Origin of the sequence: Nonomuraea rhodomycinica (genome assembly GCF_013363995.1) — a bacterium.
Taxonomy (GTDB): Bacteria; Actinomycetota; Actinomycetes; order Streptosporangiales; family Streptosporangiaceae; genus Nonomuraea; species Nonomuraea rhodomycinica.
This window is the reverse complement of sequence record NZ_JABWGO010000001.1, coordinates 956,829-1,012,591: the sequence shown is the minus strand read 5'-3', so window position 1 is coordinate 1,012,591 and position 55,763 is coordinate 956,829. Positions and strand designations below refer to the sequence as shown.

Here is a 55,763-nt window from a genome sequence, read left to right as displayed (position 1 = left end):
GAACACGTTGAACAGCGCGAACGCCCTGGCCTTGTCGGGGGCGGCCACCGCGATGTACCCGCGGACGGCCGGGTTGAACAGCGCCCCGGCCAGCCCGCTGAGCACGGCCGCCGCGAGCAGCAGCGGCAGCGTGACGCCGAACGCGAACAGCCCGAATCCGACGGCCCGCAGCGCGCACCCCGCGATGATCACGCGACGCGCGCCCAGCCGGTCGGAGGCCGAGCCGCCGACCAGGAACAGGCCCTGCTGGCTGAGGTTGCGCACCCCCAGCACGACGCCCGTGACCGCGGCCGACAGGCCCAGATCCTTGGTGAGGTGGCCGGCCAGGTACGGGACCAGCAGATAGAAGCCGGTGTTGACGCCGAACTGGTTGACCAGCAGCAGCCGTACGGCCCAGGAGAGCTCTCTCATGCCGGCCGCACCCCCAGCCCGGGCTCCCCGCCGAGCCGCAGCACGCCGTCGTGCCCGCCGATGCCGGTCCACGGGTCGTCGGCGAGCAGCAGGTGCCCGTCCAGGTCGACCCAGCGGGCCGACGGCGCCAGGTGGACGGCGGGCGCGATGCCCAGACTGCTGGCCACCTGGCAGCCGAGCATGAGCTCCAGGCCGCGGCCGGCGGCGTACGCGGCGATCCGCCGGGCCGCCGACAGGCCACCGCATTCGGCCAGCTTGACGTTCACGCCGTGGACGGCGTCCGGCAGGTTCACGACGTCCTCCAGGGTCCCCGCGTCCTCGTCGGCGACGACCGGGATCGGCGAACGTCCGGCCACCCAGGCGAGGTCGTCCAGGGCTCCGGGGGCGATCGGCTGCTCGACCGCCTCGACGCCCAGCGGGGCGACCGCGTCGAGGATCCGGACCGCCGCCTCGGGCGTCCAGGCGCCGTTGGGGTCCAGGAGCAGCCGTGCGTCCGGCGCGGCGCGGCGGATCGCGCGCACCCGCGCGACGTCGTCACCGCCGCCCAGCTTGATCTTGAGCATGGGCAGGGCGGGGACGTGGTCCTGGCCGATGCCCACGGTGAACGCGGTCACGGTGTCGGACCAGCGCGTGCCGAAGAGCGCGTGGACCGGCAGGCCGCGTCGTCTGCCCGCCAGGTCGTGCAGGGCCGCGTCCACGGCGGCGAGCACGCCGGGAGCGCCGGCGAGCAGATCGGGCACCGCCTCCAGCGCCTCCTCCGGGCTCGCCTGCTCCGCCAGCGCCGGGCGCAGCCGCCCGAGCAGGCCCGTGATCCGTTCGACGTCGAGCCGGTGGTGGACGCTGCTCACCGCCTCCCCGTGGCCGCGCAGCCCCTCGTGCTCGACGGCGATCACGACGGCGTCCCTGCCGGTCATCACCGACCGGGAGATCCGCAGCGGCTCGCGCAGTGCCAGCCGCGTCACGCTCCAGGTGAGCCTCACGCCGGCACCTCCGCGAGCAGCGGGTCGGCCACCGTGCGGCAGCGGGCCCAGCCGGACACCTCGACCGCGCGCGGATGCGCGATCTCCACGGGCTGGTCGTGGGGCCGCCCCAGCAGGCCGCGGTCCCGGCAGTAGTCGTCGTCGAAGATCGACCCGAGGTACCGGTCGGGCCCGTCCGGGAAGATCGAGACCACGGTGGCGCCGGGCTCCCTGCGCGCCGTCCACGCGGCGACCCTGGCGACCGCGCCGGTGCTCCACCCGCCGGTCACGAACGAGCCGCGGGCCAGCCTGCGGCAGGCGTCCACGGCCTCGACCGGACCCAGCCAGTGGACCTCGTCGAACAGCTCGTACGCCACGTTGCGCGGATGGATGCTGCTGCCCAGGCCGCGCATGAGCCTGAGCCGCGCGGGCTGCCCGAACACGGTGGAGCCCACGGTGTCCACCCCGACCAGGCGCAGGCCGGGCCAGTAGCGGCGCAGGCCGCGGAAGACCCCGGCGCTGTGCCCGCCGGTGCCCACGCTGCACACCAGCACGTCGGCGTGCGGCAGCCGCTCGGCCAGCTCCCGGGCCAGCGAGGCGTACCCGTCCGGGTTGTCGGGATTGTTGTACTGATCGGGCCAGTACGCGCCCGGCAGCCGCTCCAGCACCTCGCGTACCCGGTCCAGCCGTGCCCGCTGCCAGCCGCCCCCCGGGTGGGGACGGTCCACGACCTCGAGGCGCACCCCGTACGCGCGAAGCAGGGCCCGCATCCCCGGTTCGAGCTCGTCGTCCACCACCAGGACGACCGGATGCCCGAGGCACTGCCCCGCGAAGGCCAGGCCGATCCCGAGCGTCCCGCTGGTGGACTCCACGACGGGGGCGCCGGGAGCCAGGTCGCCGCGCGCGCGGGCGGCGGTGAGCATCGACACGGCGGCGCGGGCCTTCATCCCGCCGACGCCGAACCCCTCCAGCTTCGCCCAGAACCCGCCGTGCGGATGGGGGAGCGGGGCGGTGATCCGGGCCAGCGGCGTGCCGCCGGCCAGGGACAACAGCTCGTTCACGGCCGCTCCCTGTAACGGAAGACGACGGTGTCGCCGCCGTCGAGCCAGAAGAACGGGTACGGCTCGGCCGACACCGCCGTGACCCCCGCGCCGAGGAAGTGCGGCAGGATCGCGCTGCCCGTCTGGGCGTACATCACCAGCGGCTTGCCCCAGGAGCGGGCATGGTCGAGCAGGACCGGGAAACCCCCGTTGCCGAGGGTCATCCCCGAGGCCAGCACGCAGTCGCAGCCGTCCAGGGCCTGGGTGAGGTCGGTGACCACCGGCTCGCCCCACTCGGTGGCGCCGCCCTTGAGGTCGCACGGCACGTAACGCAGGCCCCGCTCGCGCAGGCGGTGCAGCAACGAGTTGACCACGCCGACCACGAGGACCCGTTCGGCGTGAGCGGGCAGCAGGTCCGTCACGGCCGCCGCCCGTGCCAGGGACTTGTCCAGGGACGTTCCCGCCGGCACGGTCACCCGCTCACCCCAGTGGGGGCGGGACGCCATCAGGTAGGCGTCGAGCGCGGCCACGCGGATCGCCGGCGCCCGATGCGCCAGCAGGTCGGCGACGGACGCGCCGACGCACTCCTCGACGGTCGCATCGGCGATCTCGTCCGGTTCGACGGCGCAGGAGCCCACGGCCCGGCCCACCCGCAGGCTGACCACGTGGTTGCGGTAGGCGCGGCCACGCGAGTCGTGCCGTACGCCCTGCCGGGTGGTGAAGGCGGTGCTGACCCGCTCCGTCGCGGGCTCCGGGCCCAGCTCGCCGGCGAGCGCCCGCTTGGTCAGCGTCGTCAGGTTCATCGTTCGTACTCGACCTTCAGCGCGGCGACCAGCGCCTCCGCCCTCGTCCCGGCGTCGCCGCCGGCGAGGTCGGTCACCATGACGTGGCCGAGGTAGCCGTTGTTGCTCGTGGGCTCGCCCGCCTGGTGCCCGGCCGGCCGGACCGACCAGTCGACGACGTCGGGGGCGGCGGCGAGCTCGCCGGTCCCGTGCACGGTGGCGATGCGCCCGGCGCGTTCGGGCAGCAGGAAGGCGATGGCGGCGCTGCGCACCCCGGTCTCGGCGGGAGTGAGGTCGGGCCGCTCCCCGGCGGCGAGCCTGGCGTGGACCATCGGCAGGTCGATGCCGGTGACCCGGCGGACCAGCTCGGTGATCTGGTTGCCCGCCGGGCGCGGGTTGACCTCGATCAGCGCCGGGCCGGCCGGGGTGAGGCGCAGCTCGGTGTGCGCCACCCCCAGCTCCAGGCCGAGCGCCTCGACCGCGGCCGCCGCGGTCTTCGCCGCCTGCCCGGCCAGTCCGGCGTCGAGGGCGGCGGGGAACACGTGGCCGCTCTCGACGAACCACGGCTCGCCGGCCAGGCTCTTGCCGGTCACCCCCACCACGTGGACGTCACCGCCGAAGCTGACCGTCTCGACGCTCACCTCCGGCCCGGTGAGCAGCTCCTCCAGCAGGACGAGCGGCACCCGCCGCTGGCCGCGCGCGTTGACGGGGAACCCCGCGAGGTCGAGGAAGGCCGTGCGCAGCCCGGCCTGGTCGTGGACCTTCCGTACGTACATGCCGGCGCACAGGTCGACCGGCTTGACGACCAGCGGGTAGCCCAGGCCGTTCGCCGCCTCCACGGCCTCCTCCCAGGTGGCGGCCAGGGCGAACCGGGGGCCGGGGAGCCCGGCGTCGCGGAGCGCGGCGCGGGCGAGGTCCTTGCGGCAGGCCCGGCGTACCGACTCCGGCGAGGGGCCCGGCAGGTCCAGGCGCGCCGCGACCTCGGCCACGGCGGGCAGGTAGTAGTCGCACGAGGAGAGCACGCCGTCGAAGCCGAGCGCCTCGTGCAGCCGCTCCACCTGCGCGAGCAGCTCGGCGAGGTCGTTGGTCTCCGCGGTCAGCACATGGTCGGCCGCCAGCAGCGGATGCGACCGGGCGCCGGGCGAGGCGCGCAGGTAGTGGTGCAGGTCGCGGGTGAGGAAGGTGAAGCGGTGCCCCGCGTCGCGGATGGCGCGCGGCAGCAGCGCGCTCATCGCCCCGACCCAGCTTTCGATCATTAACAGATGTGCCATGCCATCCCCTCTGGCCCGATGTCTTGAAAATGATTACCATTGTCACCATGGCATGGCAATCCGGACATGGGCCGCGCGGAGTCGTGTTGACAACCGGGTGGAGAGGAAACCTATAATCCGAACTAGAGGTTTCCTCTCAACGGACAAGGAATCCCGGGTGATCGGGGAGGCCCCGGGGATCTTCGGAGGTGGAACACGATGCTGCTCACGTCGATCGATCCGTTCGTGCAGGAGTTCGAGCGTCAGTTCGACCGACTGGCCCGCCAGGCCGCACAGGGCAGTGGAGCGGTCATGCCGATGGACGGGATCCGCCGCGCCGACGACGTGGTGCTGCGGTTCGACCTGCCCGGCATCGACCCCGACTCCATCGAGGTCACCGTCGACCGCGGTGTGCTGTCGGTGACCGCGCGACGCGAGGAGGAGTTCGACGAGGACGAGCGCGTCTTCGTCCGGGAGCGGGTGATGGGCGCCTTCACCCGGCGCGTCTACCTGTCGGAGCACCTCGACGCCGACGCCATCGAAGCCGCCTACAACAACGGCGTGCTGGCCGTCCGCATCCCGGTGCTGGAGCGCGCCAAGCCGCGCAAGGTCGCCGTCCAGCAGAGCGGCGACACCTACAAGGCCATCAAGAGCTGACAGTCTCGGGACGCAACAGGTGCGGCCTCGTCGCGGTGCGCGGCATCGCGACGAGGCCGCCCGTCATTGCCCGAACGCGCCTCGCCCGCACTCTGCCCGCGCCCTGCCCGGACCCTGCCCGCGCCCTGCCGGCGCCAGGAGGAACGACCATGAGCCTGCCCTTCGACGACGAGCACGCGGCACTGTTCACGGTGGGGCAGGTCGCCTCGATGCTTCAGGTGCAGCAGGCGTTCCTGCGCCGCATCGACGACCACCAGGTGGTCTCTCCTCAGCGTTCGGCCGGCGGCCAGCGTCGCTACAGCCGCCATGAGATCGGCCTCGTCCAGCAGGTCGCGACGATGATGGACCAAGGGATGACGCTGCCGGCCATCCGCCACATCCTCGACCTGCAGCGCCGGCTCATCGAGGTGACGCGGGAGCGCGACGAGCTCGCCCGCCTGCTGGCCGAGCAGCGGCCCGAGGGCGGCCGCCGGAAGTCTCCCTGAATGCACCCGGGCCCGCGCCAACCGATCGATTGATTGACCGTTCCAGGCATCGCGAGATAGAAAGGCGGCAGTCTGTCAATCGATCGATTGGTAATCGATGTCCAGCTTGATCGAGATCCACCGTGCGGCGGTCCGCCTGTTCGCCCGGCAGGGTTACGCGGGCACCGGGATCCGCGACCTCGGCAAGGAGGTCGGGATCAACTCCGCGACGCTCTACCACTACGCCGGCGGCAAGGAGGAGATCCTCGTCGCGGTCATGGCGCGCTGCCTGGAGGGGTTGCTGGCCGGGGGCCGCCGCGCCCTCGGCCACAGCGCCGATCCCGCGGTCCAGCTGGTCCGGCTGGTCCGGCTGCACGTGGCCATGGAGGCGGTCAATCCCCTGACCGCGTACGTCACGGACCGGGAGGTGCGCGCGCTGTCGGCTGCCAACCGCGCGGCCGTCCTCGCGCTTCGTGACGACTACGAGTCGATGTTCCAGCAGGTGCTGGAGCGCGGGAAGCGGACCGGACGGTTCCAGATCGACGACCTCCCGACCACCCGGATGGCGCTGCTGGAGATGTGCAACGGAGTCTCCAACTGGTACCGCCCCGGAGGGCGGCTGTCGGTGCCCGAGATCCAGGACCGGTTCGCCGACCTCGCGACCCGGCTCGTCGGCTGCCCGCCGGTGCCGCCGGCGGAGTGCGGCACGGATCTGGCGGTCGCGGTGCTCGACTCAGAGCCGCTCGACCATCGTGCCGACGAGGAGGCCCTCGCATGACGACGATCATCGACGCGCGGGTGCGGCTGCCGCAGGAGCTTCGAGCCCGCCCCGGCTACCAGGTCCCGGCCAGGCAGGCCGAACAGTACGACCGGGTGCTCGACCTGGCCAGAAAGCTCGACGAGGGCACCCTGCACGACCTGTTGACGATCATGGACGGTGAAGGGATCAGCCATGCCGTCGTCCACGCCGAGTCCGAAGGCGGCGAGTCCGCGCAGGCGCTGAACGACGCGCTGCTCGCCCTGCTGGCCGCACACCCCGGCCGGCTCAGCGGCGTCGGCGCGGTGGACCTGCGACCCCTGTGGCCGACCCGGGCCGCCAGGCAGGTCGCCGCGGCGGCCGCGTCCGGCCTGCTCGGTGTCTCCGTCCAACCGGCCTTCTTCGGCCTGGACATCGACGACCGCGCGCTGTACCCGATGTACTCGCGGGCCGAAGAGCTCGGCCTGGTCGTCGCCCTGCACACCGGGGTGACGTATTCGCGCATGCATCCCATGCGTCACGAACGGCCCGAACTCCTCGACCAGGTCGCCTGCGACTTCCCGGACCTCAAGCTCATCGCCTGCCATGCGGGGTGGCCGTGGGTCACCGAACTGTGCGCGGTCGCCCGCCGCCATCCGACGGTGTACCTGGAGTTCGGCGGGCTGGCTCCCAAGTACGTGGCCAGAGCCGGCACCGGCTGGGACACGCTGTTCACGATGATGCCGAACGTGCTGCGCGAGCAGGTGCTGTACGGCAGCGACTGGCCGGTCATGCATCCGCGCCGGGCGCTGGCGGAGTGGCGGCAGTCGGGCCTGCCCGCTCCGGCGCTCCAGGCGTTGTTCGCCGGCAACGCGGCCCGGCTGTTCGGTCTCAAGGCCGGCGATCCCGAAGGCGCGCGATGATCGTCGAACTGCTCCAGGAGCAGGCGGAGCGCGCCCCCGGCAAGGTGTTCCTGCGCACCGAGCAGGGCGATCACACCTACGCCGAGGTCCAGCGGCGGGCCGGGGCGCTGGCGGCGGACCTCGGCGGGCACGGGATCGAACCCGGCGAACCGGTGGTCGCGCTCATGGAGAACAGCGCCGAGCTGGTGTTCACCTGGTTCGCCGTGAACTGGCTGGGCGCCGTCCACGTCCCTGTCAACACCGCTCTGATCGGCCGGGGCCTGGCGCACACCTTCCAGGTGACCGGGGCGCGGGTCGCCGTCGTCGACGCCGGCCTGCTGCCGAACCTCCTCGCGGTCGCCGCCGACCTTCCCCGGCTGACGACGATCATCGTCCACGGCGCGTTCCGGCGGCCCCCGGACGGCGCCGACCTGCCGGTCCTCGTCGCCTATCCCGGCGCCCCGACGAGCGCCGGTCATCCCGTCCCCGTCCCGGTGGACGACCTGGCTCCGGCCATGATGCTGTTCACGTCCGGGACGACCGGCCCCTCCAAGGCGTGCGTGCTCTCCCACCGCTACGTCGTCAGGCAGGGCCAGCTGCACGCGGGCAACCTCGGGTTCACCGCCGATGACGTCCTCTACTGCCCGTTCCCCCTGTTCCACGTCGACGCGGCGACGCTGACGGTCATGGCCGCCCTCGCCACCCGTGCCACGGCGGCGATCGGCCGCCGCTACAGCACCTCGGGCTTCTGGGCGGAGGTCCGCCGCTTCGAGGCCACCGTCATGAACTTCATGGGCGCGACCCTGGCCATGCTCTGGAAGCAGCCGGCCGCCGCGAGCGACCGCGACCACCGGATCCGGCTCGGCTGGGGCGTCCCGATGCCCGACTGGAAGGCCGGCTGGGAGGAGCGGTTCGGTTTCCCCCTCTACGAGATCTACGGTCTGACCGACGGCGGGATCTGCGTCTACGACCCGCTCGACGCCCCCAAACGCCCCGGATCCTGCGGTCGCCCCATCCCCGAGTACGACCTGGCCATCGCCGACGAGAGCGGTTCGCCCCTGCCCCCCGGCGAGATCGGCGAGATCCTCATCAGAGCGCGCGAACCAGGTCTGATCATGTCCGGCTATCACGCCATGCCGGACGCCACCGCCGCGGCCTTCCACGGCGACTGGCTGCGCACCGGCGACCTGGGACGCCAGGACGCCGACGGTTTCCTCTACTTCGCCGGCAGGGCCAAGGACGCGATCCGCCGCCGTGGCGAGAACATCTCCGCGTACGAGGTGGAGCAGGTCCTCGAGAGCCACCCCGCCGTCCTGGAGGCCTCGGCCGTCGGAGTCCCCAGCGAACTCACCGAGGAGGACGTCAAGGCGTGCGTCGTGCTGCGGCCCGGCGCGAGCGTCACCGCGGCGGAACTCGTCGACCACTGCGCCCGCGCCGCCGCCAGGCACATGGTCCCCCGCTACGTGGAGTTCCTGCCGGCCCTGCCCAAGACCCCGACCCAGAAGATCGAGAAATTCCGCCTCAAGCAACGCGGCATCACCCCGCAAACCCACGACCTGCAGCAGGACCGCGCCTAGACGCGCCGCCGCCCGGGGCCGGGCTTCAGGGGCCGATGAGCGCCCGGATCACGCGACGCATGCGTTCGCGCAGCTCCGGGGCCTGCGGGCCGCGGGTGAGAAGGAACTGGTGGGTCGCGCCGACCAGGGCGAGCGCCAGTGAGGCGGCGTCGGCGCCGGGAGGGACGCGGCCGAGCCGCTGTTCGGCCTCCAGATAGGCGGTGAACGTCCGTTCGCTCGCGTCGAGTTCGACGGCGCCCTCGCCGAACGCCTCGCCCAGGCGGGGCACGAGCGAGGGTCTGGCCAGCGCGAGCCCGGCCAGCGCGAGAAGGTTTCCGGCGGACAGCGCCTCGACGCCGGCCATCAGGTTGTCCGCCACGGTGGCGGCGCCGGCCCGGGTGGGGAGGTCGTCCAGCCGGCGCGCCGCCGCCCGCGCCCGGTCGATCAGGAGCGCGGCCAGGAAGCCGTCCAGGTCGCCGAAGTGGTTGTGGAGCAGCCCGGTGGCGACCCCCGCCTCGCGGGTGATCGCCCTGCCGGTCAGCCCGGAGGGACCCTCGCGCAGCAGGACCCGCTCGGCGGCGTCGAAGAGCTGCTGCCGTACTTCGGGGATGGTGACGCCGCGCGGTGACATGTCTCGAACCTTACCGGCCTTGCCAGAATGAACACTCGCTCATACTGTATGAGCGAGTGTTCATTCCGGGTCTTCGCGGTGCCGCGCGTGTGACGGCTCTCTCGCGACGGCTCTCTCGCGAAGGGGACAACCATGGCAGCCAAACGGGTGATCATCGTCGGCGCCGGCATCGCGGGCCTGGCCGCCGCGCTGCGGCTGAGCCAGGCCGGCTGGGAACCTGTCGTCATCGAACGTGCGCCGGCGCGCAGGGAGGGCGGTTACCCGGTCGTGTTCTCCGGCGTCGGGCGCGCCGGCGCGCAACGCATGGGCGTGCTGCCCGCGCTCCGGGAACGCCAGGTCAGCGCCTTCGACCTCGCCTATCTCCGCGCTGACAGCCGCCCGCGCTTCACGGTCCCGCACACCGCCGTGCGCCGCCTGTTCGGTGACGGCGGCATGGCGCTGCTGCGCGGCGACATCGAGGACGTGCTCCACGAGGCGGTGGCCGATCAGGTCCGGATCCGGTTCGGCGCCACCGTGACGGCCGTGACGCAGGACGACGAGGGTGTCGATGTCACGCTCAGCGACGGCTCGGCGGAACGGGCGGACCTGCTCGTGGGCGCGGACGGCCTGCACTCGACGGTACGCGCGCTCGTCTTCGGGCCCGAGGACCGCTACCGGCGCGACCTCGGCCACGTGGTGGCCGCGACGATGCTGGACCAGCGGCCCGACGGGGCGCCGGAACGCGCGTTCAGCACGGTCACGACGGTCGGCAGGACGTTCACGGTCGCCGACCTCGGAGACGGCCGGGTCGCCGCCTTCTTCACCTACGGCACCGCGGCTCCCGACGCCGAACTGGCCGAGGGGCCGCGCCGCGCCCTCCAGCGGGCCTTTCCCGGTCCGGCCTGGGCCGTCACGGAACTGCTGGCGGACCTGCGCGAGGAGGCGGTCTATTTCGACAGTGTCAGCCAGATCGTCATGGACCGGTGGAGCCAGGGCCGCGTCGTGCTGCTCGGCGACGCCGCCTGGTGCGTCACGATCTTCGCCGGATACGGCTCCTCGCTGGCCGTGGGCGGCGCGGACCTGCTCGGCGCCGAGCTCGAACGCCGGCCCGCGGACATCCCCGGCGCGCTGCGGGCCTGGGAGCAGGCCCTCCGGCCGGAGGTGCTCGAACGGCAGCGCAAGGGGCGCGCCAACACGGGTGTGCACGCGCCCCGCAACCGGTTCGAGATCGCCCTGCGGGACGTGCCCCTGCGCCTGGCCGCCGTCCCCGTGGTGACCCGCCTGCTCGGCCGTCACCTCGGCTGAGACCGCCGAGTCGGATGCCGATGCCGATGCCGATGCCGTGACCCGCCGGTCGGGCGCGTGGTCCTGTGCGTGTGCGTGGTTGTGGTTGTGGTTGTGGTCGCGTGCGTGGTCAGAGCGTCTCGCGCGCCGTGATCGCCCGCTTGAGCCTGATCAGGTCCTTGGGGGAGTCGACCGCGACCGCGCCCACCAGCACGCCGTCCCGCGTGAAGGCCACCGCGAAGCGGTCCTCTTCGAGGGAGCCGGTGACGATGCTCGCCGAGTCGGCCAGATGCGGCAGCCCGGCCGTCTGGATGCGGGCGCCGTGCACATGGGTGGCGAAGTTCGGCACGTCCAGGAAGGGCGTGGCGTTGCCGGGTCCGGCCAGCAGGTTGCGGGCGGCGACCGCGCCCTGCTCGTTGGCGTTGGCCCAGTGCTCGACGCGCACCATCTCGCCGCCGAACAGACCGTGCGGCCAGCGGGCCACGTCTCCCGCGGCCACGATGTCGCCGGCGCCCTGGGCGAACAGCGTCGGCGCGCACAGGACGCCGTCGTCCGTGGCCAGGCCGCTGCCGTCCAGCCATTCGGTGTTCGGCCTCACGCCCATGGCGCCGACGACCAGGTCCGCGGTGAGGGAGCGGCCGTCGTCGAGCTGTACCCGGCCGCCGTCCACGGCCGTGACCCGGACGTTCGTGACCAGCTCGACCCCGTTGCGCTCGTGGTGCGCCGCCAGCCAGCGCGAGGCGTCCTCGCCCAGTCCGGCACGCATGGGGTACGGCGCGGCGTCGACCAGGGTGACCTTCCGGCCGAGCTGCCGAGCGGTGGAGGCCACCTCGCCGCCGATGAACCCGCCGCCGACGACCAGCACGTGCTCATGTCCCGCGTCGAGCTCCGCCCGCAGCGCCAGCGCGTCCTCGACGGTGCGCAGCCGGAGCGCGCCGTCGAGCTGTCTAGGGCGCGCGCCGGTGGCGATGACCAGGCCGTCGTGGCCGACCTCGGTGCCGTCGTCGAGGCCGACCGTCCGCTCCCGGACGTCGAGGTGTACGGCCTGCCGCCCGCGCAGCCACTGGTCGCCGAGCTCCTCCGCGCCGGGGAGCGTGACGTCGTCGTCGCCGCGCAGCACGCTCTTGGAGAGCGGTGGACGGTTGTAGGGGATGTGCGGCTCGGCGCCGACCAGCGTGACCTCGCCCTCGAAGCCCTCCCGGCGCAGTGTCTGCACGGCCCGGAGTCCCGCCAGGGAAGCGCCGACGACGGTGATCCTGTTGAGTGTGCCCATGCCCCGACAATACCCATACGGGGTATACGACTGGCAATGTGACATGGGTCTCGCATACCCCGGCCCGGTACGAGTTGCCTTCGGGGGCACGGCGGCGTACCGTCTCTCTGCGTATACCAGGTAGGGGTATCAATGAGGGGAGACATGACGATGAGCACGAGCACGAGCACGTACAAGGTGTCCGGGATGACCTGCGGCGGCTGTGCCGGCAAGGTGACGACCGAGATCGGCAAGGTCGCCGGGGTCTCCTCGGTGGATGTCGAGCTGGCGACCGGCCAGGTGACGGTGACCTCGGAGGGTCCGCTCGACGAGGCGCGGATCAGGGACGTCGTGGAAGAGGCCGGCTACGAGCTGGTCGCCGTCTGAGACGCCGAGGTGCTGCCGGCCGGCCGGGGCCGACTTCGAACTTCGCGACTTCGCGATCGAAGCGGTCACGGCCGGCCGGTCCCTTGCGGAGACCGCGGACCACAACGGGCTCGAAGGGGGAGCCGTCCCCCATGATCAATGACCGCCCGGGGTGACAGGCGGCTCGCGGGCGAGGCCGGTCCGCCCGAGCTCTGCCGCCGCCACGGCGTGCGGCGGGATCGGCCGTCTCGACCTGCGCTGCGGCCGCTGCGGCGAGCCGATGCGCGCCGGCGACGTCGATCCGCTCCCGGCCCGGGCGCGGCCGCCTGACCGCGGCGGGTCCGGTGCTCCCCGGCGACGGCTCCTGAGGGACCCGGCGGGCCGGTCGAGTTGCCGAGCCGGGCGCCCGGTTGAGGGGTCACTTGAGGTAGGCGGCAAGGCCGAGGCGCTGGTCGCGTACCGCCGTGGTGACCAGGCCCGCGATCCGGCGGGCCCCCGCCGCCTCGACGTGGGTGTGGTCGTCGGCGAAGAACGCGCCGACGTCGAAGGTCTCGGTCAGGAATCCGCGGTTGGGCGTCGCCGTGCTCCCGCTGCACGTCAGGCACGGCGCTGTTGACCACGGTGGCGGCCGTCGTGGCGGTCGGCGTCCCGCTCAGCGCCATCACCGCCGATGCGTCCGCCGTGACGGCCGGCCGTCGGAACATGCTCATCTGTGGCCCTCCCTTGCTCGGACCGGGTCTGCTTCTCGGGGGGCGTCGGCGCCACGGAGCTCAAATGACCGCGGGGCTGAGGCGGGTGTGGGGCAAAGGCGGGCGTGGGGTCCTTCCGCCGGGGCTCCAGCTGCGGGGGAGAAGGACTTCGCCTCGGACACTTGAGCAGGTCGGCGGCCATCCGCCGCGCGGCTGGATGTCCCCTGACGCCGGATGAGGTCCCGTGGCGCCAGGCGGCGGCCGGTGGCGGCGTGCTGAGCCGTTCCGCCTGGCCATAACGAACCGGTATGAAATGCCGACTGCCGGCGAATCAGTTTTGTCCCTTCCCGTTATTCCGGGTCGTCCCGGTCCTGTCGATCGGCTGGAGCGGAAAACTCTGGAACACTCCGGAACGATGCGGATCGACAAGGGACGATTCTTGTCCGAGCAGGGCCGGCCAAGCAGGGGAAGGTCTGGTTCCGGCAGGAAACGACAATGAGCGGAGGCTGCTGCCTCCGCTCACGTCCGAGGAGTTCCGGTGCGAGACGGACCGTCCTCTGTGGTGCGCGCCCGATGTCTTGTCGGTGTTCCAGTCCAGCAAGGAGAGCGGTACGCACGCCCGCGTGGTTGTGCTCACCTGTCGCGGTCGTGGTCCGAGTATCGGCCACCGACCTTCTACCCGAAAGTAGCTTTTACGGGCGGAGACAGTGGTTGACGCTTCTGGACGGTTTTTCCCGCCGGTACGCGTAATGACACAGGGATAAAGGCGATCGCTTCTCGGTCAGGGTATCGGGATGTTTTGCCCACATCTGGAAAAACATCGTGACGACTTTGCGCCCGAGCGTTACTAAGGCCACTATTGGGGGTTGTAGCGGGCGCAGACATTCCGCGTTCAGGGTCGGCTGTGCGAGGCCGGCCCTGTCGCATACGCGGACACGGTTTGCGCCTGAGGTGTTCCAGTCGCACAACTGTGAGGTGAAGTACGCATGAAATTCCTGCTCAAAGCGGAGTTCAACCCACCGCGATGGCTCATTCCCGTCGCCCACACCACCGTGGCCGGCGGCGGCATGGTCTACACGCAGCTCGCCGAGCCGCCGGCGAGCCTGACCACCGCCGTGGTGTTCGTCATGGGCGTGTCCTACGGCCGCATCCTCAACGCCTGGGGCGGGCGCAAGACCACCACCGGCCCGGTGGACCGGACGTGAACACCGACCCCTACCCCAGCAGGCCGCGCCCCGTGTACACGGCGCCCGCCGCCGCGGCGTCGCCGATCGCCGCCTCCGAGGTCATGGCCACCTTCGAGGAGCTGCTGCGCGCGCTCGTCGAGAAGCACACCAAGGGCCTCGACTGGCGGCAGCACATCTGGCCCCCCGGCACCAACACCACCGTGCTCAAGCTGGCGCTCAACCCGAGCGGCCAGCTGCCCGCATGGCGCATGGTGCACACCCTGCTCAAACAGCTCGGCGCGGCCGAGTCCAGCTACCCGGCCTTCCACGCCGCCTATGAGCGGGCCAAGCTCTACCGGCCCTGGTCCGACACCATCCGCATCCCCCAGAGCGACGAGCTGTCCGGCAGTTACGTCATCCAGAACACCGGCGGGACCATCTACCTCCAGTCCGAACGCCGCGCTCCGCGGCGGACCGAGCGCGCGGTCGAGCCGGTCATCCAGGACGCCCCCGGCTTCGACCTCAAGCCCGACCCCTTCACCGCGCGCAGCATCACCGAGCTGGAGGAGCTGGTCCGCGACTTCTGGCGATGGGCGGACAGCCCCTCCTCCCGCGAGGTCGCCGAGCGCTCCAGCGGCGCCTTCTCGCACGCCACCGTCGCGAAGATCCTCTACGACAAGCCGAACAAGCCGCGCCTGACCATGCGCTACCTGATCGGCCTGATCCGCGGATGCGGCGGCGACAAGGACGAGCAGCAGCGCTGGGCCACCGCCTGGCGGCTGCTGGACCGCGGCGTCACCATCCCCCGGCCCGCCAAGGTCCACGAGTGGCCGGCATGGGGGTCGACTCAGATGGGTTAGCCACCTCGTTCAGGTGTGGGGGGCTGGTGGGGCGCGTTCCAGCCCCCCGATGTCGTGGTGGTGGGGCCGCGGGGCGGCCGCCGGTGCCGATCGAGGTCGCCGTGGTGGCCGGCCGCCTGAGCGGCGACGGCACGTGGGTGGAGAGCGGCAGGTTCACCTCGCTGATGCGGCCGCCCGCCGACGTGCCCGTCACCGGGTTCGACACGGCCCAGACCGGCATCACCGCGGCGATGCTCGCCGAGGCGTCGCCGGCGGAGCGGGTGATGGCCGCGCTGGACGCCCGAGGAGGGCCGGCGCAGCGCACGCGCCACGCCTGCAGGCCGCCGGCGGGGTGTACGTCAGGCGCGAGCCCAGCCGCCAGGCCGCCGGTGCCGTGCAGGACGAGCTGTTCTGACGTCCGTTGCCCGAGCCGTGGGTGCTCGGCGCGCGGGAGCCGCCGCTGCGGTGAAGCGGCGGATCGGCTGGGGGACTTTCGGCCCTGCATGTACGGACGTTCGCCTCGGTGGGCGGAATGCGCCGGGCTTCTAGCTTGGTTCGGGCCCGCAGTCGCGGGTCCTGTCGCACCCCGCCCTGTCTGGAGGCTCCATGCTGTCCGCCGAGTCAGCCGCGATCGTCCGTGCCACGCTGCCGGTTGTCGGCGCCTCGCTCGACGCCATCACCACCCGCTTCTACGCGACGATGTTCGCCGAGCGGCCGGAGCTGCTCGACGGCCTGTTCAACCGCGGCAACCAGGCCAACGGCGAGCAGCGCCGGGCCCTGGCCGGCTCCATCGCCGCGTTCGCCACCATGCTCCTGGAACACCCCGGCGAGCGGCCCGACGACCTGCTCGCCCGTATCGCCCACAAGCACACCGCCGTCGGCGTCACCGACGACCAGTACGTGATCGTCCACAAGTACCTGTTCGGCGCCATCGCCGAGGTGCTGGGCGAGGCCGTCACCCCGGAGGTCGCCGCGGCCTGGGACGAGGTCTACTGGCTGATGGCCGGGGCGCTCATCGCGCAGGAGGCCCGCATCTACGCCGAGGCCGGCGCCCGCGACGGCGACACGTGGCGCACCTGGCGGGTCGTCGCCCGCCGCGAGGAGACCTCGGACGTGGCTTCGTTCCTGCTGCGCCCGGTCGACGACGCGCCGCTCCCGCCCGCGCGCCCCGGGCAGTACGTCAGCGTCCGGGTCCGCATGCCGGACGGTGTGCGCCAGTTGCGCCAGTACACGCTGTCCAGCGCCGGCGGCGACCGGCTGCGCCGGATCACGGTCAAGCGGGTGGACGGCGACCCCGCCGGGGAGGTGTCGACGCTGCTGCACACCACCGTGCGGGCGGGCGACGAGCTCACCCTGTCGGCGCCGTTCGGCGACGTCACGCTGGAGGACGGGGACGCGCCGCTGGTGCTGGTGTCGGCGGGCATCGGCTGCACGCCCATCGTGGCCATGCTCGACCACCTGGCCGCGACCGGCTCCGGCCGCCGTGTCCTCGTGCTGCACGCCGACCGCTCGCCGGCCGCGCACGCGCTGCGCGACGACATGCTGCGCCTGGCCGCCGAGCGGGTCTTCTGGTACGAGAGCGGCGCGGTCGCCCCCGACCGGGCGGGCCTGATGGACCTGGACGGGGTGGAGATCCCGGCCGGCGCGGTCGCCTACCTGTGCGGTCCGGTGCCGTTCATGCGGGACATGCGCGCCCGGCTGCTGCGGGCCGGTGTGGCGGCCCGGGACGTCCACTACGAGGTGTTCGGCCCCGACCTGTGGCTCGGGGCCGCTTGACGGCCCATCGGACCAGCGGCGAGGGACTTTGGTCCCTGCCGCCGGCGGGCGGCGCGCCCGAATCTTGAGGCATACCTGCTGTTACCCCTGTGGCGAGGAAGACAAGCGTGACCGATATCGACTCAACCCCCGGCATGGGGCCGTTGCTCGCAGCCCGTGCGTTCTTCACCAAGTCCGAAGTGTCAGCCGACGGCCGTACCCTCCACCAGATTGACCCCAGCGGCTGGGACCGCTTCTACCGGGACCGGTGGGCGCACGACAAGGTGGTGCGCTCCACCCACGGTGTGAACTGCACGGGCTCGTGTTCGTGGCAGGTGTTCGTCAAGGACGGGCTGATCACCTGGGAGCACCAGGCCACCGACTACCCGTCCGTGGGGCCCGAATCGCCCGAGTACGAACCGCGCGGCTGCCCGCGGGGCGCGTCGTTCTCCTGGTACACCTACTCCCCGTCACGGGTGCGCTACCCGTACGTGCGAGGCGTCCTGCTGGACATGTGGCGCGAGGCCCGGGCCAGGCTCGGCGATCCGGTGCTGGCGTGGGCGGAGCTGACCGGCGACCCCGAGCGCGCGCGGGCCTACAAGCGGGCGCGCGGCAAGGGCGGGTTCGTCCGCGCCGGCTGGGACGAGGTCCTGGAGCTGATGGCCGCCGCCCACGTGCACACCATCAAGGAGTACGGCCCCGACCGGGTGGTGGGGTTCTCGCCGATCCCGGCCATGTCGATGGCGTCGTTCGCGGCCGGCACCCGGTTCCTGTCGATGATCGGCGGCACGCTGCTGTCCTTCTACGACTGGTACGCCGACCTGCCGATCGCCAGCCCGCAGGTGTGGGGCGACCAGACGGACGTGCCCGAGGCCGCCGACTGGTGGAACTCCCGCTACCTCATCATGTGGGGCTCCAACATCCCGGTCACCCGCACCCCGGACGCGCACTTCATGACCGAGGCCCGCTACCAGGGCACGAAGGTGGTGGCGGTCAGCCCCGACTACGCCGACAACGTCAAGTTCGCCGACGACTGGCTGGCTCCGCATCCGGGCACGGACGGCGCGCTGGCCATGGCGATGGGCCACGTGACCCTGACCGAGTTCTTCCGCGACCGCCAGGTCCCCTACTTCACCGACTACGTCCGCAAGTACACGGACCTGCCGTTCCTGGTCACGCTGGAGCCCCGCGGCGACGCGTACGTGCCGCGCCGCTTCCTGACCGCCGCGGACCTCGCCGACCACAGCGAGAACGCCGAGTTCAAGACCGTCTTCCTGGACGAGCGGACCGGCGCGGCGCACGTGCCGAACGGGACGCTCGGCCACCGCTGGGGCCAGGAGGGCGAGGGCCGCTGGAACCTCGACCTGGACGGCGCCGAACCCGCGCTGACCCTGCTCGACCGGTCCGGGCGGGCGGTCGAGGTCGACCTGCCGCGCTTCGACGAGGGCGCCACCGAGGGCGGCTCCGTGATGCGCCGCGGCGTTCCGGTGATCGAGATGGCCGGCAAGCTCGTCACGACGGTGTTCGACCTGCTCATGGCCCAGTACGGCGTGGCCCGCGACCTGCCCGGCGAGTGGCCGGCGGGCTACGACGACGCGGCGCAGCCGTACACCCCGGCCTGGGCGGAGGAGATCACCTCGGTGCCGGCCGCCACGATCGCCCGGATCGCCCGCGAGTTCGCCCGCAACGCCGAGCGCACCGAGGGCCGCTCGATGATCGCGATGGGGGCGGGCACCAACCACTGGTTCCACTCCGACCAGATCTACCGCGCCTTCCTGACGCTCGTGCTGCTGACCGGCTGCCAGGGCGTCAACGGCGGCGGCTGGGGCCACTACGTGGGCCAGGAGAAGGTCCGCCCCGTCACCGGCTTCCAGCACCTGGCCTTCGCCTTCGACTGGCAGCGGCCCACGCGGCACATGGCCGGAACCGCGTTCTGGTACCTGGCCACCGACCAGTGGCGCTACGAGCAGTTCCAGGCCGGCGAGCTGGCCAGCCCGCTGGGGGAGGGGCTGTTCGAGGGCCGCTCGTTCGCCGACTGCAACGCCCAGGCGGCGCGCCTGGGCTGGCTGCCCTCGCACCCGACGTTCAACCGCAACCCCCTCACGCTCGCCGACGAGGCCGCCGCCAAGGGCGTCACCGCGGCCGAGCACGTGGTGGCCGAGCTGACCTCCGGCCGGCTGCGCTTCGCCGCCGAGGACCCGGGCGACCCCGCCAACTTCCCGCGGGTGCTGACCGTGTGGCGGGCCAACCTGCTCGGCTCCTCCGGCAAGGGCAACGAGTACTTCCTGCGCCACCTGCTCGGCGCCGACGCCGAGACCCGCAACCAGGAGGGCGTCCGGCCGGTCGAGGTGACCTGGCGCGAGGAGGCCACCGAGGGCAAGCTCGACCTGCTCACCGCGGTCGACTTCCGGATGACGTCCACGGCGCTGTTCTCCGACGTGGTGCTCCCCGCCGCCACCTGGTACGAGAAGCACGACCTGTCCTCGACCGACATGCACCCGTTCGTCCACGCCTTCACCCCGGCCATCGCCCCGCCCTGGCAGACCCGCGCCGACTACGACGTCTTCCTCGGCCTGGCCGACGCCTTCTCCGAGCTGGCCGCCCGCCATCTCGGCACGCGCACCGACGTGCTGGCCGTCCCGCTCGCCCACGACACCCCCGACGAGCTGGCCCAGCCCGGTGGCCGGGTACGCGACTGGAAGAACGGCGCATGCGAGCCGATCCCCGGCAGGACCATGCCGAAGATCGTCACCATCGAGCGCGACTACGCCGACGTCGGCCGGCGCGTGCGCGCGATCGGCCCGCTCTTCGCCGACCTCGGGCTGACCACCAAGGGCATCACCTACCAGGTGGGGCCCGAGCTGGAGTACCTGCGCAGCCAGAACGGCGTCACCCCCGAGGGCCGCGTCTCGCTGGAGTCGGCCGACCGCATGTGCGAGGCCATCCTCGCGCTGTCCGGCACCACCAACGGCCGCCTGTCCACCCAGGGCTTCGAGACGCTGGAGAAGCGCACCGGGACCAGGCTCGCCGACCTGGCCGCCGAGCACGAGGGCAAGCGCATCACCTTCGCCGACACGCAGGCCCGGCCGCAGCCGGTGATCACCTCACCGGAGTGGTCCGGGTCGGAGACCGGCGGGCGCCGCTACTCCGCCTTCGTCATCAACGTCGAGCGGGACAAGCCCTGGCACACCCTGACCGGGCGGCAGCAGTTCTTCCTCGACCACGACTGGATCATCGAGCTGGGCGAGCAGCTGCCCGCCTACCGGCCGCCGCTCAACATGCGCCGCCACTACGGCGAGCAGCGCGACGGCACCGACGGCACCGACGGGGCCGAGGTCACCGTGCGCTACCTGACCCCGCACTCCAAGTGGTCCATCCACTCCGAGTACCAGGACAACGCCTACATGCTCGCCCTGTCGCGCGGCGGCCCCACGATCTGGATGAGCGTCGAGGACGCCCGCGCGATCGGCGTCGCCGACAACGACTGGATCGAGGCGTACAACCGCAACGGCGTGGTCGTGGCCCGCGCGATCGTCTCGCACCGCATGCCGGCCGGAACCGTGTACATGTACCACGCCAAGGACCGCAACGTGAACGTCCCGCTCACCGAGAGGTCCGGGCGGCGCGGCGGCGTGCACAACTCCCTCACCCGGCTGCTGCTCAAGCCCAGCCACCTCATCGGCGGGTACGCGCAGTTCACCTACGCCTTCAACTACTACGGGCCGACCGGCAACCAGCGTGACGAGATCACCGTGATCCGCCGCCGCGCCCAGGAGGTGACCTACTGATGAGGGTCATGGCACAGGTCGCGATGGTGATGAACCTCGACAAGTGCATCGGCTGCCACACCTGCTCCGTCACGTGCAAGCAGACCTGGACCAACCGCGACGGCGTCGAGTACGTCTGGTTCAACAACGTCGAGACCAAACCCGGCGTCGGCTACCCCAAGCGCTACGAGGACCAGGAGCGCTGGCACGGCGGCTGGCAGCTCGACCGGCGCGGCCGGCTCAAGCTCCGCGCCGGAGGCCGCGTCAAGCGGCTGCTCAACCTGTTCTCCAACCCGGACCTCCCGGACCTGGACGACTACTACGAGCCGGCCACCTACGACTACGACACCCTCGTCAACGCCCCCGCCGGGCCGCACACCCCGGTCATCCGCCCCAAGTCGGCCATCACCGGCCGGGACATGGCGATCACCTGGGGCGCGAACTGGGAGGACGACCTGGGCGGCGCCCCCGAGCACGCGCCGGCCGACCCCAACCTGGCCGCCATGGCGGAGCAGGTGCGGATGGAGTTCGACAAGACCTTCATGTTCCACCTGCCGCGCATCTGCGAGCACTGCCTCAACCCGGCCTGCGTCGCCGCCTGCCCGTCCGGCGCGATGTACAAGCGGGAGGAGGACGGCATCGTCCTGGTGGACCAGGACCGCTGCCGCGGGTGGCGCATGTGCGTGTCCTCGTGCCCGTACAAGAAGGTGTACGTCAACCACAGGACCGGCAAGGCCGAGAAGTGCACGTTCTGCTTCCCCCGCATCGAGGCGGGACAGCCGACCGTGTGCGCCGAGACCTGCGTCGGCCGCCTGCGCTACCTCGGCCTGATCCTGTACGACGCCGACGCGGTGCTGGAGGCCGCGCGCGTCCCCGACCCGCGGGACCTGCTGGAGGCCCAGCGCCGCGTCTTCCTCGACCCGTCCGACCCGGAGGTGGTCGAGGCGGCCCGCGCCGCGGGCATCAGCGAGGACTGGATCGCCGCGGCGCGGCGCTCGCCGATCTACCGGCTGGCCATGGAGTACCGGGTGGCGCTGCCGCTGCACCCGGAGTACCGCACGCTGCCCATGGTCTGGTACATCCCGCCGCTGTCGCCCGTCCTCGACGCCGTCACCGGCGCGGGCGCCGACGCCGACGACCCCGACAACGTCTTCCACGCCATCACCGACCTGCGCATCCCGCTGGAGTACCTGGCGAGCCTGTTCTCGGCGGGCGACACCGAGGTCGTGGCCGGGGTGCTGATGAAGCTGTCGGCGATGCGCGCCTACATGCGGGCCCGCACCCTCGACGGCACCGTCGCCGAGGACCTGCTGGAGTCGGTGGGGATGCGGGCGGCCGAGATGGAGGAGCTGTACCGGCTGCTGGCCATCGCCAAGTACGACGAACGCTACGTCGTGCCCGCCGCGCACCGCGAGGACGCCGCCGCCCTGTCCGCCCAGGCGGGCGGGTGCAGCCTGGACGGCGACGGCGGTCCCGGCATGAGCGACTTCCACCCGGCCGGCGTCACCGGCCGCCGCGGCGACGGGCGGCTCGGCCTGAAGCTCTTCGTGCGCGACGGAGGCACGGCATGAGACTCCTGACCCGGCGTGAGCCCGCCGCCTTCGCGGCGCCGCGGAACCGTGCGCGGTTGTTCCGGCTGATCTCGCTGCTGCTCCAGTACCCGGACGCCGAGCTCCTCGCCGCCCGCGACGAGCTGGGCCGGGCCGCCGCCGCGCTGCCGGAGTCGGCCACCCGCGACGCCCTCGTCGCGTTCACCGCCTGGTACGCCGAGTGCGAGCCGACGCGGCTGGCCCGTGCCTACGTCGAGACCTTCGACCTGCGCCGCAGGTCGAGCCTCTACCTCACCTACTACCTGCACGGCGACACCCGCCGCCGCGGCATGGCCCTGCTCACCCTCAAGCAGCGCTATCGCGTGGCCGGGCTCGTCCCGCCCGAGGGAGAGCTGCCCGACTACCTGCCGGTGGTCTGCGAGTTCGCCGCGCTGGCCGGGCCGTCCACCGGCGAGGCGCCGCTGCGCCAGCACCGCAAGGGGCTGGAGCTCATCCGCACCGCGCTGCGCGAGGCCGGCTCGTCCTACTCGCTGGTGCTCGACGCGCTCTGCGCGGAACTGCCCGACCTGCCGGCGGCCGAGCGCGCCGCCGTCGCCGAGCTGGCGCTGACCGGGCCGCCCGCCGAGGACGTCGGCCTGGCCCCCTACGGGCCGCCCGCCGGGAACTTCGGACCATCCCCGTACGGGCCGCCCGCCGAACACGTCGGTCTGGCCCCGTGCGGGCCGCCGCTGAACGAGACGGAGGTGCGGCCGTGAGCGTCGCGCTGTGGGTCGTCGCCCCCTACATCGCTCTGACGATCTTCGTGGTCGGTCACGTCTGGCGCTGGCGGGTCGACCAGTTCGGCTGGACCACCCGCACCACGCAGGTCCTGGAGAGCCGGCTGCTGCGGCTGGGGTCCCCGCTGTTCCACCTCGGCGCGTTCGCCGCCATCGGCGGCCACGTGCTGGGCCTGCTCGTCCCGAAGAGCCTGACCGAGGCGGTCGGCGTGGACGAGCACCTCTACCACCTGGTGTCGGTGAGCGCCGGGACCGTGGCCGGGCTCATGGTGGTGGCCGGCCTGGGGCTGCTGCTGGCCCGCCGCCTCACCAGCCCGCGCGTGCGCCGCACCACCACCCGCGCCGACAAGGTCCTGTTCGCCGTGCTGACGCTCACGATCGCGCTCGGCCTGGCGGCGACCGTGGGCCAGAACCTGCTCGGCGGCGGCTACGACTACCGCGCCACCATCGCCGTCTGGTTCCGCGGCGTCCTGACCTTCCACCCCGACCCCGGCCTGATGGCCGGCGTGCCGCTGGTCTTCCAGCTGCACGCGCTGTCGGCCTGGGTGCTCGCCGCGATCTGGCCGTTCACCAGGCTGGTCCACGTCTGGTCGGCGCCCATCGCGTACCTGTGGCGGCCCTACGTCGTCTACCGGCGGCGTGCCCCGCTCGGGGCACGCCGATGACCGGCGGGCCCGGGGCCGCGCTCCCCGTCGTCATCCAGGGCGGCATGGGCGTCGGGGTGTCCGGGTGGCGGCTGGCGCGCGCGGTCGCCCGTACCGGGCAGCTCGGCGTCGTGTCGGGCACGGCCCTGGACGTCACGCTGGCCCGCCGCCTCCAGCTCGGCGATCCCGGCGGCCACCTGCGCCGCGCGCTGGCCTGCTTCCCGGAGCCGGCGATCGCCGGACGGGTGCTCGGCCGCTACTTCGTGCCGGGCGGGATCGCGCCGGGCACGCCGTACCGGCCGGTGCCCCGGCTCGGCCTGCGGCCCAGCCGCGCCCGCGACGAACTGGCCGTGGTCGCCAACTTCGCCGAGGTCTTCCTCGCCAAGCAGGGGCACGACGGCCCGATCGGCGTCAACTACCTGGAGAAGATCCAGCTCGCCACGCCGGCCGCCGTGTTCGGGGCGATGCTGGCCGGGGCCGACTACGTGCTGATGGGGGCGGGCATCCCGACGGAGATCCCGCACCTGCTCGACGAGTTCGCCGCGCACCGCCCGGCCGAGATCGCCGTCACCGTGGCGGGAGCGGGCGACGACCGGCACACGGTCGGCCTCGACCCGGGCGCGTTGCTGCCCCGCCCCGCCGAGCCGTGGCGGCGGCCGAAGCTGCTGGCGATCGTCTCCTCCCACGTGCTGGCCGCCTACCTGGCCCGTTCGCCGCGGACCCGGCCGGACGGGTTCGTCGTGGAGACGCCGGTGGCCGGCGGCCACAGCGCGCCGCCGCGCGGCCGCCCGCTGCTGGACGCCGCCGGTGAGCCGGTGTACGGGCCGCGCGACGAGGCCGACCTCGGCAAGATGAGCGCGCTGGGCCTGCCGTTCTGGCTGGCCGGCGGCTACGGCGGGCCCGGCGGGCTGGCCCGGGCGCTGGCCGCGGGGGCCACCGGTGTCCAGGTGGGGTCGGCGTTCGCGCTGTGCCGGGAGTCCGGGTTCGACGACGCCCTCCGGCGCCGCCTGCTGCGCGCCGCCTCCGCCGGGACCCTGGAGGTCCGCAACGACCCGCGCGCCTCGCCGACCGGCTTCCCGTTCAAGGTCGCCCGGATGCCCGGCACCCTGTCCGAGCCCGAGGTCCACGAACGGCGGCCCCGGCTGTGCGACCTGGGCTACCTGCGCACCCCGTACGTCAGGCCCGGCGGCGCGATCGGCTACCGCTGCCCCGCCGAGCCCGTCGAGGCGTACGTGCGCAAGGGCGGCACGGTGGGGGAGGCCGAGGGACGCCAGTGCCTGTGCAACGGCCTGACCGCCGCCATCGGGCTGCCCCAGCACCGCGCCGACGGTTACCGCGAGGCCGCCCTGCTCACCCTGGGCCAGGACATCGCCTTCCTCCAGGGCCTGCCCGAGGACCACTCGGCCGCGGACGTCGTCCACCGCATCCTGCGAGGAGCCCCCGGCCCCACCCCCGGCCGTGCGCCCACGACCGGCATCCCGCGCGACAGCAGTGAGGAGAGACAACAGTGATCGACGACAAGGGCCCTGCCCCCGCCGGCGGCAGGCCCGCGCTGATGCTCGGCCTGGCGACCCTCGGGTTCGCGCTGAATTTCTGGGCCTGGGCGCTGCTCAGCCCGCTCGGGCCGCGCTTCAAGGACCTGCTCGGCCTGTCACCCGGCCAGCAGGCCCTGCTGGTCGCCGTCCCGGTGATCGTCGGCTCGCTGGGCCGCATCCCGGTCGGCGCGCTCACCGACCGCTTCGGCGGCCGGGTGATGTTCCCGCTGATCTCGGCCTGCAGTATCGTGCCCGTCGTCTTCATCGGCGTGGCCGGGCAGAGCTCGCTGCCCATGCTGCTGGCCGGCGGCTTCTTCCTGGGCATCGCCGGAACGGTGTTCGCCGTCGGCGTGCCGTTCGTCAACGCCTGGTTCCCGCCGCACCGTCGTGGCCTGGCCATCGGCGTCTTCGGCGCCGGCATGGGCGGCACCGCGATCAGCGCCCTGACCACGGTCCGGCTCGTCAAGGCCGGCGGGGCGGCCGCCCCCTTCCTCATCACCGCGGTGGCGCTGGCGCTCTACGCCGCCGTGGCCTGGCTGGTCATGCGCGACGCGCCCGGCCGCGCCGTCGCGGCGCAACCACTCCTGGGACGCCTGGCGGCCACCGCCCGACTGGCGATCACCTGGCAGGCGTGCGTCCTGTACGCCGTGGCGTTCGGCGGCTACGTCGCCTTCTCCGTCTACCTGCCCGCCTACCTGCAGACCGGCTACGGTCTCGACCAGGCCGACGCCGCCAACCGCATGGCCGGTTTCGTGGTCCTCGCGGTCGTCATGCGGCCGATCGGCGGGTGGCTGTCCGACCGGACCGGCTCGGTCCCGGTCCTGACCGGCGTGTTCGCCGTGGTCGGCGTCATGGCGGCGGTCCAGGCCCTCACCCCCGGCCTGATGCCGGTGGGCACGGTCGCCTTCCTGACCATGGCCGCCGCGCTCGGCGCGGGCAGCGGCGCCACCTTCGCCCTGGTCGCCCAGGTCGCCCCCGCGGACAAGGTGGGCTCGGTGACCGGGCTCGTCGGCGCCGCGGGCGGGCTCGGCGGGTTCGTGCCGCCCCTGCTGATGGGCTTCCTCTACGGCCGGCTCGGCTCCTACGGGCTCGGCCTGGCGCTGCTGGCCGGAACCTCGGCGCTGGCCGTGGTGCTGACGCTGACGGTGGTGCGCCTGACGGCGGCGCGACGCCTCACCCCGGCGGCCCACGGCGCGCTCCAGGTGCGCGCGCGGTGACGTGGTGGTCGGCGGTCCGGTTCCTGCACGTGCTCTCGGCGGCGCTGTGGGTCGGCGGGCAGCTCACCGTGTCGCTGGTCGTGCTGCCCCTGGCCCGCGCGCTGCTGGACGAGCGGCGCCGGGCCGCGGTGCTGAGCGCGGTCGGCCGCCGTTTCGGCCTCTTCACCGCGGCGGTGTTCCTGCCCGTCCAGCTCGGCACCGGCGTGGCTCTGGCCTGGCGCAAGGGCGTCACCTGGTCCTCGCTGGCCGACCCCGGCTACGGCCGGATCCTGGCCGCCAAGCTGCTGCTGTTCTGCGCCGTCATGGCCGCCGCCGCCGTGCATGGCTGGGCCAGCGGCGCGGGGCGGCGCGGGCTCGCCCGGACGATGGCCGTGAGCTCCCTGGTGGGATCGCTCGGCGTCGTCCTGCTCGCCACCGCCCTGCCCGCGACCTGAACCGGCCGCGAACGCCCCGTCGGGCGCGCTCGAAGGGACCGGCGAGCGGCCCGCGCCGCGAGTCCGGCTAGCCGGCCGGTGTCGCGGACTGGCCGGGCGTGATGCGGTCCCAGGCGGCCAGCGGCAACATGATGACGGCGGCGGGGAACAGGCCGTGCTCCTCGTGGTCGATGTGCTGGTGCAACGCGTCCAGCGCCCGCAGCACGGCGGGCCAGTCCGGTGCGGCCCGGTCGATCGCCCCGAGCACGCCGTGGATGCCGGCGTGCTCGGCGCACAGCCGCTCCACCTCCTCGGCCAGTGACCCGTCGGCGCGCAGCTCGGCGAACAGCCCGCTCTCCTCGGTGGCGGTGTGCGGGACGAGCCGGGCGAGCAGCTCGTCGAGGAGCGTCGTGGCCTCGCCGTGCCTGCCTTCGCCGATCGCGCGGCGCAGCGCTCCCGCGCACTCCTTGATGTCCCAGTGTTCCTGGGACAGCCGGCCGATCAGCGGGAACTCCCGGCAGCCACAGTAGTTGCACATGATCTCTCCCTCGGTCACACCTTCACTCAATCTCCCGGACGGCGCGGCGTCCTGATCAGAGGCGAAGGTCCTCGGCCGGCCGGCCATCGGTCCCCGTCCGCCACCGAGGCGACCGAAGGGGAGAGCCCCGGCCGGGGGGAGAGTCGGCCGGGGCTTTCGCTCGACGGGGGTCAGACGGTGATGCTCCAGGAGTCCAGGAACCCGGTGTCACCGAGGTAGACGTCGCTGACCTCGAGGGTCCAGGTGCCTGCGGCCTGCTGGCTGACCGGCACCGAGTAGGTCCTGGTGCCGTAGGAGGTGCAGCTCGTGCCGCCGTACCGGTCGACCGCGTACCACTGGCCGCTGGGTCCGCGCAGCCAGATGTCGAGGTCCTCGGCGCAGGTGTGGCTGATGGTGACCGACAGCTTGACCGGGGAGGTGGCGGTGCCGGTGGCCGTGGAGGTGATCGGGCTCTGCACGGTGGAGTAGTCGGAGATGGTGTAGTTGGTGCCGTTGGTGAAGGTCCGGCCGCCCGAGGTGCCCTGGACGGTCAGCGCGTAGGTGGCGGTGTGTGTGGCCGTCTCGCCGGTGCCGGTCACCGTGACGTTGTAGGAGCCGGCCGGGGTGGTCGGGGCGGTGGCGATGGTCAGGGTGGAGGAGCCGCCGGAGGTGACCGAGGCGGGGTTGAAGCTGGCCGTGGCGCCGGTGGGCAGGCCGCTGGCCGACAGGTTGACCGCCTGGGCGTTGCCGGCCGTGGTCTGGGTGGCGATGGTGGTGGTGGCCGGGGAGCCCGCCTGCACCGTGCCCGAGCCCGGGTTGGCCGAGATCGAGAAGTCACGGCTCGGTGTGTCGCCGCCGACGGCCCGCTTCCACAGGGCGTACAGGGCGGCGTCGGAGGCCCGGTCCAGGATCGTGTCGTTGATGTTGGAGCTGGTGTCGCAGGAGGAGTGGTAGCAGGAGTCGTAGGCGCGCCCGGACGTGCCGCCCCACTTGGCGGCCTGCGCCGAGGTCTTGGTGTAGCTCGCTCCCGCGGCCACGCCCGAGGTGGCGATGCCGGCGTTGCGGAAGGAGGCGTCGTCGGAGCGGTTGGCGCCCTCGGTGTTCTCCTCGGGCTGGAGGTTCAGCTTGTCGTAGAACTCCTTGAGCGGCTGGGCGGCCGTGGTGGTGATGTTGTTGATGAAGTAGCCGCCGTTGGGTGAGCCGACCATGTCGTAGTTGTAGTACACCTGGATCTTCGAGCGCCCCGTGGAGCCGAGGGAGTTGACGTAGAACTCGGAGCCGTTGAGCCCCTGCTCCTCGTCGGTCCACCAGCCGAACCGGACGTGCTTGGCCATGGTGGGCCGCTGGGCGGCCAGGGTCAGCGCCACCTCCAGCAGGGCGCCGGAGCCGGAACCGTTGTCGTTGATGCCGGGACCGGCCCCCACGCTGTCGAGGTGGGCGCCGGCCATGACGACCTGGTTCTCGTCGCCGCCGGGCCAGTCCGCGATCACGTTCGGGCCCGCGCCGCCGGTGCAGCCGGAGGTGCAGCTCTGGCGGGTCACCGTGTAGCCGGCGTCGCGCAGCTTCTGCTCCACGTACGAGACGGACGCGGTGTAGCCGGCGCCGGTGGACCTGCGGGTGCCGCCGTTGGCCGTCGCGATCGTCTGGAGCTGCGACAGGTGGGCCTTGACACCGCTGAGGGAGACGTCCGGCGGATCGGCGGCGGCGATGAGCGTCCGCCCGCCGGAGTCCTGCTGGGCGGGGGTGGCCCCGGGCGGGGCCGCGTAGGCGGGGAGGGCGGGTAAGGCGGACAGCACCATGGCCGCGGCCGCGATGAGTCCCGCGGTCGCGGCGGCCAGGCCCTTGCGTTCCACGCTTGTGCTCCTTTCGGCTGTCCCCGGCCGGCCGCCCGGGTGGGCGCGCGCGGGCCCGCGTCGCAGGGGTCACCTGTGAGCACGGGCCGGCCGGGAATCGGGGGGTGTGTCGCACGTGCGAAGGATCACTGCGAGCCAGACGGTAGGCGCTCGTCACCGTGCTGGGAATCCGTATGCGTATCGGTAGACATGCTGATAATTCCGGGCCCTTCGCCTGGGGGACGGGGCGATGGCCATCGGCCCCGCGGGGCAGGCCGAAAGGCCCTGGAGGGGTGGCCGTGGTTCCCGCAGCCTGAGAAGGTGAAGCGTTTCGGGCTCGCCGCGTTCCTGGGCGTCACGCTCGTGGCTCTCACCGCCGGTGGCGTGCTGCGCCTGGCCGGGCTCGGCGAGGCGGCCGAGGTCTGCTGGGCGGCGGGCACGGTCGTGGCCGTGGTCCCGGCGCTCTGGTGGGTCGTGTCGGCGTTGCGGGCCGGCCGGCTGGGCGTGGACGCGATCGCGGTGCTCGCCCTGGTGGGGGCGCTCGCGGTCGGGGAGTACCTGGCCGGCGCCCTGATCGCGGTCATGCTGGCGACCGGCCGGGCGCTGGAGGAGTACGCCCTGCGCAGGGCGCGGCGCGACCTGACGGCGCTGTACGAGCGGGCGCCGCGCTGGGCCCATCGGCACGGCTCGGACGGCGGCGCGCGGGTGGACGTCTCGGAGGTGCGGCGCGGCGACCTGCTCGTGGTCCCGGCCGGCGAACTGGTCCCGGTCGACGGGGTGGTCGTGCGTCACGAGGCGGTGCTGGACGAGTCCGCGCTGACGGGCGAGCCGCTGCCCGTGGAGCACCTCGCCGGCGAGAGCGTGCGCAGCGGCGTGGTGAACGCCGGACCGGCGTTCGACCTGCGGGCCACCGGGACCGCCGAGGAGAGCACGTACGCGGGCGTGGTGCGGCTGGCCCGCGAGACCGAGGCGGACACGGCTCCGGTCGTGCGGCTGGCCGACCGGTTCGCGGCCTGGTTCCTGCCCCTGACGCTGGTCGTCGCCGGGCTGGCGTGGGCGCTGTCGGGCGACGCCGTGCGGGCGGTGGCGGTGCTGGTCGTCGCCACACCGTGCCCCCTGCTGCTGGCCGCCCCGGCGGCCATCGCCTCCGGGCTGTCCCGGACGGCCCGCACCGGCGTCGTCGTCAAGGGCGGCGGCGCGCTGGAGACCCTGGGCCGGGCCCGTACCCTCGTGCTGGACAAGACCGGCACCCTCACCCGCGGGCGCCCCGAGGTGGTGGACGTCGTTCCCGCGCCCGGTCACCCGGCGGAGGAGGTGCTGCGGCTCGCGGCCGCGGTCGACCAGGTGTCCTCGCACGTGCTGGCCGCCGCCGTCGTCCGGTCGGCGACCTGGCGCGGGCTCGACGTGCCGGCGGCGGCGGAGGTCCAGGAGGAGCCGGGCCGCGGCACCGCGGGCGTCGTCGAGGGGCGGCAGGTGCAGGTGGGCAAGGCGCCCCCGGGCACCTCCTCGCCCTGGACGGCCACGCAGCGGTCCAGGGCGGCCCTCGACAGCGCGATGACGGTGTGGGTGTGCGTGAACGGCGAGCTCGCCGGAGTGATCTTCCTGCGGGACGCGGTGCGCACGGACGCCGCCCGTACCCTGCGCAGGCTCCGGACGGCCGGGATCGAGCGGATCGTCATGCTCACCGGGGACCACGTGGAGGTCGCCGAGAGCGTCGCGGCCGTCCTCGACGTGGACGAGGTGCTCGCCGAGCGCACGCCCGCCCAGAAGGTGGCCGGGGTGCGGGCGGAGGCCGGGCGGGCGACCACCGTCATGGTGGGCGACGGCGTCAACGACGCCCCGGCCCTGGCCGCCGCCCAGGTCGGCGTCGCGATGGGCGCGCGCGGGTCGGCGGCCTCTACGCAGGCGGCCGACGTGGTGCTCACCACCGATCGGCTCGACCGCCTGGCCGACGCGATGGACGTGGCCCGCCGGGCGCGACGGATCGCCGTGCAGAGCGCCGGCGCCGGCATGGGACTCTCCCTGCTCGCGATGCTCGCGGCGGCGCTCGGCGCCCTGCCGCCCGCCTCGGGCGCGCTGCTGCAGGAGGCCATCGACGTCGCCGTCACCCTCAACGCGCTGCGGGCGCTGAGCGGCGGGCACGGCACGCGCGTGCCCGTGGACGCGCCCACGGGGGACCTGCTGCACCGCTTCGACGAGGAGCACGCCCGCCTGCGCCCGGCCCTCGACCTGCTGCGGGAGACCGCCGACGCGCTCGACCGGCCGTCCGCGGTGGTCCTTCCCCGGCTGCGCCGCGTCCACGACGTGCTGGTGGACGAGGTCCTGCCGCACGAGCGGGCCGAGGAGAGCCGGTTGTACCCGGCGCTGGGCGGTCTGCTCGGCGATCCGGAGGCGACCGCCCCCATGAGCAGGGCCCACGCCGAGATCGGGAGGCTGGTGGCCCGGCTCGGGCGGCATCTGGAACTGGCCTCCGCCCGCGGACTGCTCCCCGAGCAGGTGGACGACCTGCGTGCCTGCCTGTACGGGCTGCACGCCGTCCTGACGCTGCACTTCGCGCAGGAGGAGGAGGCGTACTTCTCCCTCGTGGGGCAGAGGGAGGAGTGACGGCCCGCGCCCCCGGGGCCTCGCCCAGCCTCCCCCGTGATCAGGTCACCGCGGCGGGAGACGGGAGCGAGGTGGAGAGCATGGGGGGACAGCCCCGAGTGGTCGTCGGCTACGACGGCTCCGACTTCTCCGTACAGGCCCTGCTGTGGGCCGTGGACGAGTGCGAGCTGAGGGGCCTGCCCCTGACCATCGCGCACGCCTGGCGCTGGCCGTACGGGGCGGCGCCACCGGAGGCGAAGGCGCACCTGCGCAAGGCCGCCGAGCACGTGCTCCACCACGGCGCGGACTGCGCCCGCTCGACCGGCTCGGTCACCGACGTCGCCACCGACCTGTGCGAGGGCTCGGCGGCCGAGCGGCTCGTGGAGCTGTCGGCCGGCGCCGGCCTCGTCGTGGTCGGCTCGCGCGGGCTGGGCGCGCCGGCCCGCTCCGTCGTCGGCTCCGTGGCCGCGTCCGTGGCGGCCGGCGCGCGGGCGCCCGTGGTGGTGGTGCGCGGTCCGGGCCCGGTTCCCGCGCAGACGCACCGCGGGCCGCTCGTGCTGGGGCTGGCGCCCGCCACTCCGGACGAAGCGGTGGAATTCGCCTTCACGGAGGCCGCCCTGCGGTCACTGCCGGTGATCGCGCTGCACCTCATCCACGTCAAGGGCATGGCCTGGGGCGTCGAGATCGACCCGCTCCCGGACGCCGACGCGCTGAGGACGGCGGCGCGAGCCCGCATGGACGAACGCCTGGCGGCCCGGCGGGCCGGGCACCCGGACGTCCGCCTCGAACTCCGCGCGCTGATCGCGCCCGCGCGTGAGGCCCTGCGCGTCGCCTCCGAGGGGGCCGGCCTGCTCGTCGTCGGCGCGGACCGCACGCGGCCCGGCGGCGCTCTCGGCACGGTGGCCAGGGCGATGACCGAGACCGCGCTGTGCCCCGTGGCCGTCGTCCCCGAAGGGGGCGCCGGCCCGGCGGACGCTCGGTGACGTGGTCAGAGCGCCGCCTGCTCCCGGGTCCACTCCTGGTCCTGCCAGGCCGGGTCGAGCGGGGTGTGGGCTATGTGGTTGGTGTAGTTCGACAGCGTCTTCATGCCGACGCCGAGCACGATGTCCAGCACGTGGCGGCGGGTGTGGCCGGCGGCCAGGAACGCCTCGATCTCGCTCTCCTCCACCCAGCCGCGCTGGGCCACCACCGTACGGGTGAGGCGGCGGACCGCCTCCAGCGCCTGGTCGGGGAGGGGCCGGCCGGCGCGCAGCGCCTCGACGACCTCGGCGGGCACGCGTGCGCGCAGCGCGAGGGTGGAGTGCGCGGCCACGCAGTACTCACAGCCGTTCTCCACGCTGGCCGTGATGAGCACCACCTGCTTGGCCGCCGCCGGCAGCGACGACCTGCCGAACTGCTCGGCCAGCGCGTTGTAGCCCGCCAGCAGTTCCGGCGACTCGGCCATCACCCCGTTCAGCGTGGTCACGAAGCCCATCCGCTTCCTGGCCGCCTCCAGCATCGGGCGGGCGGCCTCGGGGGCGTCGCTCTCGTCGTACACGCGGAAACCGTTCATCATCTCTCCTCGGTAGTGGTGAAACCGTCCAGGACGGCGCGCACGGCCGCCAGCAACTCGGCCGCCTCGGCGCCGGCTCGCGAGCGCAGGTTGACCGCGTACGCCTGCAGGGTCAGGGCCTCGGCGGCCGCCTCCAGGTCCAGGCCGGGCCGGAGGCCGCCCTCGGCGCGGGCGGCCTGCAGAGCGGTGCGCATCGCCGCCCGGAGCGCGTCGTGGTGACGGTCCAGGTGCTCGCGGATCTCGGGAAGGGCGCCGCCGGCCGTGGCGTGGGTGTTGGTGACCAGGCATCCCCACCGGGCGTGCTCGCCCGAGCAGCGCGCCGCCACCAGTCGTTCGAAGAACGCGGTGATGGCGGGCAGGCCGCGGGTGTCGGCGGCCAGGGCGTCGAACACCGGCCGTGACTGCCGCTCCAGGTAACGGCCCAGGGCGGCCGCCTGCAACCGCGTCTTGCCGCCGAAGGTCGCGTAGAGGCTGGAGCGGCTGAGACCGGTCGTCTCCACGATCTCGGCGATGCCGGTGGTGTCGGCGCCGCGCCGCCAGAACAGGCGTACCACCTGGTCGAGGACCGCGTCCGGATCGAAGTGCTTGACGTCGGGCATTACCGCCACCCCCTAACTTGGAACGACCGGTCCAAGATAGGCCGCGCCGGGATCCCGGCGCAACCCGGTGTCGCGCACGCGCGGTTCGACCTCGGGGCGCGGGCCGGCCTCCCGGACGCTGACCGACGTCTCCGCCTGGGCGAGCTCGAAGGTCGTCGACGGCGACCTCCTCGACGCCGTCGGACGCGAGGAGCGCGACGTGATCGTCGCCGGCAGCCGGAGCGTGGTCCATGCGCTGATGACCGAGGACCTGGTCGACGAGTACCGGCTGCTGGCCTTCCCCGTGATCCTGGGCGCGGGCGAGCGGCTCTTTCCGGGCGGCAGGCCGCCCGCCTACCTGGAGGGCGGGGGCGGTCCGCCGGCTGATCACCAGGTCACGGGCAGCGACTCCACCCCGTAGACGGTCGACTGCAGCCGGAAGCGCAGGCTCTCGAACGGCACCCCGAGCTTCAGCCCCGGGAAGCGCCGCAGCAGCGCGGGGAAGGCGACCTGCATCTCCAGCCGGGCCAGCGGCGCGCCCAGGCAGTGGTGGACGCCGTGCCCGAAGGCGATGTGCCCGGCGGCGTCGCGGGTGACGTCGAGCTCGTCGGGCTCCTTGACGAACGCCTCGTCCCGGTTGGCGGCCAGCAGCGACGGGATCACCAGGTCGCCGGCCTTGATCTGCCGGCCGCCGAGCGTGATGTCCTCGGTGGCGTGCCGGGGCGGCCCGGCGCGGTGCGCCACGGTCAGGTAGCGCAGCAGCTCCTCCACGGCCGGGGTGACGGCGTCGGGCTCGTCGCGGATGACGGCGGCCTGGTCCGGCCGGTGCAGGAGCAGCAGCGTGCCCAGGCTGAGCATGTTGGCGGTCGTCTCGTGCCCGGCCACCAGCAGCGTGTTGCCGATCCCGAGCAGCTCGTCGTCGGTGAGGTCGTCGCCGTGCTCGCGCACCAGCAGGCCGAGCAGCTCGTCACCCGGCTCGGCGCGCTCGCGGGCGATCAGCCCGTACATGTACGCGTTCATCTCGGCGGTGTTGGCGGCGTGCGCCTCCCGGTCCAGCGTCATGTCCAGGAGCCGGTTGCTGCGCCGCTGGAAGTCCTCGCGGTCGGCGTACGGGACGCCGAGCAGCTCGCAGATCACCAGCGAGGGGACCGGCAACGAGAACGCCTGCACCAGGTCGGCGGGCGGCCCGGCGGCCTCCATGGCGTCCAGGTGCTCGGTCACGATCTGCTCGATGCGCGGCCGCAGGTGCCGCATCCTGGCCACGGTGAACTGGCCGGTCAGCAGGCGGCGCAGCCGGGTGTGCTCCGGGGGGTCGTACATCAGCGGGTTGCCGATGACGAAGCCCTTCAGCGACTCGTCCGAACGGTCGGCGAGGCGGCCGTCCGGGCCGCGGGCGGCGTTGCTGAAGTGCGCCGGGTCGCTGAGCACCTTGCGCACCTCGGCGTACTGGGTGACGAGCCACACGTCGGGGCCGCCCGTGGCGAGGGGCAGGCGGACGACCGGCCCGTCGGCGCGCAGCCGCCGATAGTCCTCGGCGTCGTACGGCCCGGGGTCGCCGAACAGCGGCGGCAGCGGAAACGTCGGGATCTCGGTCATCAACCGGCTCCTTCTCACTTAACTGATACCAGCCTCTCATTTCCACCGTAACACAGGAAGTGAGACCCAACTCTCACCTGTTACGCTGGGTGCATGAGCACCGACGCGCCCCGCCGCCGGCGCGCCGACGCGGCTCGCAACGCGGAGCGGATCACCCGTACGGCCAGGGCGGCGTTCGCCGAGGCCGGCGGCGGCGTCACGCTGGAGGAGATCGCCCAGCGGGCCGGGGTGGGGCTGGCGACGCTCTACCGCCACTTCCCGAGCAAGGAGAAGCTCGTCCGCGAGGTCGTCGAGGAGCTGATGCGCGAGGAGATCGAGCCGGCGATCACCCGTGCGCTCGCCGAGCCCGACCCGCTGCGCGGCATGTCCGTCATGCTGGAGACCGTGCTGGCCCTCGGGTCGGGGCAGCCGGGCATCCTGGCCACGGCCAAGGACGCGGGAGCGCTCACCGCCGACCTGGCGTCCCGCTTCATCGAGCCGCTCACCCGGCTCATGCGCAACGCCCAGGCCGCCCGCCAGGTGCGCGCCGACCTGGAGCCGGACGACCTGGTGCGGATCCTCGGCATGCTGCTCAGCACGCTGCGACCGGCCGGCGAGCCGGACGAGGGCTGGCGCCGCTCGCTGGTGCTGCTGCTCGACGCCCTCCGCCCGGACGGCGCCACCCCCCTGCCTCCGGCCGCGCCGCCCGCCCGCTGCTGATCACCCCACCGCCCGGCCACCGCGCCAGGGCGGACAATGGTGACCATGACACGAGCGGTGTACGTCGCGGCGGCCGAGGCCGCAAGCAACAAGGGCACGATCGCCCTGGGCATGGTGGACCTGCTGTCCCGGCAGGTGGGGACCGTGGGCGTGTTCCGGCCCGTGGTCAGGGCGGGACGCGAGGACAACCTGGTCAACACCGTCCGGAGCAGGTTCCAGCTCGGCTCGCCGTACGAGACGTACACGGGCGTCACCTACGACGACGTGCACGCCGACGCCGACCGCGCGGCCGGCGACATCGTGGCCCGCTACCGGGCGCTCGCGGGACGGTGCGACGCCGTGGTCGTGGTCGGCACCGACTACACCGACGTCGGAGCGCCGACCGAGTTCGAGTTCAACGCCAGGCTCGCCGCGGACCTGGGCACACCCGTGCTCAACGTGGTGAGCGGACGGGGCAGGACGGTCGCGGAGATCGCCGCGGCGGTCGAGCTGTCGTCCCGGCAGCTGGCCCAGCACCACGCGCAGGAGCTCGCCGTCGTGGTCACCCGGGCGGCCGGCGAGCCCGTCGCGATCCCGCACCCCACGCCGGTGTTCACGCTGCCCGAGGACCCCTCCCTGCGCGCGCCCACCGTCGCCGACCTGCTGGACGCCTGCGACGGCCGGCTCTTCCTCGGCGAGCGCGAGGGGCTCGGACGGGAGGCCAGCGCGCTGATGGTCGGCGCGATGTCGCTGCCCAACATCCTCGACCGCTACACCGAGGGCGCCGCGGTGATCATCCCGTCCGACCGGGCCGCCGCGCTCCTGCCCGGGCTGATCGCGGCGCACGCGGCGCCGGGCTTCCCGGCTCTGTCGGCGGTGATCATGACGGGCGGCGCGGACCTGCCCGTCCCGGTGGACCGGCTGCTGCACAGCATGGCCGTCCCCCTGCCGGTCATCGTGACCGAGCACGACACCTTCGACACCGCGACCCGCCTGTCGGCGGTGGAGGGCCAGTTCACCCCCCAGGCCGGCGGGAAGATCGACACGGCGCTGCGGCTGTTCGCCGAGCACGTCGACGGCCGGCTGCTGCTCGATCGGCTGGCCATCGCCAAGACCGACGTCGTCACGCCGCTGATGTTCGAGTACGAGCTGCTGGACCGGGCGCGTGCCCGGCGCCGGCACATCGTGCTGCCCGAGGGCGAGGAGCCGCGCGTCCTGCGCGCGGCCGACGTCCTGCTGCGCCGCGGCGTGGCCCGGCTGACCCTGCTCGGCGACGAGGCGCGCATCAGGGCGCAGGCCGCCCAGCTCGGCCTCGACCTGGACGAGGCCCGGGTGCTCAGCCCGTTCGACGGGGAGCTGCGCGAGCGTTTCGCCCACGAGTACGCCGCGGTCCGGGCGCACCGGGGGATGACCGTCGAGCTGGCCCGCGACACCGTCACCGACGTGTCCTACTTCGGCACGCTGATGGTCCACACCGGCATGGCCGACGGCATGGTCTCGGGCGCCGCGCACACCACCGCGCACACCATCAGGCCGGCGTTCGAGATCCTGCGCCTGGGGCTGGTCTCCAGCGTGTTCTTCATGTGCCTGGCCGACCGGGTGCTCGTGTACGGCGACTGCGCGGTCAACCCCGATCCGAGCGCCGAGCAGCTGGCCGACATCGCGATCTCCTCGGCCGGCACCGCCGCCCTGTTCGGCGTCGATCCCCGGATCGCCATGCTGTCGTACTCGACGGGGACCTCGGGCGCCGGCGCCGACGTCGACAAGGTCCGCGCCGCCACCGGCCTGATCCGCGAGCTGCGCCCCGACCTGCCGGTGGAGGGGCCCATCCAGTACGACGCCGCTGTCGACCCCGGCGTGGCGCGGACCAAGATGCCCGACAGCCAGGTGGCCGGCCGCGCCACCGTCTTCGTGGTGCCCGATCTCAACACCGGCAACAACCTCTACAAGGCCGTCCAGCGCAGCGCCGGAGCCGTCGCGGTGGGGCCGGTGCTCCAAGGGCTGCGCAAGCCCGTCAACGACCTGTCCCGCGGCGCCACCGTCGCCGACATCGTCACGACCGTCGCCATCACCGCCGCCCAGGTGCACGACGACGCACCGGATCCCGGCCGCGCGGACGGAGCGCTCCGGGCTCAGGCCCCTGTGGTCAGGTGAGCCGTCATGAGAGGAGCGCGTGGGCCTGCCGGGCGATCTCCCATTCCTCGTCGGTCGGGATGACCAGCACCGCCACCTCGGCGCCGGGCGGGGAGACGGCGCGTTCGCCGTCCGGGCCCGCCTCGTTGAGCGCCGGGTCCACGGCGATGCCGAGCCGCTCCAGTCCCCCCAGGCAGGCGGCGCGGGTGGCGGCGTCGTGCTCACCGATCCCGCCGGTGAGCACGATCGCGTCGACCCGGCCGAGCAGCGCGTAGTAGGCGCCGACGTACTTGCGGATGCGCCGGGTGTAGACGTCCAGGGCGAGCCTGGCCTCGGCGTCGTCGCGGGCGCGCACCTCACGCATGTCGCGGGTTCCGGCGAGGGCGAGCAGGCCGCCGCCGTTGGTCAGCGCGTGCTCCACCGCCCGGGCGTCCAGGCCGTCCACCCGGGCCAGGTAGCCGGCGAGCGCCGGGTCGACGTCGCCCGAACGGGTGCCCATCACCAGCCCCTCGAGCGGGGTCATGCCCATGGAGGTGTCCACGCTGCGGCCGCCGGAGACCGCGGTGGCGCTCGCGCCGTTGCCCAGGTGCAGCACGATCAGGTTCAGGCCGGCGAGATCGCGGCCGAGGACGGCGGCGGCGCGCCGCGAGACGTACGCGCAGGAGGTGCCGTGGAAGCCGAAGCGCCGCACGCCGAGCCGCTCGCGCCAGTCGCGCGGCACCGCATAGGTGTGGGCCTCCGGCGGCAGCGTGCGGTGGAAGGCGGTGTCGAACACCGCGACCTGCGGGACGTCGGGGAACGCCTTGCGCGCGAGATGGATGCCGGCGAGGTTGACCGGGTTGTGCAGGGGGGCGAGCGGGGCCAGCTCCTCGATCGCGGTGACGACCTCGTCGTCGACGAGCACGGCCTCGGTGAACCGGGTGCCGCCGTGCACGACCCGGTGCCCGACCGCGACGGGGGACAGCCGGGGCCCGGCCTCCTCGAACGCCCTCATCATCGCCTCCAGCCCGTCGCCGTGCCCGGGGAAGGGCTGTTCGCGCACGTACGGCGGCCCGTCGCCGGTGCGGTGGGTGAGCCGCCCGACGGGCTCGCCGACGCGCTCGACCAGACCGGCGGCGGGGCGTTCGCGGGTGGTGACGTCGACGAGCTCGTACTTGATCGAGGAGGATCCCGTGTTGAGGACGAGAATGCAGCCGGCCATGACCATGACCCTATTTCCCGCCGGACCCCGCCGCACCTCGTTGCCGGAGAGGCTGCAGAGGCTGGAGGCGCGGGTGTGCGGGGATCACCGCCGACCGGCGGCGGCCCCGGACGCGGTCAGCCGTCCGGTACGGCTCAGCGCCCCCACCGCGACCGCGCACGCCGCGCCCAGCAGGAACAGCGCCGTCCCCGCCAGAGCGGAGGAGCCGGCGCCCACGAGCGCGCCGACCAGCAGGTTGCCCAGCGTGACGCCGATCCCGGCGACCGTGTTGTACAGCCCGTAGTGGGTGGCCACCAGCCGTTCCCGGGACAACGCCACCACGGTGTCCATCTCGAACGGGTACGTCAGCGCGGTCCCCGCGGCCAGCAGCGCCGTGCACACCAGCACCGCCGCGACCCGCGCCGCGCCGGACGGCGCCGCGCCGGCCGGCACCAGCGGCAGGAACGCGACCGCCATGAGCGCGAGCCCGCGGACGACGGCCTGCGGCCCGCTCCAGCGGCGGCGCGCCCAGTCGGTGATCCTGAGCTGGCCGGCGATCGCCACCAGCGCCGACACCACGAACAGCGAACCGACCGCGCCGGCGTCGCCGAGCAGCAGCGGCAGAGCCAGGTACACCTGGAACGACAGCACGTAGGAGCCCGCCATGGCCGCGGAGAACAGCAGGAACGGCCGGTTGGCGACCACGGCGCGCCATCCGGCCGGCCCGCCCGCCCCGCCCGTGGCCCGCGCCCCGCACGGCGGCAGGGCGAGGAGCTGGAGCAGCGTCAGCACCCCGAAGACGGCCGCGGCCACTGCGCACACCAGCCGGAAGTCCACGCTCAGCAGGGCGAGCCCGATCATCGGGCCGGCCAGGATGCCGGTCTGGTAGAAGACGTTGAACAGCGCGAACGCCTCAATCCGGCGTTCGCCCGAGTCGTGTGCCAGGTATGCCCGTACCGCAGGGTTGAACAGGGCGCCGGCGAAGCCTGTCATCGCTGAGGCGGCCACCAGGGCGGGGAGCGCGTCCGCGACTCCCAGCAACGCGAAGGCGACCGTGCGCAGCAGGCAGCCCGCGATGATGACGGGCCGGTAGCCGAGCCGGTCGGCCAGCGCGCCGCCCAGCAGGAACAGGCCCTGCTGGCTGAGGTTGCGCACCCCCAGCACGAGCCCGACCGTCCACGCCGCCAGGCCCAGGCCGTCCGACAGGTGCCCGGCCAGGTACGGCATGAGCATGTAGAAGCCGGTGTTGATGGCGAGCTGGTTGACCATCAGCAGCCGCACGCTGCGGTCGAAGGAGGCGAAACGGCGCCACGTCACCGCGTCACCATCCGGGTCCAGCGGGTGACCTCGGCCTCGGCGGGGTGCCCGATCCGGTCCGGCTCGCGGGCGGGCGGCCGGCCGAGCAGGTCGTGCTCGGCGCAGTAGCCGTCGTCGTAGACGGTCGTGTAGTACCGGGCGGGTCCGTCGGGGAAGACGGCGGCGATCCGGCGGCCGGCCGGCTCCGTCCTGGCCAGCCACGCGGCGACCACGGTGACGGCGCCGACGCTCCAGCCGCCGGTGGTGTAGTGGGTGGCGGCGAGCGTGCGGCAGGCCCACACCGCCTCGTGCGGCGCCACCCAGTGCACCTCGTCGAACGCGTCGTGGTCCACGTTGCGCGGATGGATGCTGCTGCCCAGCCCGCGCATGAGCCGCGGCCTGGCGGGCTGGCCGAAGATCGTCGAGCCGGTGGCGTCCACCCCCACGAGGCGGAGCCGGGGGTTGTGCTCGCGCAGCGTCCTCGCCACCCCGGCGGAGTGGCCGCCGGTCCCGACGCTGCACACCAGCACGTCGACCCGGCCGAGCTGGGCGAGCAGTTCGCGCGCCAGACCGGCGTAGGCGGCCACGTTGTCGGGGTTGTCGTACTGCCGCGGGCAGTAGGCGCCCGGATGGGCGGCGAGCAGCTCGGCGACCCGGTCCAGCCGGGCGCGCTGCCAGCCGCCGTCCGGATGCGGACGCCGCACGGTCTCCACGCGCGCTCCGTAGGAGCACAGCAGCCGCTGGACGATCGCCTCCATCCCCGGGTCGGTGACCACGGTCACCGGGTGGCCGTGGACGATGCCGGCCAGCGCCAGCCCCAGGCCGAACGTGCCGGACGTGGACTCGACGATCATCGCGCCCGGGGCGAGCTCTCCTCTGGCCCGGGCGCGGCCGACGATGTGGAGGGCGGGCCGGTCCTTCAGCCCGCCGGGGTTGGCTCCTTCGAGCTTGGCCCAGAAACCGCGGCCGGGTGGGGCGAAGGGCTCCCCGATCCAGCACACGGGCGTGTCACCGGCCAGCCGCGCCAAGGCGGACGAGGGCCGGGACGGAGACGAGATCACTGACATGGTTCACACGCTTTTCTCCCGCGCGGCGGCGGGACGCTACCGACAAGGATCGAGGCCAGACGTGGTGCGGGCCCGACCTCAGGGCCGGTAGACCTCGAGCGTGTGACGGCGCGCGGCCCGGTCGCGATGGCCGCGTCCGGGGTGGTGCTCGGGCGGTCCCCCCTCGTGGAGCACGGCGGGCACGGCGGGCATGACGGGCTGCAGCGACGGCGTCGTCCGCTGCGCCACCGGCTCGCAGGGCACGCGCTCCGGGACGGGAAGCACGAACCCGTCGCCGTGGGGATGGTCGACGTGGTGATCGTGATCCGTGCCGTGCAGGCAGGCCGCCCACCCGGCCGGGTCGGGCATCGCCCGGTGCTCGTCCGTGGACAGGCCGTGGGCCCACAGGTGCGCGATCACCAGGGCTCCGAGCAGCACGGAGAGCCACGCCAGCCGGCGCGGCCGTCCTCCGGGAGAACACGGAGCATGCATAGTCAACTACGGACAGTACATGCCCCGGAGTGTGCGTTCGCGGTCCGGCGCGCGGTGGCGGAGGCGGTGCTCCGGGGGTCTGCGGGAAGCCCATGCCGGACTCCCCGTGTCCATCCGCCCGCGCGGCGAGGCGGGGAACGCCCCGCGACGCGGGTGCGCTCAGGCCGGGTCCGCCGGGGTGCGGCGCCCCGCCTGGACCTGCCGGCGCTCGCGGTGGGCGGCGGCCTTGACGCGGCTCCGGCAGGTGGAGGAGCAGAAATGGCGCACGCCGTTCCGGGAGCTGTCCACGTAGACCCGGTCGCAGGCGACGGCCTGGCAGACGCCCAGCCGGCCGCCGAGGTCGCTGCCGATCGCCAGGGCGAGCGCCGCCGCGCAGCCGGCGCTCCAGCCCACCGCCAGGGTGTCGTCCGGGCCGTGGAAGTGGACCTGCCACGGCTCGCCGGGAGCCTGGTCGAGCTGCGGGCGGGCGCCGGTGGACAGCAGCAGGGCGTTCACGACGGCCGCCGCCTCGTCCGTCCGCCCCGCGTGGACGGCTTCGAACACCTGGCGCATGCTCGCGGCGGTCCGGGCGAGGTGCTCCGCCTCCTCGACGGTGACCGTACGGGGGCCGGACCCGGACGAGGGCAGGGCCGCGTCCACGGCGGCGGGCAGCAGGCCGGCCCGGGGCGCGGTGTAGGGCCGCCCGCGGGCGGAGCCGTCGGTGAGGGTGTTGACCAGGGACACGGCCGCCTCCAGCAGCGTGGCGACATGACCATCGAACATCACTTGACTGGTCACTCCTTCGAGTCCTAGGTTCGTGACCGGCGTCATTCCTTTGGTCGGTCACGGAGGTCAGTGTATGCGTTTCCCGGGCCGTGGTCGGCGGCTGCCCCGTACCGTGTGGCTGCTCGTCGCGGCGCGCGCCGTGAACCGGCTCGGAGCGTTCTCCCTCTCGTTCCTGACGGTCCTGATCACCACCGAGTTCGGGGCGAGCGCCGCCACGGCCGGGCTCGTCTCCTCGGCGTTCGGCCTGGCGACGATCCCCTCGCGGCTCCTCGGCGGCCTGCTCGCGGATCGGCTGGGCCGGCGCCGCACGATCGTGCTCGGCCTCTGCGCCTGCGCCGTCGTCCAGCTGGCCGTCGCGACCGCCGGATCGCTGGCCGCGGTCGCGGTGCTCGCCGTGCTGCTCGGCCTGGCCTTCGAGCTGTACGAGCCGCCCAGCCAGGCGCTGATCGCCGACTCCGCCGGCCCGGACGACCGGACCCGGGCCTTCAGCCTCTTCAACGCGGCCCTGGCGGCCGGCGGCATGGGGGCGGGGCTGATCGCGGCGGCCGTGGGGCGCTGGGACCTGCGCTGGCTGTTCGTCATCGACGCGCTGACGTGCCTGGCGTGCGCGGCCGTCGTGCGCCTGGCCCTGCCGGCCGACCCCGCCGGCCGCCGGCGCGCCGAGGCCGGGAGCTCCGGCCGCACGACGCCCTGGAGCGATCCGGCGCTGGTGGCGATGTTCGCCTGCGGCACGCTGTTCGCGACCGTGTTCATGGGCATCATGGTCGCCCTGCCGCTCGCCCTGCCGGGGCACGGCCTCCAGGCCGCGGACGCCGGGCTGCTGTTCACCGTCTCGGCGGTCACCACCGTGGCGGGGCAGCCCCTGCTGCGCGTGCGTTCCGTGGCGGCGCTGCCGGCGCCCGTGGCTCTGGCGGTGGGGTCGGTCCTCGTCGCGGCGGGGCTGGCCGGCTACGCGGTCGCCCACGGCCTGCCGCTGTTCGTGGTCGCGACCGTGGTGTGGAGCCTGGGCGACCTGTTCATGATCGGACGCGCGTACGCGGTCGTCGCCGGCCTCGCCGCGCCGGACGCCCGGGGCCGCTACCTCGCCGTCTACGGGACGAGCTGGGGCGTCGCCGCCGTGGCGGCGCCCCTCGCCGGCACCCAGCTCCTCGAACACGTGGGCGCGGGAGGCATGTGGGCCGCCGCCGCGTGCGTCTGCCTGGTGCTGGCCGCCGCGCAGCTCGGCATCGGCCCCCTGCTCGTGCGGCGCCCGTCCGCGGGCCCGTCGGCCATGGAGCCCGAGCGCCCGTCGGCCGCCGAGCCCGCGGGGCCGGTCAGCGGTGGCTCGTCAGCAGGGCATGGTGGTCGACGTCGTGGGGGCCGTCCGGGTCGGCGTGGACGGTGGCCGCGCGCAGGCGCGGCAGGTCGTGAATGAGCCGGTGCTCCGCCTCGACGGCGACGGCGTGCGCCTCGACCAGCGACAGCTCGTGGCTCACCATGATCTCCACCTCGGCGTGCAGGGCGTGGCCCACCCAGCGCAGCCGTACCGAACCCACCCGCTCCACGCCGCGCGTGCCGGCGAGGATCCGCTCGGCCCGGTCGACCAGCCCCGGGTCCACGGCGTCCATGAGCCGGTGATAGATCTCCCTGCCCGCGTCGCGCAGCACGAAGCAGATGGCGGCGGTGATGAGCAGGCCGATGACCGGGTCCGCGAGCGGGACGCCGAGCGCCGCGCCGCCCGCCCCCAGCAGGACGGCGAGCGAGGTGAACCCGTCGGTCCGGGCGTGCAGCCCGTCCGCGACCAGCGCCGCCGAGCCGATCTCCCGGCCCACCCTGATCCGGTAGCGGGCCACCCACTCGTTGCCGAGGAAGCCGACCACGCCCGCGGCGGCCACCCACCAGAGCGCCCGCACCTCCTGCGGCTCGATCAGCCGCCTGACGGCCTCGTAGCCGGCCAGGCCGGCCGAGGCGGCGATCACGAGGACGATGGCGATCCCGGCGAGGTCCTCGGCCCTGCCGTACCCGTAGGTGAAGCGGCGGGTGGCCGCCCGCCGCCCGAGGGAGAAGGCGATCGCGAGCGGGACGGCGGTCAGGGCGTCGGCGAGGTTGTGCAGCGTGTCGCCCAGCAGCGCGACCGAGCCGGAGAACGCCACGATCACCCCCTGGGCGGCGGCCGTGACCATGAGCACGGCGAAGGAGACGGCCAGCACGCGCATGCCGCGCGAACTGGACTCCAGGGCCTCGTCGCTCTTGTCGGCGCTGTCGTGGCTGTGCGGCGTGAACGCGTGTCCGACCTGATGCACCAGGCGCTTCAACCCGCTCGCGCGATGCTCGTGGCCGTGCCCATGTCCATGCCCGTGCCCGTGCCCGTGCTCATCTGACGGTGACATCGCATTCCTCACTTGCGGTCAGCAACCTCTCAAGCGAGTATATGTAGTCATGTACGCACGCGACAACGACTCAGGTGCGAGTCAGACGCAGGAGCAACCCACTTCCGCGCAGGTGGACGCGGCCGTGGACGCGTTCCGCATGCTGAGCGACGCCACCCGGCTCCGCCTGATGTGGGTGCTGTCGAGCGCCGAGTACGACGTCGGCTCCCTGGCGGAGAGCATCGGCGTGGCCCGGCCCTCCGTCTCCCAGCACCTGGCCAAGCTGCGCCTGGCCGGTCTGGTACGTACCCGCAGGCAGGGCCGCCGCGTCCTCTACCGCGCCCGGGACGCGCACGTGCGGGCGCTCATCGCGGAGGCCCTCTTCCATGCCGATCATGAGGTGTCCGGCATTCCCCGTCACGACGACTGAGCCCCCCCGCACGGGCCGGCCGGGGACGCGGCGGCCGGCTCCCGGCAGCGTCGCGACGGGCCGCTACCTGGGCCGCGCGTCGGCGGCGCGCCGGTGCCCGCCGCGGCGGAGGCGGTCGAGAGCCAGCCCGCCGAGGACCATGGCGATCAGCCCCACCCCCATGGCCATGAAGCCGCCCACGATTCCGTAGCCGGTGCCGGGACCGCCCTCGGCGGCGGCCACGACCAGCCCGCCGATGACCGAGCCCGCCGCCCCCGCCGCCAGGGCCGCGATCGACCCCCTCCGGCCGGGGCCGGTGCCGATCCGCCCGGCGGAGCGGGCCAGGGCGAGCCCGCCGACGACCAGACCGGCCAGCCCCAGCGCCATGCCCACCAAGGACCAGAGACGCCCGGAGGTCATGGTGTAGGCGCCGACGGGATCGGGCTGGACCAGGGCCTGCGCGGCCGCCGGGGTGGCCGCCCAGACGGCTCCGAGCAGGGCGGCCGCCGCGGCGGACAGCAGGTGACGGACGGGCATGAGGTGCTCCTTCTCCTCCGGCGACGGGTGCCCCGGTGACGGGGTGTCGCCCGATCCTGTCCGCCGCGCCCACCGCCCGTCGTCGGCCGGACGTGGGGGATGCGCGCTGCCGCCGATGCCGCAGCCGCCTACCGTGGACGCCGCAGGAACCGCGAAGCTACCGCGGGCGCGGTAGACGCCGGTCATCCGTGCGGAGGAGTCGCCCGCGAGCGCGTCCGGCTAGGGTGCGCGCATGAGCACAGCGCGCCCCGGCGTCCGGGCAGGTGTCGTGGACTGGGCGATCGCCGCCGGCGTGGCGGCGACGCTGCTGTTCACCGGAGTGTCCGGGCGGCACTCCGCCGCGTACGCCGACGTGCTCGGCTACGCGCTGCTGGCGGCCGGCGGCCTGGCGCTGGCCGCGCGCCGCCGGGCCCCGCTCGTCGTCCTGGCCGTCACCGGGCTGTGCGCGGCGGGCTACCAGGCGGCCGGTTTCGACGTGCCCGCCGTCGCGTACCTGTTCGCGGTGTACGCCGCCGTGCGGGCCGGACACCGCGCCGCCACGGTGGCGGCGAGCGTGGTCATGCTGGCCCTGCTGCCGCTCGCGGCCCTGGCCGCGGGCCTGCACGACGCGGGCGCGGTGTTCGCGCGGGCGCGCGGCGCCCTGGAACTGGCCTGGCTGATCGCGGCCGGCGCCGCGGGGGAGGCGCTGCGGCAGGCCGAGCGGCGGGCGGAGGAGGCCGAGCGCAGCCGGGAGGAGACCGCGCGGCGCCGCGCCGACGAGGAGCGGCTGCGCATCGCGCGCGAGCTGCACGACTCGCTCACCCACCAGATCTCGATCATCAAGGTGCAGGCGGAGGTCGCCGTCCACGTGGCCCGCAAGCGAGGTGAACAGGTGCCCGAGGCGTTGCTGGCGATCCAGGAGGCCGGCCGTGAGGCGACCCGCGAACTGCGGGCGACCCTGGAGGCGCTGCGCGAGGAGGACACGCCCCCGCCCCGCGGGCTCGACCAGGTCCCCGAACTGCTGGAACGGGCTCGGGCGGCCGGCCTCGACGCGACGCTGACGGTCAGGGGGCCCCGCCAGGACGTGCCGGCCGCGGTCGACAGGACCGCGTACCGGATCGTCCAGGAGTCCCTGACCAACATCGCCCGGCACGCCGCCGCGGCGACGGCGTCGGTCCGGATCGACTACCGTCCCGACGCCCTCGCGGTGCGGATCGACGACGACGGCGCGGCGACGCCGGACACGCCTCCGGTTCCCGGCGTCGGGCTGCTCGGCATGCGCGAACGGGTCACGGCGCTCGGCGGCCGCCTGCAGGCGGCGCCGCGCGAGGAGGGCGGGTTCACCGTCCAGGCCGAACTCCCCGTGGACGGCACGGCGTGATCCGGGTCCTCCTCGTCGACGACCAGCCGCTCATCCGCGGCGGGTTCCGCGTCCTGCTGGACCTGGAGGACGACATCGAGGTGGTGGCCGAGGCCGCCGACGGCGCGGAGGGCGTGGCCCTGGCCAGGGAGCACCGGCCCGACGTCGCGCTCGTCGACATCCAGATGCCGGTCGTCGACGGCATCGAGGCGACCCGGCGCATCGCCGCCGATCCGGCCCTGTCCGGGGTGCACGTCGTCATCCTCACCAACTACGGCCTGGACAGCTACGTCTACAACGCCCTGCGCGCCGGCGCGGCCGGGTTCCTCGTCAAGGACATCGTCCCGGAGGACTTCCTGCACGCCGTACGCGTCGCCGCGCGGGGCGACGCGCTGCTCGCGCCGTCGATCACCCGCCGGTTGATCAGCCGGTACGTCACGGAGCCGCCGCACCCGGACGCCGGCGCCGGGCTGGAGGAGCTGACCGGCCGCGAGCGCGAGGCCGTCGCCCTGGTGGCGAAGGGCCTGTCCAACGACCAGATCGCCGCCCGCATGTCGATCAGCACCATGACCGCGAAGACCCATGTCAACCGGGCCATGGCCAAGCTCGGGGCCCGTGACCGGGCCCAGCTCGTGGTCCTGGCCTACGAGTCCGGCCTGGTGGCCCCGCGCCGCTCCTGACGGGCCGCGTGCACGCGGCTCCCTCCCGCGCGCCGCGACGACCTCGCACACGGCACGGCCGTCCTCAGGGGTGCGCGTGCCGGTCGATGCCGAGCGTCGCGATGAGGTCCTCGTGGAGCTCGAACCACACCCGATGGCAGGAGTCGACGTCGGTGCGGTCGACCCAGGCGCCGTCACCGGCCCGGGCGCGCGCCAGGGCCGCGGCGAACCGCGTGTCGTATCCGCGGAAGCGCGTGAGAACGCCGCCGAGCCGGTCCACGAGCGGCGCCAGTGCGCTCCCGACCCCGGCCAGCTCATCGAGGATCCGGGCGTCCCACGCGGCGTCGGAGTGGTCGTTGGCGGCGAGCCGGTCGCCGGCGACGGGCCGGAGCTGCCAGTCGGTGCAGGCCCGTAGCAGCAGGGCGTTCAGCGGGAGGAACTCCCGGTAGACGTCCCGGACCTCCTCGGCGCCGCCGGTGCCCGCCAGCTCGGCCGCGAGCTGCCGCTCGTTCTCGGCCCGGCCGGATTCCGTCAGCGACCAGCCTCCACTGCCGGCGAAGGCGGAGTACTGGACCCAGCCGCGAGCCTCGGCGTCGTGCAGCGCCTCTTTCGTCCCGGCCGCGTCGAGCCCGTAGCGGTCGGCGATCGCCGGGGTGTCCGCGAACCCGGTGATGCGCACGGCGTGCAGGGCCAGCAGACCGGGAGGGGAGTGCCGGGTCACGAACCGGAGTCCTGTCGTGCCGCCAGGCGGTTGTAGTGCTGCTGGCACGCCTGTGGGGAGTTGAAGCCCAGCGCGTCCGCCATCTGCGCCCAGGTCAGCCCCGCGCCGCGGGCCATGAACAGCAGGGCGGACTCGAGTCCCTCGACCTCGGCGCGGGCGGCGGGCAGCAGCGCCAGCGCGTTCAGGACGTCCTCCGGGCCCAGGTCGGCGTGGCGCCAGACGGCGAACTGCACGAGGTCCACGGCCGACGGCGGGACGGGCGCGGGCCGCCAGGGGCGGGGGTCGAGCGCGTCGGCGCCCAGGCTCTGGAGGCGCCGGCGCGCGTCCTGCTCGCGTTGGGCCTGGGCGTGGTCGGGGTGCGCGCTGCGGGCGATCTCCTGCTTGCGGGACATGGCCTCATCATGCACAATCAACAAAATATTGTCAATAATTTGTTGAAAGGGTGGGGCGGGTGATCGTACCCCTGAGCGGGGCCGTCGCCGATGCGTGCGGGGGCAAGGCGGGCGCGCTCGGCGCGTTGCTCCGGGCGGGTCTGCCGGTTCCCGACGGCTTCGTCGTCACGTTCGCCGCCTACGTCGCGGCGGTCCGCGACCTGGACCTCGGCCGGCCGGCGGCCGATCCGGACGACCCCGGCGCGATCCGGCGGGCGATCGAGGGCCGGCCCGTCCACGCCGCCGTCGCCGCCGCGCTGGGACGCGCGCTCGACGAGCTCGGAGATCCGCCCGTGGCGGTTCGGTCGTCGGCGTCGAACGAGGACACCGGTCACGCGTCGGCCGCCGGCCAGCACGAGAGCTTCCTCGCGGTACGCGGAGCCAGCGCGGTCGCCGATGCCGTCCGGGACTGCTGGGCCTCGCTGTTCTCCCCGCGCGCCATCGGCTACCGGGACGCCTCCGGCCACGACGGCCGCCGATCCGGCGATCTCGCCATGGCCGTCATCGTCCAGCGCCACGTGGACGCCGAGGTGTCCGGGGTCATGTTCACCCCCGCGGACCCGGACGGCGTGACCGGGATCGAGGCGTCCTGGGGGCTCGGTCCGAGCGTCGTCGGGGGCACGGTCACCCCTGACGCCTACCGCGTCGCCGCGGACGGGTCGGTCGTCCGTACCATCGCCGACAAGCGGACCCGCCTCGACCGGCACGGCGCGCGGCTCGTCACCCGCGACGTGCCCGCCGCCGCCCGGCGCCGGCCGGCGATCGACGACGCGACCGCCACGCGGCTCGCCGCCCTGGGCCGGGACGTCGCCGCCGTGCTCGGCGGGCCGCAGGACATCGAGTGGGCGATCGCCGACGGCCGCGTCTGGCTGCTCCAGGCGCGGCCGGTCACCGCCGAACCTCCGCCGCCCCCTCCCGCCGCCTCGGGCGGTGCGGCCAGTGCTCGTACCGGAACGTCCGCGGCTTCGGGTGGTGGTGGCGCTGCTCGCTCCGGAACGTTTGCGGTTTCGGGTGGTGGTGGCGCCGCTCCCGCCGGACCGTCCGCCGCCTCGAACGGCGCAGCCGTCACGCTCACCGGGACGCCGGGCAGCCGCGGGACCGCGACCGGCGCCGCGAGGGTCGTCCGCGGCCCCGGCGACTTCTCGCGGGTACGCCCTGGCGACATCCTCGTCTGCCCGTTCACCGACCCCGCCTGGACGCCGCTGCTGCGCATCGCCGCCGGCGTCGTCACCGAGACCGGAGGCGTGCTCTCCCACGCCGCGATCGTGGCCCGCGAACACGGCATCCCCGCCGTGCTCGGCATCCCGGACGCGACGCGCAGGCTCCGCGACGACACCGTCATCACCCTCGACGGCACCACCGGCACCGTGACGGCGACGGACGCGTGACCGCGACGGGCGCGTGGCGGCGCAGGCCCGCGGAGTGAAGCACCCACACATCCAGGCACCCGCACATCCAGGCACCCGCACATCCAGGCACCCGCACATCCAGGCACTCACAAACCGGAAGGAGGCGGGAGGCGGGCCCGCGTGGGCGCCGCGTCCCCTCACCCCTCATGTCCACCCGACACCTCTACCTCGCACGCCACGGCGCGGCCGACGCCTTCGGTGAGCTCACCGACATCGGCCGCCGGCAGGCGGGCCTGCTGGGCGAACGGCTCGCCCGCGTACCGGTCGACGCCGTGTGGCACTCCCCGCTGCCACGCGCCGCGGCCAGCGCGCGCGAACTCGCCCGGCACCTGCCGGACGTGCCCGTGGCCGAGGCCGCGGAACTCGTCGACCACGTCCCCTACGTCCCCGGCGCGGCCGAGACGCCCCCGTCCTGGGCCGGCTTCTTCGACGGCTACGACGCCGCCGAGGCGGCCTCGGGCCACCGGCTGGCCGAGGCGCTGGTCGCCCGGTTCGCGAAGGTCCCCGGCGCGACCCCGGCGGGCGACCGGCCCGACAGGCACGAGGTCCTGGTGACGCACGCGTACCCCGTCGCGTGGCTGGTGCGGCACGCGCTGGACGCGCCGCCGTCCCGGTGGCTCGGGCTGAACAGCGGCAACACCGCCCTGACGGTCATCGAGTACCGCGACGGTCTGCCGCCCACGATCGTGATGTTCAACGACATGAGCCACCTCCCGCCGGACCTGCGCTGGACCGGGTTCCCCGCGGGCACCCGGCCGTGAGCCGCCCGTCGCGTCCACCGGCCCCCCGGCCAGGCGGGATCGAGCCCCAACCCAGGAGCCCCACGAGCCCCACGCCCCGGCGAGGAGGGCGACCTGCTCGGCGCGGTGCCGGACGAGCTCGGGGCCGCGGGATGCCCGGAACGCCCCTCCAGCCGGGGGAGAGCCTCGCGGACCTCACCGAGCGGCGCTGCGCCGACCTCGTCCGCCGCGCCACCGGCATCGCCCATCTCGACGTCACGCTGGTGCCGCCCGTGCCGGGCTTCGCCGGCGTCGCGGACGCGCACAACCTGGCGTGGAAGCTCGCCGTCGTCGTCAAGGGCCAGGCGGGTCCGGCGCTGCCGTCCCGCTAGCGGGGGCTCAGCACGCAGAACTCGTTGCCGTCGGGGTCGAGCATCTCCACCCGGCCGCCCCCGGCCCGGCCGTCGCCGACGCGGGTCGCCCCGAGGGAGACCAGACGCTCGACCTCGGCCTGCTGGTCGCCGTTCAGCGGGGGAGCCAGGTCGAAGTGCAGCCGGTTCCTCCCCTTCTTCGGCGCCACGGGCGGGCCACCCCAGGTGATCTTCGGGCCGCCGTGCGGCGAGCGGATCGCGGTCTCCTCGTCCTGGTCCCAGACCAGCGGCCAGCCCAGCGCCGCGCTCCAGAAGTACCCGACCTGCTGCGAGCCGTCGCACGAGAGCGCCCCGATGAACCCGCACTCGGCGAGGAACTTGTTGCCCGCAGGGATGACGCAGAACTCGTTGCCCTCGGGGTCGGCGAGCACCACATGAGGAGCATCCGGGCCCTGCCCGATGTCGAGGTGCCGCGCGCCGAGCTCGAGGGCCCGCGCCACCGTCTCCTGCTGGTCATGGAGATTGCTGGTCAGGTCGAAGTGGATCTGGTTCTGGCCGGTCTTCTCCTCCTGGGTCGGGAGGAACCGGATCGGGAAGCCGGTGTCGTCGTTCGGCAGGAGCACGACGCCGTCGCCGGGGTCGCCGGCCGTCTCCCAGCCGAGGACCCCGGCCCAGAAACGCGCCAGACGGTGTGGGTCGTTCGCGTCGAAGCAGAGCGCGACGAGCTGAGAGGTCATCCCGGATCTCCTATCCGCTGAGTCACCGGCGCGGGCGGGGCCGTCCCGGCGCATGGCGGAAGGAACGCTAACCCACCCCCGGACGGCGTCGTCAACGCATTTTCCGGGCGCCCCGAAGCGCCGCGGCGCCCTGAGGCGCCGGCCTCACGGGCGGGCGGCGAGCGAAATGAGCCGGACGCACCACCTCGGGCCGACTACGCTCCCTTGGAGCGGCATGCGTGGGGGTGGAGGGACGAGTGACGGTCAACGGGGCAGTCAACCACGAGGCGTCGACGGGGACGCCCGCGGCCGGTGAGGCCGTCGGACGGGTGCTCGGCACCCAGGCGGCCTCACCCCTGTCGTTCTGGGTCGGCCTGGAGCCGGGCAAGGTCGTCCAGCTCGACGACGTGGTGGTGACCAGGCGGGAGGTGCCGGGCCACGGTCCGGTGCTGGTGGCGGGCGTGGTGACGACCGTGGAGGCCAGGCACGAGGGCGCGGCGTACGACTCCGACGTCTTCCTGATCGCCGACGGCGCGCTGCCGGCCGCCGTGGTGGAGGTGGCCGAGGTGCGGGTGACGAGGGTGGAACCGGAGGTGTTCGTGCCGCCGCTGCCCGGCTCCAAGGTCTTCCTGGCCGGCGCGGGCGACCGGGACCAGGCGCTCTACTTCGACGTGATGGACCGGCGCATCCCGCTCGGCATGGGCCGCGACGGCCAGCCGCTGTACGTCAACTTCGACTTCCTCGACGGCACCCGGGGCGCCCACGTGTCGATCTCCGGCGTCTCCGGCGTGGCCACCAAGACGTCCTTCGCCACCTTCCTGCTCTACTCCATCTTCCATTCGGGCGTCCTGGAGGGCGAGGCGGCCAACACCAAGGCGCTGATCTTCTCCGTGAAGGGCGAGGACCTGCTGTTCCTCGACCACGACAACGTCCGGCTCGACGAGCAGGCCAGGAGCGTCTACGCCCGGCTGGGGCTGCCCGCCCGGCCGTTCGGCAGCGTCCACGTCTTCGCCCCGCCGCGCCCCGGCGACCCCAACGGCGTGCCGCACGTCTCGGCCCGCACCCACGGGGTCAGCTCGTTCTTCTGGACGCTGGTCGAGTTCTGCGAGGAGGAGCTGCTGCGGTTCGTCTTCGCCGACGCCGACGACGAGCGGGCCGGGTACGCGCTGCTGGTGGGGCAGGTCGCGGCCCGGCTGAAGGCGTGGGCCGAGCCGGTGGGGGAGGGCGGCGCGGTCATGGTGCGGGGCACGACCTGCCGCACGTTCGCCGACCTCGTCGAGATGCTGTCCGACCAGCTGCAGGACGAGGCCAGCCGTATCGACTGGACCGGCGCGCAGACCCCGCTCGGCACCGTCAACGCCTTCCTGCGCCGGCTGCGCAGCGCCGTGCGGCCGCTGTCCCCGATCGTCCGGGGCGACCTGCCGTTCTACCGCAACCACGTGATCCGCACCTCCGACGCGCAGGTCTCCATCGTGGACCTGCACAACCTGCCGGAGCGGGCGCAGCGGTTCGTGGTGGGCGTGGTGCTGCGCGGCGAGTTCCACCGCAAGGAGTCCTCCGGCACGGCCCGGCCGCTGCTGTTCGTGGTGCTGGACGAGCTCAACAAGTACGCCCCGCGCGAGGGCGACTCGCCGATCAAGGAGATCCTGCTGGACGTGGCCGAGCGCGGCCGTTCGCTCGGCGTCATCCTCATCGGCGCCCAGCAGACCGCCTCCGAGGTGGAGCGGCGCGTCGTCTCCAACAGCGCCGTACGCGTCGCGGGCCGCCTGGACCCGGCCGAGTCCGCCCGCTCCGAGTACGGCTGGCTGCCCCCGGCCGTCAGGGAACGCGCCACGATCGCCAAGCCGGGCACCATGTTCGTCGCCCAGCCGGAGATCCCCGTGCCGCTGGCCGTGGCCTTCCCGTTCCCCGCGTGGGCGACGCGGCCCGCCGAGGCCGCGACCCCGCCGGCGAAGGCCGCCGCCGACCCGTTCCAGGGCCTGCCCGGCGTCGAGGACGACATCCCGCCCTTCTGACCGGCCCGGCCCCCTCCCTCTCCGACCCGCGCTCTCTGACCCGCCCTCTCTGACCCCAGGTGGTTTCGTGAAGATCCTGCACACCGCGGACTGGCACGTGGGCAAGGTGCTCAAGGGCCGTCCTCGCGTCGACGAGCACCGGGAGGTGCTGCGCGAGCTGGTCGCCGCCGCCCGCGCCCACGACGTGGACGCCGTCATCGTCGCCGGCGACCTCTTCGACACCTCGGCGCCCACCCCCGAGGCGCAGTCGCTCGTGCTCAACGCGCTCATGGCGCTGCGCGGCGACGGGCGCGACGTGGTGGTGCTGGCGGGCAACCACGACAACCCGCAGCTCCTGGAGGTCTACCGGCCGGTGCTCGGCAAGCTCGGCCTGCACGTGCTCGGCTCGTTCCGCCGTCCCGACCAGGGCGGCACGCTGGCCTTCACCGCGCGATCGGGCGAGCCGGTGCGGCTCGGCGTGCTGCCGTTCCTGTCGCACCGGTACGTCGTGCGCGCCGCCGAGGTCCTCGGCGGGACGGCCGCCGAGCACAACCGCGACTACGCCGCCCGCATCGGCGAGCTGATCGGCGCGCTCACCGCGGGCTTCCACAACGACACCGTCAACCTGGTCACCACCCACGGCACCCTGCCCGGCGGGGCGTTCGGCGGCGGCGAGCGGGAAGCCCAGTCGATCTTCTCGTACTACTTCGAGCCGACCGCCTTCCCGCCCGCCACCCAGTACGCCGCCCTCGGCCACCTGCACCGCCGCCAGCAGATCCCCGGCCCCTGCCCGATCTGGTACAGCGGCTCGCCCCTCGCCGTCGACTTCGGCGAGGAGGGCAACACCCCCGGCGCGCTGCTGGTGGAGGTCTCGCCGGGGCGGCCCGCCGTGGTGCGGGAGCTGACGTTCGCCTCGGCCCGCAGGCTGCGGACGGTACGCGGCACGCTGGAGGAGCTGGAGGGCATCGACCCGGGCGACGACTGGCTCAAGGTCATCGTCGAGGAGAAGCCCCGCGTGGGCCTGGCCGACGACGTGCGCGAGCTGCTGTCGGGGGCCGTGGACGTCCGGCTGGACGAGCGGTTCCGGCCGGTGCCCGCGACGCGGCGGGCCAGCTCGGCCGGCCGCAGCCCGCGCGAGCTGTTCCGCGACTACCTGGCCGCCACCGGCCGCGAGGACGAGCAGGTGGCGGCGCTGTTCGACCGGCTCTACGACGAGGTGAGCGGCTGATGCGCCCCCTTCTG

General features: G+C 73.8%; 54 protein-coding genes (2 of these 54 cut by a window edge). 32 read left to right on the top strand and 22 right to left on the bottom strand.

Annotation, left to right across the window (positions count from 1 at the left end):
* The 5 genes in view from HT134_RS04755 to HT134_RS04735 are tightly spaced (each overlapping or abutting the next) and all read right to left on the bottom strand, a layout consistent with a single transcriptional unit that may run on beyond the window.
* Window positions 1–411, bottom strand: the beginning of a protein-coding gene (locus HT134_RS04755; RefSeq protein ID WP_175598990.1) for an MFS transporter. The gene continues 732 nt to the left of window position 1, outside the view; only the first 411 of its 1,143 coding nucleotides appear in the window; it begins with the start codon at window positions 409–411; its stop codon lies beyond the left edge, outside the window.
* On the bottom strand, window positions 408–1,391 hold the full coding sequence (locus HT134_RS04750; protein ID WP_175598989.1) for an enolase C-terminal domain-like protein: 984 nt from the start codon (window positions 1,389–1,391) through the stop codon (window positions 408–410). Before HT134_RS04750 ends, HT134_RS04755 begins: the two co-directional genes overlap by 4 nt.
* On the bottom strand, window positions 1,388–2,431 hold the full coding sequence (locus tag HT134_RS04745) for a PLP-dependent cysteine synthase family protein (RefSeq protein WP_175598988.1): 1,044 nt from the start codon (window positions 2,429–2,431) through the stop codon (window positions 1,388–1,390). Before HT134_RS04745 ends, HT134_RS04750 begins: the two co-directional genes overlap by 4 nt.
* Window positions 2,428–3,213 (bottom strand): Rossmann-like domain-containing protein, encoded by a 786-nt coding sequence (locus HT134_RS04740; RefSeq protein WP_175598987.1) that lies wholly within the window; start codon window positions 3,211–3,213, stop codon window positions 2,428–2,430. The genes HT134_RS04745 and HT134_RS04740 overlap by 4 nt, the downstream gene beginning before the upstream one ends.
* A complete protein-coding gene (locus HT134_RS04735; RefSeq protein WP_175598986.1) occupies window positions 3,210–4,463 on the bottom strand; it encodes an ATP-grasp domain-containing protein in 1,254 nt (417 codons plus the stop codon). Before HT134_RS04735 ends, HT134_RS04740 begins: the two co-directional genes overlap by 4 nt.
* Window positions 4,464–4,661: 198 nt before the next feature.
* Here HT134_RS04735 and HT134_RS04730 point away from each other — a divergent pair, with 198 nt between their 5' ends.
* The 5 genes from HT134_RS04730 (at window position 4,662) to HT134_RS04710 (ending at window position 8,778) form a co-directional block, all read left to right on the top strand.
* Entirely contained in the window at window positions 4,662–5,099 is a 438-nt protein-coding gene (locus HT134_RS04730; protein ID WP_175598985.1) for an Hsp20/alpha crystallin family protein, read from the top strand.
* 149 nt (window positions 5,100–5,248) lie between these two features.
* Window positions 5,249–5,584, top strand: a complete 336-nt coding sequence (locus HT134_RS04725) for a MerR family transcriptional regulator (protein WP_175598984.1) — start codon at window positions 5,249–5,251, stop codon at window positions 5,582–5,584.
* A gap of 97 nt (window positions 5,585–5,681) precedes the next feature.
* Window positions 5,682–6,341 (top strand): TetR/AcrR family transcriptional regulator, encoded by a 660-nt coding sequence (locus tag HT134_RS04720; RefSeq protein ID WP_175598983.1) that lies wholly within the window; start codon window positions 5,682–5,684, stop codon window positions 6,339–6,341.
* Window positions 6,338–7,222, top strand: coding sequence for an amidohydrolase family protein (locus HT134_RS04715; protein ID WP_175598982.1), 885 nt, complete (start codon window positions 6,338–6,340; stop codon window positions 7,220–7,222). The genes HT134_RS04720 and HT134_RS04715 overlap by 4 nt, the downstream gene beginning before the upstream one ends.
* Window positions 7,219–8,778, top strand: coding sequence for an AMP-binding protein (locus tag HT134_RS04710; protein WP_175598981.1), 1,560 nt, complete (start codon window positions 7,219–7,221; stop codon window positions 8,776–8,778). Before HT134_RS04715 ends, HT134_RS04710 begins: the two co-directional genes overlap by 4 nt.
* Window positions 8,779–8,803: 25 nt before the next feature.
* On the opposite strand, the gene HT134_RS04705 is transcribed toward HT134_RS04710, so the two are convergent.
* The gene (locus HT134_RS04705; RefSeq protein ID WP_175598980.1) at window positions 8,804–9,388 is read right to left on the bottom strand and encodes a TetR/AcrR family transcriptional regulator; all 585 of its coding nucleotides are present in this window, start codon (window positions 9,386–9,388) and stop codon (window positions 8,804–8,806) included.
* 132 nt (window positions 9,389–9,520) lie between these two features.
* Between HT134_RS04705 and HT134_RS04700 the strand changes: the two genes are divergently transcribed.
* Entirely contained in the window at window positions 9,521–10,672 is a 1,152-nt protein-coding gene (locus HT134_RS04700; protein ID WP_175598979.1) for an FAD-dependent oxidoreductase, read from the top strand.
* A 109-nt stretch (window positions 10,673–10,781) separates the two neighbouring features.
* On the opposite strand, the gene HT134_RS04695 is transcribed toward HT134_RS04700, so the two are convergent.
* A complete protein-coding gene (locus HT134_RS04695) occupies window positions 10,782–11,924 on the bottom strand; it encodes an NAD(P)/FAD-dependent oxidoreductase (RefSeq protein WP_175598978.1) in 1,143 nt (380 codons plus the stop codon).
* A 144-nt stretch (window positions 11,925–12,068) separates the two neighbouring features.
* Here HT134_RS04695 and HT134_RS04690 point away from each other — a divergent pair, with 144 nt between their 5' ends.
* From HT134_RS04690 to HT134_RS04640, 11 genes are all read left to right on the top strand, one after another.
* Window positions 12,069–12,290: a heavy-metal-associated domain-containing protein gene (locus HT134_RS04690; RefSeq protein ID WP_312887973.1), complete on the top strand. Its 222-nt coding sequence runs from the start codon at window positions 12,069–12,071 to the stop codon at window positions 12,288–12,290.
* Window positions 12,291–13,944: 1,654 nt separating this feature from the next.
* A complete protein-coding gene (locus tag HT134_RS04685) occupies window positions 13,945–14,163 on the top strand; it encodes a hypothetical protein (protein ID WP_175598977.1) in 219 nt (72 codons plus the stop codon).
* Complete coding sequence (locus HT134_RS04680) at window positions 14,160–14,984, top strand: hypothetical protein (RefSeq protein WP_175598976.1); 825 nt, start codon at window positions 14,160–14,162, stop codon at window positions 14,982–14,984. The genes HT134_RS04685 and HT134_RS04680 overlap by 4 nt, the downstream gene beginning before the upstream one ends.
* A 585-nt stretch (window positions 14,985–15,569) precedes the next feature.
* The gene (locus HT134_RS04675; RefSeq protein WP_175598975.1) at window positions 15,570–16,739 is read left to right on the top strand and encodes a globin domain-containing protein; all 1,170 of its coding nucleotides are present in this window, start codon (window positions 15,570–15,572) and stop codon (window positions 16,737–16,739) included.
* Window positions 16,740–16,873: 134 nt separating this feature from the next.
* Window positions 16,874–20,506: a nitrate reductase subunit alpha gene (locus HT134_RS04670; RefSeq protein ID WP_175600123.1), complete on the top strand. Its 3,633-nt coding sequence runs from the start codon at window positions 16,874–16,876 to the stop codon at window positions 20,504–20,506.
* The gene (gene narH / locus HT134_RS04665) at window positions 20,506–22,056 is read left to right on the top strand and encodes a nitrate reductase subunit beta (protein WP_175598974.1); all 1,551 of its coding nucleotides are present in this window, start codon (window positions 20,506–20,508) and stop codon (window positions 22,054–22,056) included. Before HT134_RS04670 ends, narH begins: the two co-directional genes overlap by 1 nt.
* On the top strand, window positions 22,053–22,790 hold the full coding sequence (gene narJ, locus HT134_RS04660) for a nitrate reductase molybdenum cofactor assembly chaperone (RefSeq protein WP_175598973.1): 738 nt from the start codon (window positions 22,053–22,055) through the stop codon (window positions 22,788–22,790). The genes narH and narJ overlap by 4 nt, the downstream gene beginning before the upstream one ends.
* Complete coding sequence (gene narI, locus HT134_RS04655; RefSeq protein ID WP_175598972.1) at window positions 22,787–23,476, top strand: respiratory nitrate reductase subunit gamma; 690 nt, start codon at window positions 22,787–22,789, stop codon at window positions 23,474–23,476. Before narJ ends, narI begins: the two co-directional genes overlap by 4 nt.
* Complete coding sequence (locus HT134_RS04650; protein ID WP_175598971.1) at window positions 23,473–24,966, top strand: nitronate monooxygenase; 1,494 nt, start codon at window positions 23,473–23,475, stop codon at window positions 24,964–24,966. The genes narI and HT134_RS04650 overlap by 4 nt, the downstream gene beginning before the upstream one ends.
* 44 nt (window positions 24,967–25,010) lie before the next feature.
* Entirely contained in the window at window positions 25,011–26,207 is a 1,197-nt protein-coding gene (locus tag HT134_RS04645) for an MFS transporter (RefSeq protein ID WP_175600122.1), read from the top strand.
* Window positions 26,204–26,641 carry a hypothetical protein gene (locus HT134_RS04640; RefSeq protein WP_175598970.1) on the top strand — a complete coding sequence of 146 codons (438 nt, stop codon included), beginning with the start codon at window positions 26,204–26,206 and terminating at the stop codon, window positions 26,639–26,641. The genes HT134_RS04645 and HT134_RS04640 overlap by 4 nt, the downstream gene beginning before the upstream one ends.
* A gap of 67 nt (window positions 26,642–26,708) precedes the next feature.
* Here the strand turns inward: HT134_RS04640 and HT134_RS04635 are convergent, their stop codons facing one another.
* Together HT134_RS04635 and HT134_RS04630 are read right to left on the bottom strand one after the other, a co-directional pair.
* Complete coding sequence (locus HT134_RS04635; protein ID WP_175598969.1) at window positions 26,709–27,158, bottom strand: hemerythrin domain-containing protein; 450 nt, start codon at window positions 27,156–27,158, stop codon at window positions 26,709–26,711.
* Window positions 27,159–27,328: 170 nt separating this feature from the next.
* The gene (locus HT134_RS04630; RefSeq protein ID WP_312887971.1) at window positions 27,329–28,990 is read right to left on the bottom strand and encodes a M28 family peptidase; all 1,662 of its coding nucleotides are present in this window, start codon (window positions 28,988–28,990) and stop codon (window positions 27,329–27,331) included.
* Window positions 28,991–29,290: 300 nt separating this feature from the next.
* On the opposite strand from HT134_RS04630, the gene HT134_RS04625 reads away from it, so the two are divergent.
* Both HT134_RS04625 and HT134_RS04620 read left to right on the top strand, forming a co-directional pair.
* Window positions 29,291–31,573 carry a heavy metal translocating P-type ATPase gene (locus tag HT134_RS04625; protein ID WP_312887970.1) on the top strand — a complete coding sequence of 761 codons (2,283 nt, stop codon included), beginning with the start codon at window positions 29,291–29,293 and terminating at the stop codon, window positions 31,571–31,573.
* Between the two features lie 80 nt (window positions 31,574–31,653).
* Window positions 31,654–32,535, top strand: coding sequence for a universal stress protein (locus HT134_RS04620; protein ID WP_175598967.1), 882 nt, complete (start codon window positions 31,654–31,656; stop codon window positions 32,533–32,535).
* Between the two features lie 5 nt (window positions 32,536–32,540).
* Here the strand turns inward: HT134_RS04620 and HT134_RS04615 are convergent, their stop codons facing one another.
* Together HT134_RS04615 and HT134_RS04610 are read right to left on the bottom strand one after the other, a co-directional pair.
* Window positions 32,541–33,104, bottom strand: a complete 564-nt coding sequence (locus tag HT134_RS04615; RefSeq protein WP_175598966.1) for a carboxymuconolactone decarboxylase family protein — start codon at window positions 33,102–33,104, stop codon at window positions 32,541–32,543.
* The gene (locus tag HT134_RS04610; protein WP_175598965.1) at window positions 33,104–33,703 is read right to left on the bottom strand and encodes a TetR/AcrR family transcriptional regulator; all 600 of its coding nucleotides are present in this window, start codon (window positions 33,701–33,703) and stop codon (window positions 33,104–33,106) included. Before HT134_RS04610 ends, HT134_RS04615 begins: the two co-directional genes overlap by 1 nt.
* A gap of 67 nt (window positions 33,704–33,770) precedes the next feature.
* Here HT134_RS04610 and HT134_RS46725 point away from each other — a divergent pair, with 67 nt between their 5' ends.
* Window positions 33,771–34,103, top strand: a complete 333-nt coding sequence (locus tag HT134_RS46725) for a dihydrofolate reductase family protein (protein WP_175598964.1) — start codon at window positions 33,771–33,773, stop codon at window positions 34,101–34,103.
* Here HT134_RS46725 and HT134_RS04600 read toward each other — a convergent pair.
* Entirely contained in the window at window positions 34,070–35,278 is a 1,209-nt protein-coding gene (locus HT134_RS04600; RefSeq protein WP_175598963.1) for a cytochrome P450, read from the bottom strand. The two genes, HT134_RS46725 and HT134_RS04600, sit on opposite strands and share 34 nt — an antisense overlap.
* 93 nt (window positions 35,279–35,371) lie before the next feature.
* On the opposite strand from HT134_RS04600, the gene HT134_RS04595 reads away from it, so the two are divergent.
* The gene (locus HT134_RS04595) at window positions 35,372–35,977 is read left to right on the top strand and encodes a TetR/AcrR family transcriptional regulator (RefSeq protein ID WP_175598962.1); all 606 of its coding nucleotides are present in this window, start codon (window positions 35,372–35,374) and stop codon (window positions 35,975–35,977) included.
* 45 nt (window positions 35,978–36,022) lie between these two features.
* Complete coding sequence (gene pta / locus HT134_RS04590; protein ID WP_175598961.1) at window positions 36,023–38,110, top strand: phosphate acetyltransferase; 2,088 nt, start codon at window positions 36,023–36,025, stop codon at window positions 38,108–38,110.
* Between the two features lie 4 nt (window positions 38,111–38,114).
* Here pta and HT134_RS04585 read toward each other — a convergent pair whose 3' ends face one another.
* The 5 genes from HT134_RS04585 to HT134_RS04565 all read right to left on the bottom strand — a co-directional run bounded on the left by HT134_RS04585 (window position 38,115) and on the right by HT134_RS04565 (window position 42,865).
* Window positions 38,115–39,290: an acetate/propionate family kinase gene (locus tag HT134_RS04585; protein ID WP_175598960.1), complete on the bottom strand. Its 1,176-nt coding sequence runs from the start codon at window positions 39,288–39,290 to the stop codon at window positions 38,115–38,117.
* A gap of 84 nt (window positions 39,291–39,374) precedes the next feature.
* Complete coding sequence (locus HT134_RS04580) at window positions 39,375–40,586, bottom strand: MFS transporter (protein WP_312887969.1); 1,212 nt, start codon at window positions 40,584–40,586, stop codon at window positions 39,375–39,377.
* A complete protein-coding gene (locus HT134_RS04575; RefSeq protein WP_175598959.1) occupies window positions 40,583–41,632 on the bottom strand; it encodes a PLP-dependent cysteine synthase family protein in 1,050 nt (349 codons plus the stop codon). The genes HT134_RS04580 and HT134_RS04575 overlap by 4 nt, the downstream gene beginning before the upstream one ends.
* Window positions 41,633–41,710: 78 nt before the next feature.
* Window positions 41,711–42,049: a hypothetical protein gene (locus tag HT134_RS04570; RefSeq protein ID WP_175598958.1), complete on the bottom strand. Its 339-nt coding sequence runs from the start codon at window positions 42,047–42,049 to the stop codon at window positions 41,711–41,713.
* Between the two features lie 213 nt (window positions 42,050–42,262).
* On the bottom strand, window positions 42,263–42,865 hold the full coding sequence (locus tag HT134_RS04565; protein ID WP_175598957.1) for a CGNR zinc finger domain-containing protein: 603 nt from the start codon (window positions 42,863–42,865) through the stop codon (window positions 42,263–42,265).
* Window positions 42,866–42,941: 76 nt separating this feature from the next.
* On the opposite strand from HT134_RS04565, the gene HT134_RS04560 reads away from it, so the two are divergent.
* The gene (locus HT134_RS04560) at window positions 42,942–44,282 is read left to right on the top strand and encodes an MFS transporter (protein ID WP_217707175.1); all 1,341 of its coding nucleotides are present in this window, start codon (window positions 42,942–42,944) and stop codon (window positions 44,280–44,282) included.
* Here HT134_RS04560 and HT134_RS04555 read toward each other — a convergent pair.
* Window positions 44,182–45,150: a cation diffusion facilitator family transporter gene (locus HT134_RS04555; protein ID WP_312887968.1), complete on the bottom strand. Its 969-nt coding sequence runs from the start codon at window positions 45,148–45,150 to the stop codon at window positions 44,182–44,184. The genes HT134_RS04560 and HT134_RS04555 overlap by 101 nt on opposite strands.
* Before the next feature lie 136 nt (window positions 45,151–45,286).
* Between HT134_RS04555 and HT134_RS04550 the strand changes: the two genes are divergently transcribed.
* Window positions 45,287–45,646: an ArsR/SmtB family transcription factor gene (locus tag HT134_RS04550; protein ID WP_175598955.1), complete on the top strand. Its 360-nt coding sequence runs from the start codon at window positions 45,287–45,289 to the stop codon at window positions 45,644–45,646.
* Window positions 45,647–45,709: 63 nt separating this feature from the next.
* Here HT134_RS04550 and HT134_RS04545 read toward each other — a convergent pair whose 3' ends face one another.
* A complete protein-coding gene (locus HT134_RS04545) occupies window positions 45,710–46,162 on the bottom strand; it encodes a DUF6223 family protein (RefSeq protein ID WP_175598954.1) in 453 nt (150 codons plus the stop codon).
* Window positions 46,163–46,394: 232 nt separating this feature from the next.
* Here HT134_RS04545 and HT134_RS04540 point away from each other — a divergent pair, with 232 nt between their 5' ends.
* Together HT134_RS04540 and HT134_RS04535 are read left to right on the top strand one after the other, a co-directional pair.
* Window positions 46,395–47,522, top strand: a complete 1,128-nt coding sequence (locus HT134_RS04540) for a sensor histidine kinase (RefSeq protein ID WP_175598953.1) — start codon at window positions 46,395–46,397, stop codon at window positions 47,520–47,522.
* The gene (locus tag HT134_RS04535) at window positions 47,519–48,181 is read left to right on the top strand and encodes a response regulator (protein WP_175598952.1); all 663 of its coding nucleotides are present in this window, start codon (window positions 47,519–47,521) and stop codon (window positions 48,179–48,181) included. The genes HT134_RS04540 and HT134_RS04535 overlap by 4 nt, the downstream gene beginning before the upstream one ends.
* A gap of 64 nt (window positions 48,182–48,245) precedes the next feature.
* Here HT134_RS04535 and HT134_RS04530 read toward each other — a convergent pair whose 3' ends face one another.
* Complete coding sequence (locus HT134_RS04530) at window positions 48,246–48,881, bottom strand: transcriptional regulator (protein WP_175598951.1); 636 nt, start codon at window positions 48,879–48,881, stop codon at window positions 48,246–48,248.
* Window positions 48,878–49,273 (bottom strand): DNA-binding protein, encoded by a 396-nt coding sequence (locus HT134_RS04525; protein ID WP_175598950.1) that lies wholly within the window; start codon window positions 49,271–49,273, stop codon window positions 48,878–48,880. The genes HT134_RS04530 and HT134_RS04525 overlap by 4 nt, the downstream gene beginning before the upstream one ends.
* 59 nt (window positions 49,274–49,332) lie before the next feature.
* Between HT134_RS04525 and HT134_RS04520 the strand changes: the two genes are divergently transcribed.
* From HT134_RS04520 to HT134_RS04510, 3 genes are all read left to right on the top strand, one after another.
* Window positions 49,333–50,700: a PEP/pyruvate-binding domain-containing protein gene (locus HT134_RS04520; RefSeq protein ID WP_175598949.1), complete on the top strand. Its 1,368-nt coding sequence runs from the start codon at window positions 49,333–49,335 to the stop codon at window positions 50,698–50,700.
* A 167-nt stretch (window positions 50,701–50,867) separates the two neighbouring features.
* The gene (locus HT134_RS04515; protein WP_175598948.1) at window positions 50,868–51,482 is read left to right on the top strand and encodes a histidine phosphatase family protein; all 615 of its coding nucleotides are present in this window, start codon (window positions 50,868–50,870) and stop codon (window positions 51,480–51,482) included.
* Window positions 51,483–51,613: 131 nt separating this feature from the next.
* Window positions 51,614–51,832 (top strand): FAD-dependent monooxygenase, encoded by a 219-nt coding sequence (locus HT134_RS04510; RefSeq protein ID WP_175598947.1) that lies wholly within the window; start codon window positions 51,614–51,616, stop codon window positions 51,830–51,832.
* Here the strand turns inward: HT134_RS04510 and HT134_RS04505 are convergent.
* Window positions 51,829–52,548, bottom strand: coding sequence for a VOC family protein (locus HT134_RS04505; RefSeq protein WP_175598946.1), 720 nt, complete (start codon window positions 52,546–52,548; stop codon window positions 51,829–51,831). The genes HT134_RS04510 and HT134_RS04505 overlap by 4 nt on opposite strands.
* A gap of 236 nt (window positions 52,549–52,784) precedes the next feature.
* Between HT134_RS04505 and HT134_RS04500 the strand changes: the two genes are divergently transcribed.
* The 3 genes from HT134_RS04500 to HT134_RS04490 all read left to right on the top strand — a co-directional run.
* Complete coding sequence (locus tag HT134_RS04500) at window positions 52,785–54,542, top strand: ATP-binding protein (protein ID WP_175598945.1); 1,758 nt, start codon at window positions 52,785–52,787, stop codon at window positions 54,540–54,542.
* Between the two features lie 67 nt (window positions 54,543–54,609).
* Window positions 54,610–55,749: an exonuclease SbcCD subunit D gene (locus HT134_RS04495; protein WP_175598944.1), complete on the top strand. Its 1,140-nt coding sequence runs from the start codon at window positions 54,610–54,612 to the stop codon at window positions 55,747–55,749.
* Window positions 55,749–55,763, top strand: the beginning of a protein-coding gene (locus HT134_RS04490; RefSeq protein ID WP_175598943.1) for an AAA family ATPase. The gene runs 2,409 nt beyond the window's last position; 15 of the gene's 2,424 nt are visible here — the first part of the coding sequence; its start codon is at window positions 55,749–55,751; its stop codon lies beyond the right edge, outside the window. The genes HT134_RS04495 and HT134_RS04490 overlap by 1 nt, the downstream gene beginning before the upstream one ends.

Excerpts from the sequence above, each read along its gene's own strand:
- HT134_RS04575 (WP_175598959.1), bottom strand. The coding sequence starts at position 41,632 with ATGTCAGTGATCTCGTCTCCGTCCCGGCCCTCGTCCGCCTTGGCGCGG.
- HT134_RS04720 (WP_175598983.1), top strand. The coding sequence starts at position 5,682 with ATGTCCAGCTTGATCGAGATCCACCGTGCGGCGGTCCGCCTGTTCGCC.
- HT134_RS04735 (WP_175598986.1), bottom strand. The coding sequence starts at position 4,463 with ATGGCACATCTGTTAATGATCGAAAGCTGGGTCGGGGCGATGAGCGCG.
- HT134_RS04700 (WP_175598979.1), top strand. The coding sequence starts at position 9,521 with ATGGCAGCCAAACGGGTGATCATCGTCGGCGCCGGCATCGCGGGCCTG.
- HT134_RS04740 (WP_175598987.1), bottom strand. The coding sequence starts at position 3,213 with ATGAACCTGACGACGCTGACCAAGCGGGCGCTCGCCGGCGAGCTGGGC.
- HT134_RS04565 (WP_175598957.1), bottom strand. The coding sequence starts at position 42,865 with ATGTTCGATGGTCATGTCGCCACGCTGCTGGAGGCGGCCGTGTCCCTG.
- HT134_RS04635 (WP_175598969.1), bottom strand. The coding sequence starts at position 27,158 with ATGTGCAACTACTGTGGCTGCCGGGAGTTCCCGCTGATCGGCCGGCTG.
- HT134_RS04725 (WP_175598984.1), top strand. The coding sequence starts at position 5,249 with ATGAGCCTGCCCTTCGACGACGAGCACGCGGCACTGTTCACGGTGGGG.
- HT134_RS04525 (WP_175598950.1), bottom strand. The coding sequence starts at position 49,273 with ATGTCCCGCAAGCAGGAGATCGCCCGCAGCGCGCACCCCGACCACGCC.
- HT134_RS04675 (WP_175598975.1), top strand. The coding sequence starts at position 15,570 with ATGCTGTCCGCCGAGTCAGCCGCGATCGTCCGTGCCACGCTGCCGGTT.
- HT134_RS04545 (WP_175598954.1), bottom strand. The coding sequence starts at position 46,162 with ATGCCCGTCCGTCACCTGCTGTCCGCCGCGGCGGCCGCCCTGCTCGGA.
- HT134_RS04705 (WP_175598980.1), bottom strand. The coding sequence starts at position 9,388 with ATGTCACCGCGCGGCGTCACCATCCCCGAAGTACGGCAGCAGCTCTTC.
- HT134_RS04615 (WP_175598966.1), bottom strand. The coding sequence starts at position 33,104 with ATGAACGGTTTCCGCGTGTACGACGAGAGCGACGCCCCCGAGGCCGCC.
- HT134_RS04645 (WP_175600122.1), top strand. The coding sequence starts at position 25,011 with ATGCTCGGCCTGGCGACCCTCGGGTTCGCGCTGAATTTCTGGGCCTGG.
- HT134_RS04600 (WP_175598963.1), bottom strand. The coding sequence starts at position 35,278 with ATGACCGAGATCCCGACGTTTCCGCTGCCGCCGCTGTTCGGCGACCCC.
- HT134_RS04650 (WP_175598971.1), top strand. The coding sequence starts at position 23,473 with ATGACCGGCGGGCCCGGGGCCGCGCTCCCCGTCGTCATCCAGGGCGGC.
- HT134_RS04510 (WP_175598947.1), top strand. The coding sequence starts at position 51,614 with ATGCCCGGAACGCCCCTCCAGCCGGGGGAGAGCCTCGCGGACCTCACC.
- HT134_RS04505 (WP_175598946.1), bottom strand. The coding sequence starts at position 52,548 with ATGACCTCTCAGCTCGTCGCGCTCTGCTTCGACGCGAACGACCCACAC.
- pta (WP_175598961.1), top strand. The coding sequence starts at position 36,023 with ATGACACGAGCGGTGTACGTCGCGGCGGCCGAGGCCGCAAGCAACAAG.
- HT134_RS04670 (WP_175600123.1), top strand. The coding sequence starts at position 16,874 with ATGGGGCCGTTGCTCGCAGCCCGTGCGTTCTTCACCAAGTCCGAAGTG.
- HT134_RS04585 (WP_175598960.1), bottom strand. The coding sequence starts at position 39,290 with ATGGCCGGCTGCATTCTCGTCCTCAACACGGGATCCTCCTCGATCAAG.
- HT134_RS04610 (WP_175598965.1), bottom strand. The coding sequence starts at position 33,703 with ATGCCCGACGTCAAGCACTTCGATCCGGACGCGGTCCTCGACCAGGTG.
- HT134_RS04685 (WP_175598977.1), top strand. The coding sequence starts at position 13,945 with ATGAAATTCCTGCTCAAAGCGGAGTTCAACCCACCGCGATGGCTCATT.
- HT134_RS04560 (WP_217707175.1), top strand. The coding sequence starts at position 42,942 with ATGCGTTTCCCGGGCCGTGGTCGGCGGCTGCCCCGTACCGTGTGGCTG.
- narH (WP_175598974.1), top strand. The coding sequence starts at position 20,506 with ATGAGGGTCATGGCACAGGTCGCGATGGTGATGAACCTCGACAAGTGC.
- HT134_RS04715 (WP_175598982.1), top strand. The coding sequence starts at position 6,338 with ATGACGACGATCATCGACGCGCGGGTGCGGCTGCCGCAGGAGCTTCGA.
- HT134_RS04595 (WP_175598962.1), top strand. The coding sequence starts at position 35,372 with ATGAGCACCGACGCGCCCCGCCGCCGGCGCGCCGACGCGGCTCGCAAC.
- narJ (WP_175598973.1), top strand. The coding sequence starts at position 22,053 with ATGAGACTCCTGACCCGGCGTGAGCCCGCCGCCTTCGCGGCGCCGCGG.
- HT134_RS04730 (WP_175598985.1), top strand. The coding sequence starts at position 4,662 with ATGCTGCTCACGTCGATCGATCCGTTCGTGCAGGAGTTCGAGCGTCAG.
- HT134_RS04695 (WP_175598978.1), bottom strand. The coding sequence starts at position 11,924 with ATGGGCACACTCAACAGGATCACCGTCGTCGGCGCTTCCCTGGCGGGA.
- HT134_RS04550 (WP_175598955.1), top strand. The coding sequence starts at position 45,287 with ATGTACGCACGCGACAACGACTCAGGTGCGAGTCAGACGCAGGAGCAA.
- HT134_RS04710 (WP_175598981.1), top strand. The coding sequence starts at position 7,219 with ATGATCGTCGAACTGCTCCAGGAGCAGGCGGAGCGCGCCCCCGGCAAG.
- HT134_RS04540 (WP_175598953.1), top strand. The coding sequence starts at position 46,395 with ATGAGCACAGCGCGCCCCGGCGTCCGGGCAGGTGTCGTGGACTGGGCG.
- HT134_RS04620 (WP_175598967.1), top strand. The coding sequence starts at position 31,654 with ATGGGGGGACAGCCCCGAGTGGTCGTCGGCTACGACGGCTCCGACTTC.
- HT134_RS04515 (WP_175598948.1), top strand. The coding sequence starts at position 50,868 with ATGTCCACCCGACACCTCTACCTCGCACGCCACGGCGCGGCCGACGCC.
- HT134_RS04690 (WP_312887973.1), top strand. The coding sequence starts at position 12,069 with ATGACGATGAGCACGAGCACGAGCACGTACAAGGTGTCCGGGATGACC.